Here is a 54,134-nt window from a genome sequence, read left to right as displayed (position 1 = left end):
CGTTGATAGGCTGGGTGTGGAAGTGCAGTAATGCATTAAGCTAACCAGTACTAATTGCCCGTACGGCTTGTCCCTATAACCTTGGTAGGCTATAGACAAGTCAGGAATACAGCTGCAGTTTGTTGATACAGCTACCTATATAAAACTACTTCTTCCAGATTCAGAGTTCTTTTACCAAATGGTAAAAGACTCGTACAAGTCAAAGCCTGATGACCATAGCAAGTCGGTCCCACCCCTTCCCATCCCGAACAGGACCGTGAAACGACTTTGCGCCGATGATAGTGCTGCAACCAGTGTGAAAGTAGGTTATCGTCAGGCTAGTTATAAGAAAAACCCCACCGGTGAACCGGTGGGGTTTTTTGCGTTTACGCGTTCCCCGGTGAGTGCCAATAAAAAAGCGGAACCAGGGCTCCACTTTTCTTTCCGCATTTCGACGCTTGCCACATTGGCCCCGCCGGTCGCGCGGAGCTGGCTTCAGACGCCCCAGAGCACGTCGGTCTGCTGGTCGCGGGCCGAACGCAGCATTTCTAGCAGCGGATAGGCGCGCGTCGAGAAGGTCACGAGCTCGATCGGCTCATGGTCGTTGTCTTCAGTTTCGCCATGGTGCGCATGGACGTCGCGCTCGACCTGTTCCGACACCTGGTGCTTGCGGCTTTCTTCGATTTCGCCTTCGAGGAGGGCGACTGCACGCGGCGCTTCTTCCGCCGTGATGACGCCGCGCTCCATATCCTTGTTCAGCATGTCCAGGATGCGCTTGGCATGCTCCTGGTACATCAGGACCTCAGGATAAGACTTGCACTTGAATGTAATCAACATAGCTATTCCAATCGTCAGTTAATGACTAAACGATAACACGAGTTGGTAGTGCGGTCATCCTGCGCACGCTCTTATAGCTGTGGTCGCCGAAGAAACCAGGCCACGGCAAGTATGCACATGGCGGAGGCGAACGCACCGGCCGTCCCGAGGCGCTGCAGATCCGACGATCCGCCCGTTGCGGTGGCCACCAGGCACCATGCGAACCCGCCCCAGGACAAGCCATTGACCACCTCGAGCAGGGACCTCAGCACGCCGCCCTTGCCGCGCGACGCGTAATCGCTGCGCGCGCTGGGCCGTCCGCACCAGTGGACGATCAGCGCGGCTGCGCAGACTGCGCCACAGACCGTAAAGGATGCCAGCAAGCCTGCGACCGGCGCGCGCACCACGAGCCAGAGCAGGGGAAGGGCGACCAGCAACAGCGAGGGCATTACTGCAGCTGCGAGCTTGGCCAGCCGGATGACGCGCGGCGCCGCCGGCGCAAGGCGCAGCAGGTCGGGCGCGTCTTCGGCCGAGACGACGATCCAGGCCAGCGATGCCGTCAAGGACGCGCACAGCAGCGTCAGGCCCGCGGCCACCGTGGGAAGCTGGATCTCGCTGCGGCGAAAGACGATGAAGAACAGCGGCAGCAGGTAGATCAGCTGCAGCGCGACCTGCGAGATCAGGTGCGGGTCACGCAGGATCAGGCGCCACTCCTTGCGCACGACGGTATCGAACAGGCTGCGCCCGAAGCGGTAGCGCACGCCGCCCGCCGGCGGGGGCGCGGCGCGCCGCGAGGATGCGGCCTGCTGCAGCCCGTGCACGAAGGAGCGGTGGGTGCGCGCGGCCGTGAACAGCGATGCCGCCACGGCCAGCAGCACCAGCCCCAGAAGCGGCAGCGGCTCGCCCAGCAGGGCGCGGCCGGGCAGCCAGAGCGGACTCGATGCGCCAAGCGGGCCGTTCGCCGAAAAGGCGCGGGCGAAAGCGGTGGCGGCCTGGGCCTCCATCCCGTCGGAGAAGTGGGAAAACAGCTGCGACAGGATGAACAGCAGGGCGCCGGCGAGCGCGCCGATCACCTGGGCGACGACGCGCGTGCGGCGCGCCCCGATGATCCTGACCAGTCCCAGCGTCATCAGCATGGCGGCGCAGGCGATGATGGTCGCGCAGCCCAGGATGACCGGATAGACCGCCAGCCAGCGCGCGTAGCCGAGCATTGCCCCAACATGCGCGAACGGCGCCAGCAGGAACAGGTAGAGGCTTGAGGTGCCGACGGCGACGGTCCCCAGGCGTACGGCGAAGATGCTGCGTGACGACAGGGGAGAGGACAGCAGGAGGTCGAGGTCGCCCCGCTCGAACAGCACCAGCACGCTGGAACTCAGTGCGCTGGAGAGCATGAAGGTCATGCAGCCGAACAGCAGCGCGGTGACCGCGACCAGCACGCGCGGATCGGCCATATCGATGCCCGCGCTGCGCGACACGACGAACCAGGCGGCGACATGCAGCACCAGCCAGGCCAGCCCGATGGCGGCAAGCGCGCCGGCGCCCGGACGGCGCGGCGTCTTTTTCGACTTGCCGGACGCCGCGTTGTACCAGAACATCCTGGCCTCGTGCCGGGCCAGCCAGCCGATGCTGCCGGGCGCGCCCATCATGGCTGCGCGGTCAGCTGCAGGAAGACGTCTTCGAGGCTCGCGCCGCTGGTGCGCGCACGCAGTTCGTCGAGCGTTCCTTCCGCGATCAGGCGGCCCTGCCGGATGATGCCGATGCGCTGCGCCAGTCGCTCCGCCACTTCGAGGATGTGGGTGGTCAGGATCACGGTACCGCCCTTGGCGACGTGCGACAGCAGCAGGTCTTTCACCTGGCGCGCCGCGGCCGCATCGAGCCCGGTGAGCGGCTCGTCCAGGATCAGGAGTTCCGGCTCGTGGATCAGCGCCCCGGCCAGCGCCAGCTTTTGCTTCATCCCGCGCGAGAAGCCTTCGGTGAGTTCGTGCGCATGCTGGCTCAGGTCCAGCCAGTCGAGCAAGCCGCGTGCCCGCGTCTCGGCCGCACTAGCATCCACGCCCCACAGCCCGGCGACGAATTCGAGGTATTCGGTCGGCTTGAGCTTCCCGTACAACATGGGATCGTCGGGCAGGTAGGCCAGGCGCTGCTTGGCTTGCCGCGGCATGGATGCCAGGTCGATGCCGAGCACCTCGATGCTGCCGGCATCCGGCGCCACCAGCCCCGCCACCATGCGCAGCGTGGTGGTCTTGCCGGCGCCGTTGGGGCCGAGCAGGGCATACAGCTCGCCGCGCCGCACCGACAGGTCGAGGCCGTCGACGGCCGGGCGGCCGTAGGCCTTGTGCAGCCCGGCGATGTGCAGCGCAGGGGCGAGATCGTCTTTCATGTGCGGTCCCGGGTCACTGCGCTGCGAACGAGCCGAGGAACTGCTCGGTTTGCTCTGGCGGCATGGCGTCCGGCTTGCCGATCACGATGACCTGGTAGACGCGCGTCCCTTTGGCCGTGAAGCGCCCCACCAGGCGTAGCGGTGCGCCGTTTCCCTTGCCGGTGGCGTCCACATCGAGCCCCAGCGCGCCGGGCTTGGGCGCCGCGTCATCAAGCGCCGCGCCGATATTGCGCAGCAGTGCCCCGCGCATCGCCGGCAGCGTCGCCTGGGCCAGCGCCGCGTCGGGCGCCAGGGCGGTGCCGACGGCGAAAGTGGTGCCGTTCACTTCGGCGGCCGTCATGGTCATGTCGACCCGGATCCCACCCAGGTCGATGCTGCGCGTATGGCTCGCAGGCTTGGCCGGGAACATGACGTGATAGCTGCCGTCGGTGCTGGTGTAGTCGCGCCAGTTATAGGTTGGCGAGCAGCCGCCCAGCATGAGGCCGAGCAGGCTTGCTGCCAGCGGCGCGAAGGAAAATGGTTTGATGTGCATGTGGCAGATGGTAGCAGGACGCGCGGCCCCTGCGTGCATCCGGCATGCGCATGCTCAGCTTTCGCGCAGCGCGCGCCGGTACTGGATCGCTTCGGCGATATGCGCGGCCGCCACCCCTTCTGCGCCGGCCAGGTCGGCGATCGTGCGCGCCACCTTGAGCACGCGGTGATAGGCGCGCGCCGACCAGTGGAGCTGCTGCATCGCCGCGCGCAGCAGCCGGTCGCCGGACGCATCGGGACGGCACCAGCGGTCGATCTCGCCCGGGGCCAGGCGCTGGTTGGGCTTGCCCTGGCGCGCCAGTTGCAAGGCATGCGCCTGCGCCACGCGCGCCGCGACCAGCGCGCTGCTCTCGCCGTCGGCCTGCGCGCCGATGCTCTCGGCCGGCATGGCCGCCACCGTGAACTGGATGTCGATGCGGTCGAGCAGGGGCCCGGAAATGCGGCCCTGGTAGCGCTGGGCGATGTCGGGCGTGCAGCGGCATTTGCCGGATGGGTGGCCGAGCCAGCCGCAGGGGCAGGGATTCATGGCGGCGACCAACTGGAAGCGCGCCGGGAAGTCGGCCTGGTGCGCCGCGCGCGAGATCGTGATCTGGCCCGATTCGAGCGGCTCGCGCAGCACCTCCAGCACGCGGCGGTCGAACTCGGGAAGCTCGTCGAGGAAGAGCACCCCGTGGTGGGCCAACGATACCTCGCCGGGGCGCGGCGGGTTGCCGCCGCCAACCAGGGCGACGCTTGATGCCGTGTGGTGCGGGCTGCGGAAAGGACGACGCCGCCAGCGCTGCGGCGAAAACCCGCCGCAGAGCGACTGCACCGCCGCCGACTCGAGTGCCTCATCGTCGCTCATTGGGGGCAGCAGCGCCGGAAAGCGCGAAGCCAACATGCTCTTGCCCGCACCGGGAGGGCCGATCAGGAGCACAGAATGGGTGCCGGCGGCGGCCACCTCGAGCGCACGCTTGACCGACTGCTGTCCCTTGACCTCGGCGAAGTCCGGATAGCCGATGGCCGCCACCGGCGCCTGCCCCTGGTGGCGCGGCAGCCGCAGCTTGCCCGCGCCATGCGCGAAGTGGGCGCAGACCTCGAGCAGGGTACGGGCCGGATAAATGGCCGCATCCGTCACCAGGGCCGCTTCGTCGGCGTTGGCAAGCGGCAGGATGAAGGCGCGCGCGCCGCCGACGCCGTCGCGGTGCATGGCCAGCGTCATCGCCAATGCGCCGCGCACCGGCCGCAACTCGCCCGACAACGACAGCTCTCCCGCGAATTCGTAGCGCGCCAGTTGATCCGCGGGCAGTTGCTGCGAGGCGGCCAGGATGCCCAGTGCGATCGGCAGGTCGAAGCGGCCGGATTCTTTCGGCAGGTCGGCCGGGGCCAGGTTCACCGTGATCCGGCGCGGCGGAATGGTAAAGCCGGAATTCTGCAAGGCCGCGCGCACGCGGTCTTTCGCTTCGCGCACCTCGGCATCGGGCAAGCCGACGATGGTAAACGCGGGCAAGCCGTTCGCCAGGTGGACTTCGACATTGACGACGGGTGCGGCCATGCCTGCCAGCGCACGGCTGCGAAGGACTGCGAGACTCATGGTGTTCCTGGGGGGGAGGACGGGACTTGCAGATACTGCAGGCTGGCGAGGTCCAGACGCTTGCGCTCGACCAAACGTGCGGCCGCCGCTTCGAGCAAGCGACACGGTGTTTTCCAGAAGGCATTGCCTATGCTAGGCTCGCAGCTTTCGCGGGAGAGCATCGTGCAGCGCAAGTCGGAAAGACGGGCCACGGCCTTGTTCCTGGGCCAGTCATGATCAAAGCCTTGTCCTCCTTCGCCCAGCCCGGCCCGGTTCGCGTACCCGGCCTGGACCTGCTGCGCGCTATCGCGATCGTTTGGGTGATGGCCTACCACGTGACCAGTTATGGCGTGGTCTTGCCGGCGCCGGCGGAATTCGGCTGGATGGGCGTGGACCTGTTCTTCGTGCTGAGCGGCTACCTGATCGGCGCCCAGGCCTTCGCGGCTTGCACGGCTCCCGGCGGACCGCGCTGGGGGCAGTTCATGGCGCGCCGCGCCTTGCGCGTGCTGCCGGCCTACCTGGCCGTGCTGGGGCTCTACCTGTGGATCCCGGCCTGGCGCGAAAGCCCGGGCATGCAGCCGGCCTGGCAGTTCCTGAGCTTCACGGCCAACCTGTTCCCCGACTACTTCCATGCGCGCGCCTTCTCGCACGCCTGGTCGCTATGTGTCGAGGAGCATTTCTACCTGGTGCTGCCGCTGGTCGTGACCTTGCTGGCCTGGCGTCCGGCGGCGTGGAAGACGGCAGTGGTGGCGCTCGCGATCCTCGCCGGAGGCATGCTGCTGCGCAGCTGGGCGTGGTACCAGGACGTCGCGCCCTGGCTGGGCGTCGCCAGCGGCCCGGATGCCGGGGTGCTGCGCTACATAGAACACATCTATAACCCGACCTGGGCCCGGCTCGACGGCTTGCTGGTGGGCGCCGTGCTGGCGGCGGTGCGGCTGTTTCGTCCCAAGTGGTGGGCGGCGATGACGGCGCGGTCGTGGGCGTTCCTGCTGGCGGGTGTCGCCGGCGTCGCGGCGACCGGGAGCCTGCTGTTCGACGGCCCGCTTAACGCCGCCATGGCCATCGCCGGCTTACCGCTGCTGTCCCTGAGCCTGGGAGCCATCCTGGTGGGCTGCGCCAGCAGGCAATCCATGCCCGGGCGCGTGAAGGTGCCAGGGGCGCGTACGATCGCGACCCTGGCCTTCAGCCTCTACCTGACCCACAAGAGTGCCTACCATCTGGTCAGGGAGCACCTCACCATGTTCACCGGCGGCGGCAACCTGGTGGCGCTGGCGACCTATGCGGGCGCCACGCTGCTGTGTGCCGGGCTGCTTTACCTGCTGGTTGAGCGCCCCGGCCTGCGGCTACGCGACCGCCTGATGCGGCATGAGCGCAGCGCGCCGGCAATAACGCTTACACCAGCGGGTTCTTCGTGGCCGCCACTGCGACGATATAGGCGAAGCAGGCCAGGGCGCCGGCAAAGGCGGCGGCCCGCACCGGCTGCGTGCGGCCGCGCTTGAGCGCGATGGTGCCCAGCACGATATAGCCCACCAGCGCCACCACCTTGGCCGTCAGCCAGGACTGCTGGCCCGGATACTGGCTGCTCCACACCGCTAAGCCGATGGCGCTGACCAGCAGCAGCGTATCGACGATGTGCGGCACGACCTTGACCCAGCGCCGCTGCAGCTGTGCGGAGCCGGACAGCATCCAGATACCGCGCAGCAGGAACAGCAGGCCCGATAAGAGAGCAAAGGTGACGTGGATGTGCTTCAGGGCGAAATAGGTCATGGCAGGCTTGAAAGTTGAAAACCTGCGCAGTATGCCTCAGCCGCACTCTCCCACATAGTGGCATTCGTCGCAGCGGGTGCAGCCGTCGACCTTGCGCAGCGCTCGCGCGCCGCATTCCGGACATTTGGCGCCGCTGATCGTGGGCAGGGCGCCCGTCACCGTCGGCTGCGGTTCGGCCTCCAGCGCCATGCCATCCGCACGCGCGGCATGGCGGCGCGCCAGTTCCGGCAAGGGCAGCTGGTTGCCCCAGGCGTCCAGGAAGCCGCGCCGGATCAGCACGCGCTGCAGCATGAAGGCGATCGCCGCCACTTCCGAGTCGTGGTAGACCGGCACCTGGACGCCGTCCTCGCGCGTCAGGTAGCCGCAGCGCACCGGGCCTTTTTCCCAGACCACGTCGCGCATGTCGGCCAGGGCCCGCGCGATCGGGCCGCCGGCGCGCGCCACCATCGACAGCAGCCGCATCGAGGCCGTGATCCATTGCTGTCCGCCCGTGCGCTGGTTCGAGGGCATGAAGAATTCGAACGGCCGCTCGACCGTCACCAGCTTGCCTTCGCAAGTGCCGTCGGCGCGGATGAAGCTCACCGTGAGGTAGGCGGTCTTGCGGCCTTCCTGGGTCGAGTATTCGATTTTCGAGGTCACCGATTCCAGCTCGCCCAGCGGCCGGCGCTCGAAGCGCTTGCACAGCGGGTCGTCGTCGGGCGCGACGGCGCGTTCCGGCTCGATCGATGCCGACAGCACGCTGCCCAGCACCGTGTTGGGCCGGTAGGTCGCCAGGCCCTTCAGGCCCGCATGCCAGGCCTGGCTGTACAGGTCGCGGAAATCCTCGAAAGGATAGTCTTCCGGTACGTTGACGGTCTTCGAGATCGCCGTATCGACGAAGGGCTGCACCGCCTGCACCATGCGCAGGTGCTCCAGGGCGCGCATCTCGAGCGCGGTGACGAACTGCGCGGGCAGCGCGGACATGTCGTGGCCCATCTGCCGGTAAAGCCGCCACGCATGGTCTTCGACGGCGTAGCTGCGCATCGAACCGTCCGCCATGCGCTTCTTGCGCTGGTAGGTCCAGGAATAGGGCGGCTCGATGCCGTTCGAGGCATTGTCGGCAAAGGCCAGCGAGATGGTGCCGGTCGGTGCGATCGACAGCAAATGCGAGTTGCGGATGCCGTGTGCGCGGATTGCGTCGCGCAGTTCCTGCGGCAGGCGCTTGATGAACTGCCCGCGCAGGTACTGGTCCGCATCGAACAGCGGGAACGGTCCCTTCTCGCGCGCCAGTTCGATCGAGGCCGCGTAGGCCGCATCGCGCAAGGCTTCTGCGATGCGGGCGGCAAGCAGGCGGCCCTCGTGCGAATCGTAGCGCAGCCCCAGCATCACGAGCGCACTGCCCAGGCCCAGGAAACCGAGGCCCACACGGCGCTTGGCGCCGGATTCACGCGCCTGCTGCGGCAGCGGCCAGACGGTGGCGTCGAGCACCAGGTCGAGCATGCGCACCGCCACCGCGGCCACCTCGCGCATGCGCGCGAAGTCGAAGGCGGCAGCCTCGCTGAAGGGATCGTTCACGAAGTTTGTCAGGTTCAGCGAACCGAGGTCGCAGCAGCCATAGCCGGGCAGCGGCTGCTCGCCGCAGGGATTGGTGGCGCGCAGCTCTTCGGCATACCAGAGGTTGTTTTCCAGGTTGATGCGGTCGACGAACAGCACGCCCGGTTCGGCATGGTCGTAGGTCGAGGCGATGATGCGGTCCCACAGGGCGCGCGCCGAAACCTGGCGGTAGGCCCAGCGGCCGTCATCGAGGCGGCGCGCGCCGGCCAGGTCTTCGTCGCCGGGTTCGGCCCGGTGCACCAGCTCGAAGGAGGCATCGGCTTGCACCGCGCGCATGAAGGCGTCGGTGACGCCGACCGAGATGTTGAAGTTGGTGAGGGCGCCTTGGTCCTTGGCGGCGATGAAGCGTTCGATGTCGGGATGGTCGATGCGCAGCACGCCCATTTGCGCGCCGCGCCGGGCGCCGGCCGATTCGACCGTGCGGCAGGAGGCATCGAACACTTCCATGTACGAGACCGGTCCCGAGGCGCGCGAGCGGGTGCCGTGGACCTTGCTGCCCATCGGGCGGATGGCGGAGAAATCGTAGCCGACGCCGCCGCCGCGGCGCATGGTTTCGGCCGCCTCCGACAGGGCGGTGTAGATGCCCGGCAGGCCGTCCTGGTCGGTGCCCGAGATCGAGTCGCCTACCGGCTGGACGAAACAGTTGATGAGGGTGGCCTGCAGTCCCAGGCCCGCGGCCGAGTTGATGCGCCCGGCGGGCACGAATCCCTGTTCCTGGGCCCACAGGAAGCGCGCCTCGAATTCGGCGCGCTGGGCTTCAGGCTCGAGCGCGGCGAGGGCGCGCGCCACGCGCCGGCGCACGTCGAGGATGCTGGTTTCGTCGCCCTTGGCGTATTTCTCGCGCAGGACGTCGAGTGAGACTTCCTGCGGCGCCGCCGGCTTGTCGTGTGCATTCATGTTGGGCTCCCTGGGGACATGAATGCCGGCGGCTTATTCCTTGCCGAGGATGATGGTCGGCGCCGGAGAGTCCGGCGAGCCGACCGGCGTGGCCTGCGTGTTCAACCGCGCTTCCAGCTCTACCACACGCAGTTCGAGCGCTTCGAGCTTGGCGCGGGTCTTGGCCAGCACCTGGGCCTGGATGTCGAATTCTTCGCGGGTGACCAGGTCGAGCTTGGAGAAGCCCTGGGTCACCATCGCCTTGACGTTGCGCTCGATGTCCTTGGCCGGCGTGCTTTCCAGCGCCTGGTTGATCTTGCCCTGCAAGTCGTTGAAGAAAGTATTCATATCCGTGCATTCCTAAATGAGACGGCGCCGGCGCACCACGACGGTGCGTCCGCTGCCCGCCATGGTGCGTGGCCTTGCGGCAGATTGCTGCCGCGCGTTTTTCCTGGGTTGAACGAAACGCACATGGGGCGCATGGCTGAGAAATCAAGCGCATTTGCCGGCATCTGCCTCCGTTTCGAGCTGGCACGCATCCTGCTAAAGAGTTGTCAGGAGTGGTGCAACAGGATTGTAAACCGCAACGGCCCAGACCGTTGAATCTAAGGGGAATGTCATGAAGTGCAACGCAAGCGCAGCAGCAGTGGCCCTGGCCGTCCTGGCCTTATCCAGCGTCACCGCCGGCGCGCAGGAAGCAACCCCTGAGCATCAAGTCAGCTATAACGCCGCCATTACCAGCGACTACCGTTACCGCGGCCTGTCGCAAACCAGTCTCGACCCGGCGCTGCAAGGCGGCGCCGACTACGTGCACGGCCCGACCGGCTGGTACGCAGGCACCTGGCTGTCCACCATCAAATGGACCAAGGATCTCGGCGGCGACGGCAACATCGAATGGGATATCTACGGCGGCAAGCGTGGCCAGCTGGGCGAATCCGTCACCTATGACGTCGGCGGCCTGTACTACCTGTACCCGTCCAACAGCCTCAACCCCAGCGCCAATACCTTCGAGCTGTACGGGCGCCTCGGCTTCGGTCCGGCCTATGTCAAGTATTCGCGCTCGACCACCAATCTGTTCGGCACCGCCAACAGCAAGGGCAGCGGCTACCTCGACGTCGGCGCCGATATCGACGTCGGCAAGGGCTTCCTGCTGAACCTGCATGCCGGACGCCAGGAAGTGCGCCACAACGGCCAGTACTCGTACACCGACTACAAGATCGGCGTCACCAAGGATCTTGGCGTGGCCACCGTCTCGCTGGCCTGGGTCAAGGCCAGTACCGGCGCCTACCTGAACCCGGAAGGCAAGAACCTCGGCAAGTCCGGCGCCATCCTGACCGTGTCCAAAACCTTCTAAAAGTATAAAGAGGCAACACCATGAAAATGATTACCGCCATCATCAAACCCTTCAAGCTGGACGAGGTCCGCGAAGCGCTGTCGGAGATCAACGTGCAGGGCATGACGGTGACTGAAGTGAAGGGCTTCGGGCGCCAGAAGGGTCACACCGAGCTGTACCGCGGCGCCGAGTACGTGGTCGACTTCCTGCCGAAAATCAAGATCGAAGCGGCCGTGGACGATGCCGTGGTCGACCAGGTCATCGACGCCATCCAGGGCGCGGCCCGCACCGGCAAGATCGGCGACGGCAAGATCTTCGTGGCCGACCTGAACCAGGTCATTCGTATCCGTACCGGCGAGACCGGCAACGACGCACTGTAAGGGGAACCCTCATGAAGCAGACCATAACAAGATTCCTCGCCGGCCTCATGGCCATGAGCCTGGCGCTGCCGGCCCTGGCGGCACCCACCATCAACAAGGGCGACACGGCGTGGATGTTCACCGCCACGCTGCTCGTCATCATGATGTCGATTCCCGGCCTGGCCCTGTTCTACGGCGGCCTGGTGCGCGCCAAGAACATGCTGTCGATCCTGATGCAGGTCTTCATGGTCTTCTCGGTGATCATCGTGCTGTGGTGCCTGTACGGCTATTCGCTGGCCTTCACCCAGGGCAATGCCTTCATCGGCGGCTTCGACCGCGCCTTCCTGAACGGCATCTACGACCCGGTGGCCGGCACCTTCGCCCAGGCCGCGACCTTCAGCAAGGAGACGATGATTCCTGAATTTATCTTCGTCGCCTTCCAGGGCACCTTCGCCGCCATCACCTGCGCCCTGATCGTCGGCGCCTTTGCCGAGCGCGTGCGCTTCTCGGCGGTGCTGCTGTTCATGGTCCTGTGGTTCACCTTCGGCTACCTGCCGGTGGCGCACATGGTCTGGTTCTGGGCCGGCCCGGATGCGATCACCGATGCCGCGTCGCTCGCGACGGTCACCGGCAATGCCGGCTTCCTGTGGCAAAAGGGCGCGCTCGACTTCGCGGGCGGCACCGTGGTCCACATCAATGCGGCGGTGGCCGGACTGGTCGGCGCCTATGTGATCGGCAAGCGTGTCGGCCTGGGCCGCGAATCGATGGCGCCACACTCGCTGACCATGACCATGATCGGCGGCTCGATGCTGTGGGTCGGCTGGTTCGGTTTCAACGCCGGTTCGGCGCTGGAAGCGGGCGACGTCGCCGCGCTGGCCTTCATCAACACCCTGCTGGCGACCGCCGCGGCGGCCGTGTCGTGGATGATCGGCGAGTGGATCTTCAAGCGCAAACCGTCGATGCTGGGCGCCGTCTCGGGCGCGGTGTCGGGCCTGGTGGCGATCACCCCGGGCTGCGGCTTCGTCGGCCCGATGGGCGCCCTGGTCATGGGCCTGCTGGCGGGCGTCATCTGCCTCTGGGGCGTCACCGGCCTGAAGCGCCTGCTGGGCGCCGACGATTCGCTCGACGTGTTCGGCGTGCACGGCGTGGGCGGCATCCTCGGCGCGCTGCTGACCGGCGTATTCGCTTCGCCGGCACTGGGCGGGCAGGGCATCTGGGACTACATCGCCAACAAGGGTTCGGCGGAGTATTCGATCGCGAACCAGGTGTGGGTACAGGCGCAAGCCATCGGCATCACCATCGTGTGGTCGGGCGCGGTGGCTTTCATTGCCTTCAAGCTGGTCGACATCGTGATCGGGCTGCGCGTGCCGGCGGACCAGGAGCGCGAGGGGCTGGACATTACCAGCCATGGGGAGTCGGCGTATCACGCGTGATTCTTGGATGTTTCCTGAAAGGCGCCTGCGGGCGCCTTTTTTACGTTCCGGCAAGCGTGCGCCTTTAAACCGGCTTCTTCGTCCATATATAGCTGTACCGATATAATTCGAAAAAGCCACTACCAGGACATCCCCTTATGGTTCCGCACCTCGCCACCGCCCTCACCGGGCCCCTGCTCGACCTGGAAAAGAAGATCCTCGAAGCCACGCCCGCCATCGAGCGCTGGTTCCGGCTCGAGTGGCAGGAGCATACGCCGCCGTTCTATTGCTCGGTCGACCTGCGCAACGCCGGCTACAAGCTGGCGCCGGTCGATACCAATCTGTTCCCGGGCGGCTTCAACAACCTGTCCACCGAGATGCTGCCGCTGGCCGTGCAGGCCGCCATGGCCGCGATCGACAAATACTGCCCGGACGCGCGCAACCTGCTCATGATCCCGGAAACGCATACGCGCAACCCGCTCTACCTGCAGAACGTGGCGCGCCTGATGCAGATCTTCCGCCAGACCGGCCTGCACGTGCGCCTGGGCTCGCTGTCGCCTGACATCACCCAGCCGACGCCGCTGGCGCTACCGGACGGGAACATGCTGGTGGTCGAGCCGCTGGTGCGATCAAGCAACGGGCGCCGCGTCGGCCTGGCCGATTTCGACCCCTGCACCATCCTGCTGAACAACGACTTATCAAGCGGCATCCCATCCATCCTGGAAAATATCCACGAGCAGTCGCTGCTGCCGCCGGTGCATGCCGGCTGGGCGCTGCGCCGCAAGAGCAACCACCTCAAGGCCTTCGATGAAGTGGCGAAAAAATTCGGCAAGCTGATCGACATCGACCCGTGGCTGGTCAATCCGCTGCACAGCAAGGTCGGCGAAGTGGACCTGCAGGAAGATGTCGGCACCGAGCAGCTGGCCGATGCGGTCTCGGCGCTGCTCTCGAAGATCAAGAAGAAGTACAAGGAATACGGCATGAAGGAGCAAAAGCCCTTCGTGATCGTCAAGCCCGACGCCGGCACCTACGGCATGGGCGTGATGACCGTGAAGGACGCCAGCGAAGTGCGCGACCTGAGCCGTGCCCAGCGCAACAAGATGACGGTCATCAAGGATGGCGTGGCGGTCAACGACATGATCGTGCAGGAAGGCGTGCCGACCTTCGAGTCCGTCAACGATGCGGTGGCCGAGCCGGTGGTCTACATGATCGACCGCTACGTGGTCGGCGGTTTCTACCGCATCCACGCCGAGCGCGGCATCGACCAGAACCTGAATGCGCCTGGCTCGCAATACGTGCCGCTGGCATTTGCCCAGCAGCATGCGGTGCCGGACCTCAAGGCCAAGCCGGGCACGGCGGCGCCGAACCGCTTCTACGTCTACGGCGTGGTGGCGCGCCTGGGCCTGCTGGCCGCGTCGCTCGAGCTCGAGCGGACCGACCCGAACCCGGAAGTCTACTAAGCCATTACGTATCGGTGGAGACGGCGTCCCAGTCGTCTTCACCGTCGGCCTGGATCATCCAGTTGGCCGCATGGTGCCATTCCAGCACCACGCCCGGGTTGATGCCCGGCGGTTGTTCATGCCCGTTGAGCTGCGCATCGCGCACCGCCCAGTGCAGGCGGTAGAGCAAATCTGCCTGGTCCAGGATCTCGGTCTTGCTGCGCAGCCGGATCGCATCACGCAGCAGGGTGGCATCCAGCAGGTCGTGTGGATAGAGCGGCAGGATGCTTTCTGCGCTGGACGGCGCCGCAGGCATGGCAGGCTTGTCCGCCAGGCCCGCGCACCAGGCCAGGAGCATCATCGCTTCCAGCCGCCACGAGAAGCGGATCACGTCTTCCTCGCTTGGGGCGTCATTGAACAGGAAGGCGGCTTCGTCGTTCGACAGCATGGCGCGGCGTTCCTCGCCGGCGAAATACTGCTTGAAAAAGGTGTTCTGGCGCAGCATGGCCGCGCCCACCACGCCCCAGAGCGCGACCAGCCGGCGCCAGACTTCGTCCTCGGTGCGCAGCGTGACGCCGTCGTCATCCTCGATCATCGGCAAGTGCGGGTTGACGGCAATCCCGTGCTCGCGCACCAGCGCTTCGTTTGCTGCCCTGCGTGCTTCTGCTGTCATGTCCTGCCTCCATAAATCGTTTGCAGGACATTAACATCAACCGCGCGCGGAGCGGCGTACACGCCGGCCGTGCCGCCGAATAGATGGGCCGCCCGCGAGAATCCCCGTTTCCGGCTAAAATCAGGGCATTCCCCGCATTGGACCGCCCATGAAAATCGCCTTCCTCGCCGATCCCCTTTCCACGTTCAAGATCTACAAGGACTCGACCTTCGCGATGATGCGCGAAGCCGCCAGGCGCGGCCACACCATCTATGCCTTCGAGCAGCGCGACATGGTGCTGGAGGAGGGCGTGGTCACGGCGCAGGTCAGGCACCTGACGCTTACCGGCGAGTCCGACGCCTGGTACCGCGCCGACATGCCCGAAATCGTCAAGCTCTCGAACTTTGACGCCGTCATCGAGCGCAAGGATCCGCCTTTCGACATGGAATATGTCTACGGCACCTATTTGCTGGAACTGGCCGAGCGCCAGGGCGCGCGCGTGTTCAACCGCCCGGGCGCGATCCGCGACCACAACGAAAAGCTGGCCATCGCCCAGTTCAGCGGCTACACCTCGCCGACCCTCGTCACCTCGAACATGGACCGCCTGCGCGACTTTCACGGCAAGCATGGCGACGTGATCTTCAAGCCGCTGGACGGCATGGGTGGCGCCGGCATCTTCCGCATCAAGGAAGACGGCATGAACCTGGGTTCCGTCATCGAGTCGCTGACCGGCAACGGCATGCACACCATCATGGCCCAGAAATACATTCCGGCAATCAAAGCGGGCGACAAGCGGGTGCTTGTGATCGGCGGCAAGCCGGTGCCTTTCGCGCTGGCGCGCATCCCGCAAGGCAACGAAGTGCGCGGCAACCTGGCCGCCGGCGGCGTAGGCCGCGCCCAGCCGATCACCGAGCGCGACCGCGAGATCGCCGAAGCGCTGGGGCCGGTTCTGGCCGCACGCGGCTTATTGCTGGTAGGATTGGATATCATCGGGGATTTCCTGACCGAAGTGAACGTCACCAGCCCGACCTGCTTCCAGGAGATCACCGACCAGACCGGATTCGACGTGGCCGCGATGTTCATCGACGCGGTCGAACAGCAGCTCACGGAAAAAGCACACTGACATGGTAGGCATCCTCCTGATGACCCACGCACCGCTGGGCCAGGCATTCATCACCGCGGTCGCGCACGTCTTCCGCGGGCCCACCGAGCGCTTCGAGGCGATCGACGTGGCCGCCGACCAGGACATCAACGAAGTCAACGCCCTGGCCAAGGACGCGATCGCGCGCCTGGACGAAGGCGACGGCGTGCTGGTCATCACCGACATCAAGGGCGGCACGCCGTCCAATTGCTGCAATACGCTGGCCAATGCCGGCCACGTGGAAGTCATCGCCGGCATCAGCCTGCCGATGCTGCTGCGTGCGATTACCTACCGCCGCGACACCCTCGACGTTGTGGTGGAAATGGCCCTGGCCGGCGCCCAGAATGGCGCGGTGCGGGTGGACAACCGGATCCGCGTAGGATCGAGCTGACGGGCTGCGCTTCCCGGACACGACAGTTTTTGGCGACAAGACGATAACGAGAACATGATTCAACAAGAACTAGAAATCATCAACAAGCTGGGCCTGCACGCCCGCGCCTCCGCCAAGCTCACCCAACTGGCCGCGAAATTCCAGAGCGATGTCTGGCTTACCCGCAACGGCCGCCGCATCAATGCCAAGTCGATCATGGGCGTCATGATGCTCGCCGCCGGCAAGGGCGCGAAAGTGCTGCTCGAGGCGGACGGCGCGGACGAGGAAGCCTGCATCGCCGCGCTCACGGGCCTCATCAACGACAAGTTCGGCGAAGGCGAGTAATGCCGCGCGAAGCGGCCGCTCCGCGCCACACGGGACCCTCGATGGCATCGTTCACGCTCCACGGCATTCCGGTTTCGCGCGGCATCGCTATCGGCCGCGCGCACCTGCTCACGCCGGCCGCGCTCGACGTCAAGCACTACCTGGTCCCGGTGGAGCAGGTCGAAGCGGAAGTCAGCCGCCTGCAGCACGCCATCGCCGAGGTGCACCGCGGCCTGCAGGCGCTATGGACCGAGCTGCCCAAGGACGCCCCGACCGAGCTGGGCGCCTTCATCGACGTGCATGCGCTGATCCTGTCCGACCCGATGATCTCGGAAGCGCCGCTCGACATCATCCGCACCCGCCACTACAACGCCGAATGGGCGCTGGTGACCCAGATCGACGAGCTCTCGAGCCAGTTCGACGAGATCGAGGACGAGTACCTGCGCGAGCGCAAGCACGACATCCAGCAGGTGGCCGAGCGCGTGCTCAAGGTCCTGATGGGCACCGCCTTGACGGTGCCGCCGGTGTTTTCCGGAGACGACCACGCGCCGCCGCAAATGATCGTGGTGGCCCACGACATCTCGCCGGCCGACATGCTGGCCTTCCGCGACCGCGATGGCGGACCACGCTCCTTCATCGGCTTCGTCACCGACGTCGGCGGCCAGAACTCGCATACTGCCATCGTCGCGCGCTCGCTCGACATCCCGGCGGCGGTCGGCATGAGCCAGGCCTCGCGCCTGATCGAGCAGGACGACTGGGTCATCGTCGACGGCGACGCCGGAGTGGTGATCTGCAATCCGAGCCAGCTGGTGCTGGAGCAGTACCGCGCGCGCCAGGCGGCGCTGACCAAGGCACGCAAGCGCCTGCTCAAACTCAAGAAGACGCCGGCCGTCACCAAAGACGGCACCCCGGTCAAGCTGATGGCCAACATCGAGCTGCCGGAAGACTGCGCCGGCGCGCTCGAAGCCGGCGCCAACGGCGTCGGCCTGTTCCGCTCGGAGTTCCTGTTCATGGGCCGCGCCAATGTGCTGGGCAATGCGCTGCGCATCCCGAGCGAAGACGAGCAGTTCGAGCAGTATCGCAAGGCGGTGCTGGCCATGAAGGGCAGGCCGGTCACGATCCGCACGCTCGATGTGGGCGCCGACAAGCCGCTCGACCCGACCGAGCACACCGCGCTCAACCCGGCGCTGGGCCTGCGCGCGATCCGCTACTGCCTGGCCGAGCCCCAGCTGTTCCTGACCCAGCTGCGCGCGATCCTGCGCGCCTCCGCCTACGGCAAGGTGCGCATCCTGATCCCGATGCTGGCGCATGCCTTCGAGATCGACCAGACCCTCGCGATGATCGAGCAGGCCAAGGCGCAGCTGCGCGACGAGGGCGTCAAGTACGACCCGGCGGTAGAAGTCGGCGCCATGATCGAGATTCCCGCAGCCGCGCTGGCGCTGCCGATGTTCGTCAAGCGCATGGACTTCCTGTCGATCGGGACCAATGACCTGATCCAGTACCTGCTGGCGATCGACCGCGTCGATTACGAAGTCGCGCACCTGTACAATCCGCTGCACCCGGCGGTCCTGATGCTGATTGCCCAGACCATCTCCATCGGCCAGAAGGCCGGCCTGGATGTCGCCGTGTGCGGCGAGATGGCGGGCGACACCAAGCTGACCCGCCTGCTGCTGGGCATGGGCCTGCGCGAATTCTCGATGCACCCTGCGCAGCTGCTGTCGGTGAAGCAGGAAATCCTGAACAGCGACCTGGCGGCGATCACCTCGCGCACGCGCCGCATCCTGCGCTCGTGCGAGCCGGACGAAATCGCGGCCGCGGTGGAGCAGCTGCAGTCGCTCTGAATTCGATACACAAGAACACCACGTAAAGCCCCATGGGATCGATTGGAACAGTCACACCACAGGCGATGCATTTCGCCGAGCCCCTGCGCCTGCAAAGCGGCGCGCACATCGGCGACTACACGCTGATGTACGAAACCTATGGCACCCTCAACGCCGACAAGTCCAATGCGGTGCTGGTCTGCCACGCGCTCAACGCCTCGCACCACGTCGCCGGCACCTATGCCGACCAGCCGAAAAGCGTGGGCTGGTGGGACAACATGGTCGGCCCGGGCAAGCCGCTCGATACCGATCGATTCTTCGTGATCGGCGTGAACAACCTCGGCTCCTGCTTCGGCTCGACCGGCCCGATGCACACCAATCCCGCCACCGGCAAGCCGTATGGCGCGGCCTTCCCGCTGCTGACGGTGGAAGACTGGGTCAGCGCCCAGGCGCGCCTGGCCGACCGCCTCGGCATCGATTGTTTTGCGGCGGTGATGGGCGGCTCGCTGGGCGGCATGCAGGCGCTCTCCTGGAGCATCCTGTTCCCGGACCGCCTGCGCCACTGCATCGTGATCGCCTCCACGCCCAAGCTGTCGGCCCAGAACATCGCCTTCAACGACGTCGCGCGCCAGGCCATCCTGACCGATCCCGACTACCACGGCGGCGACTTCTACGAGCACGGCGTGGTGCCGAAGAACGGCCTGAAGGTGGCGCGCATGGTCGGCCACATCACCTATCTGTCGAACGACGACATGGCCGAGAAATTCGGCCGCCGCCTGCGCAACGTGGCGGAGAGCGACGAGTACGGCTTCGACTTCGGCATCGACTTCGAGATCGAATCCTACCTGCGCTACCAGGGCGACAAGTTCTCGGAATACTTCGACGCCAACACCTACCTGCTCATCACCAAGGCGCTCGATTATTTCGACCCGGCGCGCACGTACGACGGCAACCTGACCCGCGCCCTGGCGGGCACCAAGGCGCAATTCCTGGTCGCCTCGTTCAGCACCGACTGGCGCTTCTCGCCCGAGCGCAGCCGCGAGATCGTGCAGGCCCTGATCTCGAACCGGCGCCGCGTGACCTATGCCGAGATCGACGCGCCGCACGGGCACGACGCCTTCCTGCTGGAAGACCCGCGCTACCTTGGCGTGGTGCGCGCCTATTACGACCGGATTGCGCTCGAGCTCGAGGGGAGGGTGGCGGCATGAATTTCAACGACCTGATCGCGCTGCGCCCCGACCTGGCCTTCATCGCCCACTGGGTGAACGACGGCGCCCACGTGCTCGACGTCGGCTGCGGCGACGGCGCCATGCTGCGCTACCTGGAACTGGGCAAGGGCTGCACCGGCTACGGCATCGAGATCGCCGACGACAAGGTGCTCGAGAGCACCCGGCGCGGCATCAGCGTCATCCAGCACGACATGGAGCAGGGCCTGGACCTGTTCAGCGACAACGCTTTCGACATGGTCCTGTGCCTGTCGTCGCTGCAGATGATGCAACATGTCGAGGCGCGCCTGCGCGACATCGTGCGGGTTGGCACCGAGGCCATCGTTTCATTCCCGAACTTCGCTTACTGGCCACACCGGGCCGCATTGATCCGCGGCCGCATGCCGGTCTCGCGCTCGCTGCCCTACCAGTGGTACGACACGCCCAACGTGCGCTACGCAACCATCTACGACTTCAAGGACCTGGCCGAGAAATGCGGGCTGGAAGTGCTGGAGTACGTGGCCCTGGCTGAGGGCAAGCCGGTGGCGTTCCTCCCGAACCTGCGCGGCAGCCTCGCGGTGTTTCGATTGCGCAAGAAAACAGGCGGCATTTCCTGAGCTCGTCTTGCGGCTTATGTGCGTTAGCGCCTTGTCGCGCTAACGTGCATCCGCGATGATCGCCGCTATCGTGTGCACTTCCCCAATTACTTTCTGCGAGGATAGACTGCTAAGAACAGTCTATTGGTGATGAAATGAAAAAACTAAAGCATGTGGCCCTGTGCCTGTCCCTATTTGCCGCAATCGGCCCTGCCAGCGTCGGCGCCGCCAGTGCGCAGGACGGCAAGACCGTGGTCCAGGATGGCATCCGGGTCGAGCCCCTGTCGCGGGCGAACCGGTTTATTTCGGAGGAACAGCTCAATCAGGCGGCGGCGCAACAATACACGCAGATGATGAGCCAGGCGCAGCAGAAGGGCGTGCTGGTGGCCCCTTCTGATCCGCAGGTACAACGCCTGCGCGCCATCGCCAAGCGCATCATTCCCCAGACGCCGCGCTGGAACCAGAAGGCGACGCAATGGGAATGGCAGGTCAATCTCATCGATACGAAGGACGTCAACGCTTTCTGCATGCCTGGCGGCCGGATCGGCTTCTTCACCGGCATCCTGGCATCGCTCAAGCTGACCGACGATGAGGTTGCGGCGATCATGGGGCACGAGATTGCCCACGCACTGCGCGAGCATAGCCGCGAGAAGATGGCCAAGCAGATGGGGACCGGCCTGGCGGCGCGCGGCGTCGGTGCTTTGGTCTCGGGCATCTTCGGGATCGATCCCGGCATCACGGGCACCGTTGCCAACTACGGCGCCCAGTTGATCGGCCTGAAATTTTCGCGCAACGACGAGCGCGAAGCCGACCTGGTGGGCCTGGACATCGCCGCCCGTGCCGGCTACGACCCGCGCGCCGGCATCGCCCTGTGGCGCAAGATGGCCGCCCTGGACAAGCGCGCTCCGATCGAAGTGCTCTCGACCCACCCCGGTGGGGAGAGCCGCATCCAGGACATGGAAGAGCACATGAACGTGCTGCTGCCGTTGTACGCACGGGCCAAGGGCACCACCGCCGCCAAGCTGCCGCCGTACCGGACCAACGTGGCCTTGCGTTGATGAGACGGCGTTGATGGGCGGTGCGAGGAAAGGGCGGCAGGCCGAAGCCAATGCCTGGGTGCCGCTGCCGATCCGCGACGGCGTCTCGCCCAGCTACCTGTGGCTGACCGAATCGCTCGCCGGCGGCATGCTGCGCTTCCTGGCCACGCGCTTCCCCGACGTGCCCGAAGCCGCCTGGGCCCGGCGCCTGGCGCGCGGCGAGATCGTCGACGCGCAAGGCGCGCCGCTGCAGGCTGCCAGCCCGGTGCGCCAAGGCATGCGCATCTGGTATTACCGCGAACTGGAGCAACCCGAGACGCCGATCCCGTTCAGGGAAGGGGTGCTGTTCCAGGACGAGCACCTGCTGGTGGCCGACAAGCCGCACTTCCTGCCGACCATTCCGGCCGGGCGCTTCCTGCACGAGACACTGCTGGTGCGTCTGAAAAAACAGTTCGACTTGCCGCACCTGACGCCGATCCACCGCCTGGACCGCGAGACCGCGGGCGTGGTGATCCTTTCCCATAATCCGGACACGCGCGGCGCCTACCAGTCGATGTTCCAGAAACGGGTGGTGAACAAGGTGTACGAGGCCCTGGCGGGCCCGATCGAGGGCAGGGACTTCCCCTTTACCTACCGCAGCCGCATGCAGAACGCGGAGCAGTTCTTCGTCAGCACCGAGGTGCCGGGCGAGCCGAATTCGGAGACGCTGGTGGAGCTGATCGAACGGCGCGGAGAGGTGGCGCATTACCGGCTGCATCCGCACACCGGCCGCAAGCACCAGTTGCGCCTGCACCTGGCGGCGCTGGGCGCGCCGATCCTGAACGATGCCTTTTATCCGGTGGCGCTGCCCTGCAAGGGCGACGACTTCAGCGCCCCGCTGCAGCTGCTGGCGCGCACCGTCAGCTTCATCGACCCGCTGAGCGGCCAGCCGCGCCGCTTCGACAGCGCCTTCCGGCTCGACTGGCCCGGCCGGTGAAGGCCGCCTAGAGAATCGTGAACTGCCAGTCCGGCACGCCGATCACGGCGGCATTGCCGGCCAGGTCTTCCACGGCGCCGTTGTTGGCCTGCAGGCGCAGCAAACCGGTGAGCCCGATATGGAAGTTCAGGACCGTGCCCGCCGCGCTGAGGTACCAGCCCGCACCGTGGTCGTCGCTGTCGTAGTCGCGGTTGGTGAGCAGGCCTTGCAGCTCGAAGCGTCCGCTCGGGCTGAAGCGGATCGCTTCGGTAAAGCCCAGGGAGAACAGGTTGCCGAGCAGGCTGCCGCCGGCATTCACCAGGGTCGGCGCGGTGGTGTCGACCACGAGCTTGAACGCGCTCGAATAGGCACTGCCATTGCCCGCCACGTCGAACTGCTTGAGGCTGACGCTGTAGTTGCCGTCGGCCAGCCCCTGTTCGCCGTCGCCGACCGCGTTGATGGTCCAGTTGCCCAGGGCATCGGTCATCGCGGTGCCGGCTGCGCGTTCGTTGATGTACAGGCCGACGATGGTATTGGCCATGGCGCCGCTGCCGGTGAAGGTCGGTGTCGCGTCGCTGGTGATGCCGTCGCTGTTCGAGATGCCGGTGTCGCTGGCGGCCGCCAGCAGCGGCGCCGGCGGCGCGGTCGCGGGACCGGTGCGGTCGACGGTAAAGCTCAGGGGCGCGGAGGCGGCGCTGGCGTTGCCGGCCTTGTCCTCCTGGTGCACGGTGAAGGTGTGCTCGCCTTCCGCCAGCGGCGCGTCGACATAGGCGGTCCAGTTGCCGTTGGCGTCGCTGGCGCCGGTGCCGGCCAGGGCCGCGCCGTTCATGATCTTGATGAGGGCATCGGCTTCCGCACCGGTGCCCGAGATCACGGCGTAGTTCTCGCGCGTGATGCGATCCGAGTTGGATACGCCGGTGTCGCTGGCGAGGAAGACGCCGGTCAGCGCACCCGGTCCGGTGGCGTCGACCGTCAGCGCCAGCGGGCTTGACGCGCCGCTGGTATTGCCGGCGCGGTCGACCTGGCGCACCGTCAGCGTGTGCAGCCCGTCGCCCAGTGCGTGGCCGGCATCGAGCGTGGCTTCCCAGTCGCCGCCGGCATCGGCCTGGCTGGAGGCGACCAGGGTCGCGCCCTCAAAGATCTCGACCAGGGCATGGGCTTCGGCGCTGCCGGACAGGGTCGGCGTGCGGTCGGAGGTGATGTTGTCGAGCAGGCTGCCGGAATTGCTGGCGCTTGCCAGCAGCGGCGCGGCAGGCGCGGCTACTGCGGTGTCGATGTCGATGGCCACCAGGCCGTGGCCGAGCTTGTCGTAAATGCCGCTGAAGACGATGTGGGCCGCGTCCAGCAGGTTGCCGGCCAGGTCCTGGACCTTGCCGGCCAGCCCGGTGGTGTCGTCGATGGTCAGGCCGGTCTCGTCGTCGCCGGCGGCGACGGTGTAGCGGAAGCTCATCTCGTTGCCGTTCACGCCGGCGAACTGCGCCTGTGCGCCGTTGCTCAGGCCTAGCACCGGGACGGCGTCGCCGACCGTGCGCACCGCTTCGTCGAAGCGGATGCGGAAGGTGAGGGTTTCGCCGGCGCGGTAGCTGCCATCGCCATCGACGAAGACCCGCACCGCGCTCGGGGCCCCGACCGTGTGGAAGGCCATGTCGTAGTCCTGCAGCGGATTGCCGGCAATGTCGGTCAGGTTTTCCGGCAGGCGCAGGCTGTAGCCGGTGTCGGCCTGCAGCTTGTGCTCGGCCGGCTTGATGGTCAGCGTGCGGCCGTCGTTGGAAAAGCCGGCGGCGCTGAGGGTGACCCTGGTAATGGTGTTGTTGTCGCCAACCAGATAGAGCACGTCGCCGTCGCCTTCCTGCTCCCGCCAGAAGACGGCCTCGTCGAAGGTGATGACGATGTCGGCGCCGACCGCCAGGTCGGTCTGGCCGTGCGGCGAGGTGACGACTGCCGGTGCGATGGTGTCGAGCACGATTTGCTGGACCACGGTCGCGCTGCTGTGGCCATCGGCCTTGACGATGCGGGCCACGATCGTGTTGGCGCCCTCGTTGAAGGCCGGCGGCTGGCCGGCTTCGTCGTTGGCGTCGTAGCTCCAGCTCCAGCCGTCGCCGGCGTTCTCGAGATGGATCAGGGCCTGGTCGACGGTGCGGCCGTTGATGCTCAGTTCGATGTGCTCGTCGGCGGCCAGGCTGCCGGCCAGGCGCCCCGAGGCATACTGGTTGCGGTCGGCGGTGACGCCGTCGTGCTCGAACGGGCCGGTGCCGCTCACCTCGATGTGCGGGAAGAGCCAGGCGTCGACGATGGTGTCGACCGCATACGGGCTGGAGGCGAGCATGCCGCTGCCGCGCAGGCCACCCGCGCTGGTCAGCTGGCTCATGTCCAGGCGCAGCAGGTTCACCAGCGATTCGACGCTGTCGGCCGCGCCCAGCATCACGGTCCAGGTACGGCCATCCACGCTGGCGCTGATGTCCTTGACGATGGCGTGTTCGGCGTTGAGAGCGCCGGCGGCCAGCGCCGTCACGGATTCTGAAAAGCTGATGGTGACTTTCAGGTCGGCGCCGGCCTTGAGGGTCTTGTCGTCGATCGCAATGCTCGCGCCCAGGGCCGGCACGGGCGCCACTTCCGGCGTGGTGAAGGCGGCCTGGCCCGGCGCGGTGATGCCGGCGAAGGCACGGCCGTCGCCGAGCAGGCTGCCGGCGCCCATGAACACGTTGTAGGCGCCGCCTGGGGTGAGACCGCCGGCGTCGAATTCGACGTGCGCGCCGTTGATGGAGACCTGGCTGAGCGGGATTTCGAGGGTGACGGTAGCGCCCACCACGCGCAGTTCCGGCTGGCCGGTCACGCGGTTGATGACCGTCTGGACCGCGCCGTCGGTGACGAAAATCGATCCGCCGCCCTTGGACATGGCGGTCGAAAACGTCAGGTCGATATGGGTGGTCCCTGCGGTCGTGGTGAACGACTTGTTCAGCAGGGTGGGGGCGGCGGTCGTGTTGAGGGTCATGGTGGCTGCGATCTATTCGTTGTTTTTCCGGCAACAGAACATTCTGGTCAGAAAAGTTACCGTGCGGATAGTATCAATAAAAAGGCAAGCCATTTTAGCCAGAGGGCAAAATAGTGCCTTTTGGCATCACTTTATTGAGGAAACGCTCCCCGGTGAGGGGAGCGTCAGCTCATCTATAAGATAAGCTGATAGATCCCTGGGGTTCTATTAGAGATGGTAATCAATGATCAGGGGCGCGTGGTCGGAGAAGCGCTCGTCCTTGTAGACCGAGACCGCCTTGGCGCAGGCAGCGATGCCCGGGGTGGCGATGTGGTAATCGATGCGCCAGCCGACGTTCTTGGCCCAGGACTGGCCGCGGTTGCTCCACCAGGTGTAGTCGGCCGCCTCGGGCGCGACCACGCGGTGCACGTCGACCAGGCCGACCTCGTCGAAGATGCGCGTCAGCCAGGCGCGCTCTTCCGGCAGGAAGCCCGAATTCTTCTGGTTGCTCTTCCAGTTCTTCAGGTCGATTTCCTTGTGCGCGATGTTCCAGTCGCCGCAGATCACGACTTCGCGGCCTTCGGCCTTGAGCGCTTCCAGATGCGGCAGGAACACTTCCATGAAGCGGAACTTGGCCAGCTGGCGCTCCGGCGACGAGGAGCCGGACGGGCAGTAGACCGAGATCACGGTCAGGTTGCCGAAGTCGCAGCGCGTGTAGCGGCCTTCGGCGTCGAATTCGGTGCAGCCGAAACCGATGCGCTTGTTGTCCGGCGCCGTGCGGCTATACACGCCGGTACCCGAATAGCCCTTTTTCTCGGCATAGTGGAAATGGCCGTGGTAGCCGTGCGGGGACAGCATGTCCTCGGTCATGTCGGCTTCCTGCGCCTTCAGTTCCTGGACGCAGATGAAATCGGCCTCCTGCGCGGCGAGCCAGTTGAAGAAACCTTTTTTGTGCGCCGAACGGATGCCGTTCAGGTTCGCGGAGATGATGCGTGGCATGGATCTTTGATGACTATGAAGGGCAGCCTGCGGGGCATGCACGGTGGATTCGGGAACTGCTGAGCGCGACAGTGTAGCGCGTTTTGCTGCCGCCAGGAATGGCAGGCCAGCACTCCCTGCAAGCAAGCCGGGGCGCGGTTTACAATACGCGCTTTCGGACATTCAGGAGAAGCACGTGAGCGATCTGCGCCAGGAGTTTATTGCATTTTCGGTCGAGGCCGAGGTATTGAGGTTCGGTGAATTCACGACCAAGGCCGGGCGCCTGTCACCGTACTTCTTCAACGCCGGCCTGTTCCACGACGGCGCCACCCTGGGCCGGCTGGCCCAGTTCTACGCCCAGACCCTGCTGGACTCCGGCGTGCAGTTCGACATGCTGTTCGGCCCCGCCTACAAGGGCATCACGCTGGCGTCCGCCACCGCCGTGGCGCTGGCCGGCAAGGGCCGCAACACGGCGTTTGCCTACAACCGCAAGGAAGCCAAGGACCACGGCGAAGGCGGCACCATCGTCGGCGCCAAGCTGGCCGGCAAGGTCGTGATCGTCGACGACGTGATCTCGGCCGGCACCTCGGTGCGCGAATCGGTCGACATGATCCGCGCCGCCGGCGCCGAACCGGCGGCCGTGCTGATCGCACTGGACCGCATGGAGCGCTCCGGCAAGGATGGCGCGCTGTCCGAGCATTCGGCGGTGCAGCAGGTCGCGCAGGAATTCGGCATCCCGGTCATCTCGATCGCCAACCTCGACGATCTGTTCGGCTACCTGTCCGGCGCCGGCGCCGACCCGCGCCTGTCCCAGCACAAGGAAGCCGTCGCCGCCTACCGCAGCCGCTACGGCGTCTAAACGCTACTCCGGGCAATAGCCCAGAGGGGAAATTAGGGTCAGAGTCAAATTATTGAGCAATTTTCCAGAATTGCTTTTAACTCGACTCTGACCCTAATTAATTTGCAACATATTGCTCACCCAACAAATTGGGGTCAGAGTCGAATTGCAGGAAACTTTCCAAAGTTTCCCAACAATTCAACTCTGACCCTATTTGTCTTGACGTTGCCTACAACCGCAAGGAAGCCAAGAACCACGGCGAAGGAGGCACCGTTGTCGGCGCCAAACTGGCCAGCAAGGTCGTGATCATCGACGACGTGATCTCGGCTGGCACATCGGTTCGCGATCCGGTCGACATGATCCGCGCCGCCGGTGCCTAACCGGCGGCCGTGTTTATCGCGCGGGACCGCATGGAGCGTTTCGGCAAGGAAGGCGCGCTGTCCGAACACTCGGCTGCGCAGCAAATGGCTAGCGAGTTCGGCATTCCGGTGATCTCGATCGCCAACCTTTTCGACCTGTTATAAATTGCAGTGAATAAACCTGCCCAAATGTAATTAATGATAGACTATCAGTATGCCGCGAGTGGTGCTTCTCGGTTGGCGAAACGGGAGCTTTTTAGCCTCTCGACATGTAGATGACTGGAGCATCGCAACAAGCGCGCCTCAGCATCCTTTACTCAAATAATTGGGGGGAGAATATGTATTTGATTTCACGGAGTATTTTATTGATCTTGGTGCTGGCGATGGTAACAGGCTGCTCAATTATGCATCCGGTCACTGACGACTATCAGCGGTACCTTGCCAATAACGAAGGCGAGCGCAAATTTGAGACTGTCAAAGTGGCCGATCAATACTACCTACCTGCCACTACCCAAAATCATCGCTATGAGTTTCGCGCGGCTACGACTGGTTATGCCAACGTATGGGTAATGGAGTTCGGTAAAGTGCTGGATTCCACAATGCAGTCCAAAGATGTGATCAGTGCTTTTGGTGGCTTGACTAAGGCCACGGCAGAATCGCAGGGATCCGGAAATACACTGGTTTTCGACTTGCAGAAATATACGTTTGAAGATTTCGGTGCTCACGTCACGCTGACTATAAGCGTCAAAAATGCAAACGGGGAGGTCTTCAAGAAGACTTATACTTCCACGGGGAAGTCGCAAGGAGCGAAAATGTTTTTTGCCGGCGCGTTTGGGATGAAAAATGCCGTCCAACAGTCCACCAAGCTTGCAACGGATGAAATTATTGCCAATTTTATTCGCGACCTGAAAATATCTAAAGGCGTGGTGTCAGCAAGGTAAGGACTATTCAACCTGCGACGTTTTTTTTCAAAATGCATAGCATGGATGTCAGGCGCATAAAATTCCGAGAAAAAATATTCCTTCCGGCAACGATTAGCCTACACGCATAGATGCTGATCTTTTTTTCGACGCGTAGAACGCCCGCCACGGCGCGGACGTAAAAAAACCGGAGCCGCGGCTCCGGTTTTTTATTGGCTGAGCCGCTTAACCGGCCAGCTTTTTCTTCAGCAGCTCGGTAACCTGGGCCGGATTCGCCTTGCCCTTCGACGCCTTCATCGCCTGGCCGATCAGCGCATTGATGGCCGCTTCCTTGCCGGCGCGGTACTGCTCGACCGACTTGGCATTCGCCGCCAGCACCTCGTCGACGATGCCTTCCAGCGCGCCGGTGTCGGAAATCTGCTTCAGGCCCTTCTGGTCGATCACGGTGTCGGCCAGGTTCTCGTCATGCGATCCGGCTTCCCACATCGCCGCGAAGACTTCCTTGCCTGCCTTGTTCGAGATGGTGCCGTCGGCAATGCGCTTGAGCAGCAGCGCCAGCTGGGCGCTCGATACGGGCGAGGCGTCGATGTCCACGCCCGCGCGGTTCAGGGTCGACGACACGTCGCCCATCAGCCAGTTGGCGGCCGCTTTCGCATTCTCCTTGCCGGCTGCAGCCACCACCGCCTCGAAGTAGGTCGCCATCGCCTTGGACGAGGTCAGCACCAGGCTGTCGTATTCCGGCAGGCCGTATTCGCCCGTGAAGCGTGCGCGCAGGGCGCCCGGCAGTTCGGGCATCTCGGCCTGGATGCGGTCGATCCAGTCCTGCTGGATAACCAGCGGCGGCAGGTCCGGATCGGGGAAGTAGCGGTAGTCCTGCGCGTCTTCCTTGGTGCGCATCGAGCGCGTTTCCTTCTTGTCCGGGTCCCACAGGCGCGTGGCCTGGACCACCTTGCCGCCGTCTTCGATCAGCTCGATCTGGCGCCGCACTTCGTAATGGATCGCTTCTTCCATGAAGCGGAAGGAGTTCAGGTTCTTGATCTCGCAGCGGGTGCCGAATTCTTTCTGGCCGACCGGGCGCACCGAGACGTTGACGTCGCAGCGGAAGGAACCTTCCTGCATGTTGCCGTCGCAGACGCCCAGCCACATCACCAGCGAGTGCAGGGCCTTGGCATAGGCCACCGCTTCGTTCGCGCTGCGCATTTCGGGCTCGGACACGATCTCGAGCAGCGGCGTGCCGGCGCGGTTCAGGTCGATGCCGGTCATGCCGGCGTAGTCTTCGTGCAGCGACTTGCCGGCGTCTTCTTCCAGGTGGGCGCGGGTCAGGTTGACGGTTTTGGTTTCGAGCTTGCCGTCTTTTTCGTAGGCGAAGCTGACCGTGCCGCCCTGGACCACCGGGTCTTCGAACTGGCTGATCTGGTAGCCCTTCGGCAGGTCGGGATAAAAATAGTTCTTGCGCGCGAAGACCGACTGCGGCGCGATTTTTGCGCCGACGGCCAGGCCGAAGCGGATCGCGCGTTCGACCGCGCCGCGGTTCAGGACCGGCAGCACGCCCGGCAGCGCCAGGTCGACCGGGCTGGCCTGCGTGTTCGGCTCGGCGCCGAATCGGATCGAGCTGCCGCTGAAGATTTTCGAGTTGGTCGTGAGCTGCACGTGGTTCTCAAGACCGATGACGACTTCCCATTGCATGATGTGTTCTCTCTTTGTTCTGTGGCTGCTCAGACGCCTTCGGGGGCGCGCGTATGCCAGTCCGTCACCTGCTGGTACTGGTGCGCGATGTTCAGCAGCTTGGCCTCGGCAAAATAATTGCCGATGATTTGCAGGCCGACCGGGCGCTTGGCGTTCTTCTCTCCCTGGCCGAAACCGGCCGGGATCGACATGCCCGGCAAGCCGGCCAGGCTGGTCGACAGCGTGAAGATGTCGGCCAGGTAGTTCGCCACCGGGTCGTTGGCTTTCGCGCCCAGGTCCCAGGCCACCGTCGGGGCCACCGGGCCCATGATCACGTCGCACTTGTCGCGGAACGCGGCCTGGAAGTCGTCGGCGATCAGGCGGCGGATCTTCTGCGCCTGCACGTAATAGGCGTCGTAGTAGCCGTGGCACAGCACATAGGTGCCGACCATGATGCGGCGCTGCACCTCGCGGCCGAAACCTTCGGCGCGGGTCTTGCGGTACATGTCCTGCAAATCCTTGTACTCGGCCGCGCGGTGGCCATAGCGCACGCCGTCGAAGCGCGACAGGTTGCTCGAGGCTTCGGCCGGGGCGATGATGTAGTAGGTCGGGATCGACAGGGCCGTTTTCGGCAGCGAGATCTCCACCAGCGAGGCGCCCAGCTTGACGAATTCGTCCAGCGCGGCGCGCACGGCGCTTTCGACGTCGCTGGCCAAACCTTCGCCGAAATACTCGGTCGGCACGCCGATGCGCAGGCCGGTCAGGGGCTTGTTCAGGTCGCGCGTGTAGTCCTCGGCGACGTTGCCCTGTTCGACCGTGAGGCTGGTCGAGTCGCGCTCGTCGAAACCGATCATTTCGTTGAGCAGCAGGGCGCAATCCTCGGCGGTCTGGGCGATCGGGCCGCCCTGGTCGAGCGAGGAGGCAAACGCGATCATGCCGAAGCGCGACACGCGGCCATAGGTCGGCTTGATGCCGGTGACGCCGCAGAACGCGGCCGGCTGGCGGATCGAGCCGCCGGTGTCGGTGGCAGTCGCCGCCGGCGCCAGGCGCGCGGCAATCGCAGCGGCCGAGCCGCCGGACGAACCGCCCGGCACCGCCAGGGTGTCCCACGGGTTCTTCACCGCGCCGAAAGCCGAGTTCTCGTTGGCCGAGCCCATCGCGAATTCGTCGAGGTTGACCTTGCCCAGCGTGACCATGCCGGCTGCGTTGAAGCGCTCGACCACGGTCGCATCGAAGGGGCTGGCATAGTTGGCCAGCATCTTCGAGCCGGCGGTCGTGCGCCAGCCGCGGGTGACGAAGATATCCTTGTGCGCGATCGGCACGCCGGTCAGCGGGCCGGCAGTGCCGTCGGCCAGGCGGGCGTCGGCGCTTGCTGCCTGTGCCAGCGAGCGCTCGTGGTCCACGTGCAGGAAGGCGTTGTACTGGTTGCCGTCGATGCGGGCCAGGTAGTGGCGCGTCAGTTCGGTCGCGGAGACCTGCTTCGAATGCAGGAGCGCGGACAGCTCTTTGATGGTCTTGTTATGCATGTGCGTGTCGGTGAGGGATGCGTGATTCGGTTACTCGATGACCTTCGGCACCAGGTACAAGCCGTCCTGGGCCTTCGGCGCCGGCGCCTGGTAGTCGTCGCGGCGGTTCTCTTCGGTCACCACGTCGTCGCGCAGGCGCAGCGGCAGCGCCAGGATGGCGGCCAGCGGCTGCGACAGCGGCGCGACACCGGTCGTGTCCACCGCCTGCATCTGCTCGGCCAGGGCGAAAATGCCGTTCAATTCCGCCAGCGCGGTCTCCGCATGGGCCTCGTCCATTTCGAGCTGGGCCAGGTTGGCGATGCGTTTTACGTCTGAAAGTGTCAGGGACATGGCTAAGGGGCGCGGCGCGGGCCGCACGCAAAATGTGGTTGAGCAGTTAATAAACTGGAATCGAATGAGGTTCGAATGGCTAAGCGATCGACGGCGGATGTTGGCAAGCAGTCAGCGAACGGCATGCTACGGCCGATAAAACCTTGGTAACACCGCCGATCTTGCTCCGGATTTGGGGTGGAAAACCCCCCGTTTTCAGCGTTTAATCGACAAATTATAAGGTAGAATGGCGGGCTAATGCGCTATGGGGCCGAAAGCTGGTCCTCCGCAGGAAAGACCGCGCTGCCCTCGGCATGTATCCGGGCAGGCACGGCAAGGACAATCCCGATCAATTTTCAGGCGCGCCGCAACGCGCAATCAGGACACACATGTTTGGTTTTTTACGCAGCTACTTCTCGAATGACCTGGCGATCGACCTCGGTACCGCCAACACCCTGATCTACGTGCGCGGACTGGGCATCGTGCTGGACGAACCATCGGTCGTCGCGATCCGCCAGGAGGGCGGCCCGAACGGCAAGAAGACGATCCAGGCAGTCGGCAAGGAAGCCAAGCAGATGCTGGGCAAGGTGCCGGGCAATATAGAGGCCATCCGCCCGATGAAAGACGGCGTCATCGCCGACTTCACCGTCACCGAGCAGATGCTCAAGCAGTTCATCCGCATGGTCCACGATTCGAAATTCTTCCGCCCGTCGCCGCGCATCATCATTTGCGTGCCTTGCGGTTCGACCCAGGTCGAGCGCCGCGCGATCCGCGAATCGGCGCTCGGCGCCGGCGCCTCGCAGGTCTACCTGATCGAAGAACCGATGGCAGCGGCCATCGGCGCCGGCCTGCCGGTCTCGGAAGCCACCGGCTCGATGGTGGTCGACATCGGCGGCGGCACCACCGAAGTGGGCATCATCTCGCTGGGCGGCATGGTCTATAAAGGTTCGGTGCGCGTCGGCGGCGACAAGTTCGACGAAGCCATCGTCAACTACATCCGCCGCAACTACGGCATGCTGATCGGCGAGCAGACCGCCGAAGCGATCAAGAAGGCGATCGGCTCGGCCTTCCCGGGCTCCGAAGTCAAGGAAATGGAAGTCAAGGGCCGCAACCTGTCCGAAGGCATTCCGCGCTCGTTCACGATCTCGAGCAACGAGATCCTGGAAGCCCTGACCGACCCGCTCAACAACATCGTCTCGGCCGTGAAGAACGCGCTGGAACAGGCCCCGCCCGAGCTGGGCGCCGACATCGCCGAAAAAGGCATGATGCTGACCGGCGGCGGCGCGCTGCTGCGCGACCTCGATCGCCTCTTGATGGAAGAAACCGGCCTGCCGGTGCTGGTCGCCGAAGACCCGCTGACCTGCGTGGTGCGCGGTTCGGGCATGGCGCTCGAGCGCATGGACAAGCTCGGTTCGATCTTCTCCTACGAATAAAAAAGCGGCGCAGCCAGTGTCGTTGCGGGCAGGGCGTGCGGACCGATTCCGTACGCGTCTGCCCGCAATGACATGCGCGCCCCGCGCCGACTAGACAGGACGCCAAGCCGGACATGCAATACAGTCCTCCGCCGCTTTTCAAACAGGGCGCCCCCGCGCGGGTGAAGGCGATCGTTTTCGCGCTCATTTCCGTGCTGCTGCTGGTGGTCGACGCCCGCTACCATACCCTCGGCGCGGTGCGCCAGGTGGCCGCCACCGTTCTCTATCCCCTGCAAATGGCTGCCCTGATGCCGCGCGAAGCGCTGGGCAACATGGGCGGCTATTTTTCGTCGCTCTCCACGCTCCAGAAAGAAGTGCGCGAGCTGAAAACCCAGCAGCTCGCGCAGGCGCGCGTGCTGCAGCAGGCCCAGTACCAGATGGCCGAGAACACCCACCTGCGGCGCCTGATGGATGCGCGCGCCCACCTGCCGCTGCAGGCCCAGATGGCCGAGATCCTGTACGACGCACGCGATCCGTCGACCCGCCGCGTCGTGCTCGACCGCGGTTCGCGCAACGGCGTGTCGCAGGGACTGCCGGTGATCGACCATGCCGGCGTGGTCGGCCAGGTCACGCGCGTGTTCCCGTTCACGTCCGAAGTCACGCTCCTGACCGACAAGGACCAGGCCATTCCGGTGCAGGTGCTGCGCAGCGGTTTGCGCAGCATCGCCTATGGCCGCGGCCACTCCGGCCTGCTCGACCTGCGCTTCGTGGTGGCCAATGCCGACATCCAGGTCGGCGACGTGCTGGTCACCTCGGGCCTGGACGGCATGTACCCGGCCGGCCTGGCCGTGGCCAAGGTGGTGCAGGTCGAGAACGTCGCGGCCGGCGCCTTCGGGCGCGTGGTCTGCCAGCCGCTGGCCGGCATCGACCGCCAGCGCCAGCTCCTGATCATCATGTCGCAATCGAATCTGCCGCCGCGCCCGCAGGCTGAAACCCGGGCTGCCGCCACCACGGCCCGGCGCAAGCTGCCGGACATGGCGCCGGTGCCGCCGCCGCCGCTGGCGCCATCGCCGCTGCCGCCGCAGGGCGTGCCGCAAGCGCCGGGCGCCGCGGCCGCAGGGCAGGGCGGCCCCGCCAACGCCGTGGCCGGCGTCGGCGCGCAAGGCGCCGCACCGCAAGCTGCCGCACCGGTCGTCGTTGCGCCCGCCGCGACGGCAACCGCTGCGCCGCGCGCCACTCCCGGGATCGCCCCGGCCACCACGCCGGCGCCCGCCACGGCGCGTCCAGCCACCACGGAGGGCCGATAATGCCCGGTAACCGCCCGCATTACATCCTGCTGCCCGTCAGCCCGCTGTTCATCACCTTCAGCCTGGTGTGCGCCTTCATGCTCAACCTGCTGCCGCTGGGCCGCTGGGTCGGCGCGCCGGACTTCGTGGCCATGGTGCTGGTCTTCTGGGGCATCCACCAGCCGCGCCGGGTCGGGATCGGCGTCGCCTTCATGATGGGCCTCCTGATGGACGTGCACGACGCCAGCCTGCTGGGCGAGAACGCGCTGGCCTATACATTGCTGTCCTACCTGGCGATCATGATCCACCGCCGCGTGCTGTGGTTCCCCATGCTGACCCAGGCCATGCACGTGTTCCCGCTGCTGCTGCTGGCGCAGGCGGTCCAGGCGTTTGTCCATTTCACCGCCTCCGGCCGCTTCCCGGGCCTGCTGCATTTCGTCGAAAGCGTGGTCGCGGTCGCCCTCTGGCCCGTGCTCACCTGGCTGCTGCTGGCGCCCCAGCGCCGCGCCGTCGACCTCGACCACACCCGCCCGATCTGAGCGCACCCGAAACGAGCCTGTTGCAGTGACCGAATTCAAGGACAACGACCGCGAGATCCACCAGTTCCGCACGCGCATGACGGCGCTGGTGGCGCTGGTCTTCATCTGCTTCGGCCTGCTGGTGGCGCGCTTCGTGTATCTGCAGGTGCTGCGCCACGACCAGTTCGCGCTGCAGGCGGAAGACAACCGCATCGCGCTGGTGCCGATCGTGCCGAACCGCGGCCTGATCGTCGACCGCAACGGCGTGGTCCTGGCCCGCAACTACTCGGCCTACACGCTCGAGATCACGCCGTCCAAGCTGCAGGCCAACCTGGAGTCGACCATCGACGAGCTGGCCAAGCTGGTCCTGATCGAGCAGCGCGACCGGCGCCGCTTCAAGCGCCTGCTGGAAGAATCGCGCAGCTTTGCCAGCGTGCCGATCCGCACCCGCCTGACCGACGACGAAGTGGCGCGCTTCACCGCGCAGCGCTTCCGCTTCCCCGGCGTGGAAGTGCAGGCGCGCCTGTTCCGCCAGTACCCGCTGGGCGAGGTTGCCTCGCACGTGGTCGGCTACATCGGCCGCATCAACACGAAAGAGGCGGCCAAGCTGGAGGAGGACGAGCTGGCGGCCAACTACAACGGCACCGAGCATATCGGCAAGGAAGGCGTCGAGAAAAAATACGAGTCCTACCTGCATGGCACCACCGGCTACGAGCAGGTCGAGCGCTCGGCCGGCGGGCGCGCGATCCGCACGCTGTCGCGCACGGCGCCGGTCCCCGGCAGCAACCTGATCCTGTCGCTCGACATCGAGCTGCAGAAGGTCATCGAGGAAGCCTATGGCGAGCAGCGTGGCGCGCTGGTGGCGATCGAGCCGGCCACCGGCGACGTGCTGGCCTATGTCTCGCGTCCCGGCTTCGACCCCAACCTGTTCGTGGACGGCATCGACAGCCAGAACTGGAACGAACTCAATACTTCCCTCGACAAGCCCTTGATGAACCGTCCGCTATCGGGCACCTATCCGCCGGGCTCCACCTTCAAGCCCTTCATGTCGCTGGCCGCGCTCGAACTGGGGCACCGCAGGCCGAGCGACGCGATCCGCGACCCTGGTTTCTTCATGCTGGGCGGGCACCGCTTCAACGACGACAAGCCGGGCGGCCACGGCACCGTCGACATGTACAAGTCGGTCGTCGAATCCTGCGACACCTATTACTACCAGCTCGGCAACGAGATGGGCATCGACAAGATCTCCGGCTTCATGGGCCAGTTCGGATTCGGCCATCCGACCGGAATCGACCTGGAATACGAAAAGACCGGCGTGCTGCCGTCCAAGGAGTGGAAGGCCAAGCGCTTCGCCAAGAACCGTGCTGCCCAGAAGTGGGTGGGCGGCGACACGATCTCGGTGTCGATCGGGCAGGGCTTCAACAACTACACCATGATCCAGCTGGCGCATGCGGTGGCCAACCTGGCCAACAACGGCGTGGTGATGAAGCCGCACCTGGTGAAGATGATCGAGGATGGGGCCACCAAGCAGCGTACCCTGACGGTGCCGAAGGAAACCCGCCGCATCGCGCTCAAGCCGGAGAACATCGATTTCATCAAGCGCACGATGGTGGGCGTGACCCAGGAATCCTACGGCACCGGGCACCGCGCCTTTGCCAATGCCGGCTATATCTCCGGCGGCAAGACCGGCACCGCCCAGGTGATCGGCCTGAAGGGCCAGAAATACAATGCCAGCGCCATCGACGCGCGCCACCGCGACAACGCGCTCTACGTCGCCTTTGCGCCGGCCGACAATCCGCGCATCGTGCTGGCGCTGGTGGTGGAGAATGCCGGTTTCGGGGCCGCGTCGGCCGCGCCGATCGCGCGCAAGGCGCTCGACTACTACTTGCTGGGCAAGCGCCCGGCGCCGCCCAAGCCGAAAGACCTGCCGCCCGGCGCCAAGGCCGTGCCGGCAGCCGCGCCGGTCGTCCAGGCGACCGCGCCTGCGGCCGGCGTCCCAGTCACCAGAAAGGAATAAGCCCATGGCGCGCATTCCAGAACGCCGCTCGCTGCGGCGCCGCCTGCGTCCGTATTTCACGGTCTTCGACTGGCCGCTCGGGCTGGTGCTGTTCGTCCTGATGATGACCAGCGTGATCATCATGAGCTCGGCCGGCGCCGAATTCCCAGACCGCCTCGAACACCAGATCCGCAACTTCCTGCTGGCCTTCGTGGTGATGTGGGTCGCGGCCAACGTGCCGCCGCAGATGCTGATGCGGCTCGCCGTGCCGATCTATACGGTCGGCGTGGCGCTGCTGATCGCGGTGGCGATGTTCGGCATCATCAAGAAGGGCGCACGGCGCTGGCTCTACGTCGGCGTCGATATCCAGCCCTCCGAAATCCTGAAGATCGCGACGCCGCTGATGCTGGCCTGGTATTTCCAGCAGCGCGCCAATGCCAACAACTGGAAGTCTTTCCTGATCGCCGCGGTGCTGGTCCTGGTGCCGTTTATCCTGATCGCCAAGCAGCCCGACCTCGGTACCGGGCTGATGGTTGCCTCTTCCGGCTTCTATGTCATCTTCCTGGCCGGCCTTCCATGGAAGGCGCTGCTGGGCATGGGCATCGCCGGCGCCGCAGCGCTGCCGATCGGCTGGTCGATGATGCATGATTACCAGCGCGAGCGCGTGATGACGCTGATCGACCCGACCTCCGATCCGCTGGGCAAGGGCTTCCACATCATCCAGTCCGAGATCGCCATCGGGTCCGGCGGCATGATGGGCAAGGGTTATGGCAAGGGTACGCAGAGCTACCTGGAATTCGTCCCCGAGCAGACCACCGACTTCCTGTTCGCCGTGTATTCGGAAGAGTTCGGGCTGATCGGCAATTGCTTCCTGCTGATCGTGTACCTGATGCTGATCGGGCGGGGCATGATGATCGCGGCCAATGCGCCCAACACCTTTTGCCGCCTGCTGGCCGGCGCCATCACGATGATTTTCTTTACCTATGCCTTCGTCAACATGGGCATGGTGAGCGGAATCCTGCCGGTCGTCGGAGTTCCGCTGCCTTTCATGAGCTATGGCGGAACCGCCTTCATTACCCTTGGCCTCGGTGCTGGTATATTGATGAGTATTCAAAGGCATCGTAAACTGGTGCAGACATAATTGAACAAGGACTGCGTATGGCCGTTCCAAGAAAACAACTTGCTGCGGTCACCGTAGTCACTGCATTGTCAACCCTGCTCACCGGCTGCAGCACCACCGGCGAGCACAAGAGCCTGATCCCGCTGCCCTGGGGCCACAGCCCCACGGCGCAGCATCCCGAGGCCCCCAGGCTGCCGCCGGCCAAGTCCGGCCGCGGCGGCTACTACAAGGACGACGGCCCCGGCGCCAACCCGCCGCCCGGCCTGCTCGACCTGCCTGACGCCATCATCCGCGCCGAACCGTATGCGAAATGGGCCAACCGCCCGTATTCGGTGCTCGGCCGGAGCTACACCCCGATCACCCACGAAGATCCGTTCACCCAGCGCGGCGTGGCCAGCTGGTACGGCGTCAAGTTCCACGGCCAGAAGACTTCGTCGGGCGAGCCCTACGACATGTACAAGATGACCGCGGCCCACCCGACGCTGCCGATTCCTTCCTATGTGCGCGTGACCAGCGTCGACAGCGGCAAATCGGTCATCGTGCGCATCAACGACCGCGGTCCCTTTCACGCCAGCCGCATCATCGACGTCTCCTACACGGCCGCCCTCAAGCTCGGCCTGCTGGGCCGCGGCAGTCACCAGGTCGAGATCGAGCGCCTGTTCCCGAACGACCATCCGACCCGCATCGCCACCGTACGCCGCGCGATGACCTCGCAGGCCCAGTCGGCGCCGCCGGAAATCACGGCGCTGATGCTCGAAGATACCGTGCGCTCCGACAGCGCGGCCGTGGCGCAGGTGGTGCCCAAGCTGGTGCCCGCCGGGAGCTTCTACGTGCAGCTCGGCGCCTATGGCCGCGCCGGCATGGCCGACGCGATGCGCGAGCGCCTTGGCCAGGCCGGCCTGGCGCTCGGCGCGCTCGAGGTGGTGAAGGTGGGGGCGGTCAACCGTTTATACGGTGGGCCGTTCGCCACGAAGGACGAGGCGCAGGCGGCGGCGCGCGCGGTGCCCGGATCATTCGGCCTGAAGCCTATCGTGGTCAAGCGCTGAGGGGTGCTTTGTTTGGCGTTGCACGGTCGAATCCACGGCCAGAAGCGGACGCTCGTAACTAGAGGCAGAGATTGAAGCTTGATGAAGATATGCGCGTCGACGGGCAGTCCATTGGGATAGTCAAAGACATGGAAACATCCACCTGTATTGACTATTTTTTTGAGGCTGATTTGTGGTGCAAGGACCCGCATCAAAGGTGCTAAAAGAGTTTCGTTCCACTGGTTCCTGGCCCGACCGGACTCAGTTCGCTTCGGGATAACAAAACGCTTCGCCTCGAAATTCCTGATAACCGCTCGACCGTCTGCTTCGGGTTGAAAACGGACGCTACATTGGCTGCGCAATCGGTCAGAAGCAGCCCTCCGCCGGAGCGCCTGCAGAGCCGCACCTGGAGCCTTAAAGGCTCGAATCGGCCGAAACTTCTTTGCCACGGCAGCGCTTGGCTATACTGTCGGCAAGCTTATACAACAAAGCCGGCCCGTCCAACAAAGGAGACAAGCTTGACACTGCCACGCCCAACCCGCCTCGCCGCGCTGTTCGCGCTGACCGCCATCGCCGCCGCCAGCAACGCGCTGGCAGCACCGAAGGCCAAACCGACCGTCGCTGAGGCCGAGAAATTTTTATCGGCCACCGAAACCCGCTTCGCCAACGAATACGACGACATCGTTCGCGCTCAATGGATCGGTGCAAACTTTATTACCGACGACACCGAAGCGATTGCGGCCCACTTCGGGGAAAAGGCCTTGAACTCGCAGGGCGAAGCGGCCCTGGCCGCGCGGCGCTACAACGGCCTCAAACTCAAGGATGACGCGGCGCGCAAGCTCAAGCTGCTGCAGCTGACGCTGATGCTGTCGGATCCGAAGGAGCGCGCCGCCTATGCCGGCAAGCAGGCCAGCTTGTCCGGCGCCTACGGCAAGGCCAAGTACTGCCCGAACGGGGCGCAGGATGCCTGCCTGGCGCTGGGCGAGCTGGAAAAGATCCTGGCCACCAGCCGCGATCCGGTCAAGCTCAAGGACGCCTGGAGCGGCTGGCACCAGCAGGCCCCTGGCTACAAGCAGACCTATGTCGACTATGTGGCGCTGTCCAACAAGGGCGCGCGCGAAATGGGGTTCGCCGACACCGGCGCCCTGTGGCGCTCGCAGTACGACATGAAGCCCGAGCAGTTCGCCGCCGAGATGGAGCGCATGTGGCAGCAGGTCAGGCCACTGTACGAATCGTTGCACACCTATACCCGCCTGAAGCTGCGCCAGAACTACGGCGCGGCCGTCGTGCCGGCCAGCGGCCCGATTCCGGCCCATCTGTTCGGCAATATGTGGAGCCAGGACTGGCAACACATCTATCCGCTGCTCAAACCGGCAACCGGCGCCAGCAGCTTCGACTTGAGCCGCGTGCTGGTCGAGCGCAAGACCTCGGCCAAGGAAATGACGCAGTACGCCGAGCGTTTCTACACCTCGCTCGGCATGCCGAAGCTGCCCGCGACCTTCTGGACGCGCTCCCTGCTGACCAAGCCGGCCGACCGCGACGTGGTGTGCCATGCATCGGCCTGGAGCCTGGACCGCCTGGACGACGTGCGCATCAAGATGTGCATCAGGCCGACTGCCGAAGACTTCAAGGTCATCCACCACGAGCTGGGCCACACCTATTACCAGCTGGCCTACAAGAAGCAGCCGATCCTGTTCCAGAACGGCGCCAACGATGGCTTCCACGAAGCCATCGGCGACACGGTCGCGCTGTCGATGACGCCGAGCTACTACCAGCAACTCGGCTTCATGGACAAGACGCCTGAGCCGAATGCCGACATCGGCGAGCTGCTGCAGGTGGCCCTGGCCAAGGTGGCCTTCCTGCCGTTCGCCTACTCGGTGGATAAATGGCGCTGGGATGTATATGCGGGCAAGGTCAAGCCGGACGACTACGACAAGACCTGGTGGCAGCTGCGCGAGCAGTACATGGGCGTGAGCCGCCCGGCGCCGATGGTTCCGGGCGGTTTCGATGCCGGCGCCAAGTACCACGTGGCGGCCGACGTACCGTACGCGCGCTACTTCCTGGCCCACCTGCTGCAGTTCCAGCTGCACCGTTCGCTGTGCGCGGAGGCCGGCTACAAGGGACCACTGCATCAATGCTCGATCTATGGCAGCCAGAAGGCAGGCGCCAAGTTGCAAACCCTGCTGGAAATGGGCGCGAGCAAGCCTTGGCAGGAGGCGCTGAAGGCGGCCACGGGCGAAGACAAGATCGACGGCTCCGCGTTGCTGGACTATTTTGCGCCATTGAAAACCTGGCTGGACGAGCAGAACCGACAGCTGGCCGCAGTCGAGGTCAAGAGGTAACACGACCAGAGGGTTGGCCGTTGCGGGTGGCTGGGCGGATACATGTGCCCGGCCACTCCTGTTTCATGTGCCGTGAATCGGTAGCTTCGCGGTATGTGCGTTGGGTAATCAGAAACTTGGGTGCTAACCCTTGCTGAACAGCTCAGTTAGTAGAAATTCCCCTATTGGGACGGAAGCCGACATTCGACATGTCACACCCCGCAAGCGTGCAGCCGCGACGTGCTTAGTCGCAGGCCCGCAGCTGCACTCCATTGAAATCATCGGCAATCCCCGCCACCCGGCTACGTTCATCCGGCGTCAGGTTGCGGAACTGCCAGGCCGCGCGCGTGCCTTGCGGCCCACGCGGCAGCACCCGCACCCCGCGCACGCCCTGGCGCCCGAGGTCTGCGACCAGCTTCTGCGCCGCCGCATCGCTCTTGAACACGCCCAGCGAGATCGCCCACTTCAAAGGCGACTCGCCCTGCATCACGAAGAAATTCGCCACGCCGCGTTCCTTCAGCTCGGCTACGCGCTTGTCGGCGCCTTCCTTGCCGCCGCTCGGCGGCAGGTAGACCAGGTGGCTGCTCACTTCCTGGTAGGGCACGCTGGTACGCGACTGGCGCTCGCCAAAGCCAAAGCGATTGATGCGCGACTCGAAGCGGCGCGCGTCCGCGGTCGAGAAGGCGCCGGCCTGCAGGCAGGCGATGGTGGCTGCCGCCGGGACCACCGGCGCGGCAGGTTCGGCCGGCGCAGGCGCGGCTGCCGCCGTGCTGTCGGCAACGGCGCGCGCCTCGGCTGCGGTCAGCATCACGATGCGATCGGCGGCGAGCTGGTTCTTCAGGCGCTGCGGCTCGCGCTCGCTGCCCTCGACCTTGCCCAGCATGCCGTGGCCATACGCGAACAGCGCGGCGTTTGCCGCCAGCAGTACCCAGAATACGAATTTCAACAAGGTCGGACTCCCATTTCAATCGGCGGCTGCGGCATGCAGGCCGACCAGCACGATATTATCGACCAGCCGGTAGCCGACCTTGAGGGCCGGCGCGATATAGGGTGCGGCGCCGCCGGAGACGATGCAGGCGGTGGCGCCGTGAACGGCGCAGGCGCGCTCGATCGCGCCGGCCTGCGCCGACAGGATGCCCGACACGATCGCGTCGTCGGTATTGTCGCCAAACAGCGGGGGCGGCGCGGCGCCCGGCTGTACCTGCGGCAGCTGGGCGGTATTGCGGGCCAGCGAAGCGGCCATCAGCGCCAAACCGGGCAAGATCATGCCACCCACAAACAGGCCATCGGCGCGCACCGCGTCGACCGTGGTCGCGGTGCCGCAGGTGGCGACGATGATGTCCTGGGCGGGCGCCAGCGCGCGCGCGCCGATCGCGGCGGCGAAGCGGTCGCAGCCCAGCTGACCGGGATGGCGGTAGCCGTTGCGCAGGCCGGCGCGCTCGCCGGTGGACGCGAACCACTCGACCGTGATGGCCGCCGGCAGGGCCTGCGCGATCCGCTCGCGCACCTCGATGCCCGCGACATTCGACACGATCGCGCGGCAAATGCCGGCGCGGCGCCAGGCGCTGGCGATGTCGGCCAGGTCCGCATGCGGCGCGGCGTGGCTGGTTTCCCATTCGCCGATTGCCGCGCCAGGGGCGGCAATCGCCCACTTGATGCGCGTATTGCCGGCGTCGACCAGCAGCAGCTTCATGGCTTCACCCGCAGCGAGACGTCGCCGGCCAGGACGGCGACGCGGCCGTCAAGCGTATCGAGCAGCAGGCGGCCGGTTTCATCCACGCCGGCGGCCAGGCCCTCGTGCAGGACCGCGCCGTGGTCGACGATCGTCACCGTCTCGCCCTGCCAGGCATGGCGCAGGTTCCAGCGTGCGCAGAAGGCCCCGAAGCCCTGGCGCGCGAACAGCTGCAGCGCCTCGGCCAGGCCGTCGAGCAGGGCGGCCATTAGCACGTCGCGGTCCATGCGCGCCAGCCAGGGCGCGCCGGCGGCGCTGCGCCCGATGCGCGCTTCCATTTCGTCGGGCATCACCAGGTTCAGGCCGATGCCGATGACGGCCCAGGTCCCGCCACCCGCCGCGCCCTGCGTTTCGACCAGGATGCCGGCCAGCTTGTCGCCATCCTTGAGCACGTCGTTGGGCCACTTGAGCTGCACCTGCACGCCCAGTTGCGCCAGCACCTCGGCCAGCGCCACGCCGACCGCGAGCGGCAGGCCGCTGAGCGCCTGCGGGCCGCCGCCGAATTTCCAGGCCAGCGAAAAGGTCAGCGAGCCTTCGCTCGAGGACAGCCAGCTGCGCCCGGCGCGCCCGCGGCCGGCGGTCTGGTGTTCGGCCACCAGCAGCAGGGGGGCGGTCAGCCCGGCCGCGCGCGCCAGCAGATCGGCGTTGGTCGAACCCGTCTCAGGCACCACCTCGACGGCGACGCCGGCATGCGCCAGCGCGGCGATGTTGGCGGGCTTCATGCCTGTTCCTGCCTTTGCTTGGTCGGCGCGCGCGAAAACGCCAGGTCGAACAAGGCGTTCGGCAGCAGGCGCAGCAGCTTGGCCACCATGCCCATCTGCCAGGGCAGGACGCGGTAGCTGTGGCCGCGCGCGATGACCTCGACTGCCTGCGCGGCGAAGCGTTCGGCCGGCATCAGGAAGGGCATGGGGAAGCGGTTGTGGCGGGTCATGGGCGTGTCGATATAGCCGGGGGCGATGGTCACCACCTTGATGTTGGTGGCGCGCAGCTCCAGGCGCAGCGATTCGCAATAGCTGTGCACGGCCGCCTTCGAGGCGCAGTAGGCGCCGGCGCCGCGCATGCCGCGGATGCCCGCCACGCTGCCGATGCCCACCAGCCGGCAGGGGCCGGTTTGCGCCCTCATCGGCGCGATGAAAGGTGCGAAGGTGGCGACGGTGGCGTTCACGTTGGTGGCGAACACGGCGTCGAACACCGCCAGGTCGGCGGGGCGTTCGGTGAGGGTGCCATGCGAGATGCCGGCGCTGGCGATCACGATGTCGGCGCCGCCGTTCGCGGCGATGAAGTCGGCGGCAGCCGCCTCCAGGCCCGCGCGGTCGGTGGCGTCGACCGCGTAGATGCGGTGGCGTTCGGGGTGGGGCAGGGAGGCCGCGAGTTCGGCCAGCGGTTCGCGGCGGCGGGCCAGCAGGCCGAGGGTGGCGCCGCGCGCCGCATAGTCGCGCGCCAGCGCCGCGCCGATGCCGCTCGAGGCGCCGGTGATGAATACCCGGTCCGAGCGGCCCGGCGCCAGGGTCATTTCTTGTCCGCTTTCGCGCGCGCGACCAGGCTGTCCATCACCTGCAGGGTGCCCTGCAGTGCGTCGCCTTCGCCGCGGGTGGCTTCCTGCAGCATGCCGGGCGAAGTCAGGAAGCGGCCATCGACCGCGATCATCGGCCAGTGGGTGATGCGGTAGGCGTCGATCATCGACTGCGCGCGGCGCAGCTTGGCCTGCACGCCGAAGGAGCGGTAGGCATCGATGAAGCGCGCGCGGTCGATGCCGGCGCGGCTGGCCCAGTCGAACACCTGTTCGTCCTGGGCGAGCGGCAGGTGCTCGACGTGCATCGCGGCGAAGGCCTTGGCGTGGTATTGCTCGAGCAGGCCGAGCGACTCGAGCGTGAAGAACAGGCGCTGCTGCGCCGCCACCTGCGCGCCGCGCGGCACGTGCACGCGGCGGAACACGATATTGTCGCCCTGCTTCTTCACCCATTCCGCCAGCTGGGGTTCGAAGGCGTAACAGTGCGGGCAGTAATAGGCGAAGAATTCGGTGACTTCGATCTTGCGGCCGCTGTCGGTCGGCTGGACGCTCGGCATCACCTGGTATTCCACGCCGTCGCGCGGCGCGGCGGGGGAGGCACTAACGGCGCCGGCCAGCAGGAGCAGGGCGGCGGTGCAGAGCAGGCGGCGTAGCGGTTGCATGCGGTTCCTTAGCGCTGGTTGCGGACGATGGCGACGTCGATGCCGCTGTCGAGCAGCTTGGCGCGCGCCTTGTTCATGGATTCGACCCCGTTGTACGGGCCGACGCGCACGCGGTGCAGCACGCCGCCGTCGGTCGTGCGGTCGGTGATCGCGGCCTCGAAGCCGAGCAGGGCCAGCTTGGCGCGGGTGTTCTCGGCATCGGACATCTCGCGGAAAGCGCCCGCCTGCAGGAAGTAGATGTAGCCGTCGCTGCCCGCGGCCGGGGCGGCAGCTGCTGCCGGGGCAGGCGCAGGAGCGGCGGCGGGTGCGGCGGCAGGCGCCGCGGCAGGTGCCGGTGCAGCTGCCGGCGCCTGCATGCCGGCGATTGCCTGGCCGAGCGGATCGGCTTCGGCAGCCGCCGGGGCGCGAGCGGGCGCCGCGCTTGCCTTGTTGGCGCGTTCGGCAATCTCGCGGTTCGCTTCGCGCGCGGCGTCGCGGTTGCCGTACAGCGGCTTGTTCGGGTCGCTGGCCTGGCTCGGCTCGAGGTCGGCCGGGCGGCCCATCTTGTTGGAGCGGTCGGTGAAGGGCGACTGGCCCTTGGTGATCACGAGCGCGACCGCCACCGCGATCCCCAGGCCGATGATCAGGCCGATGATGACGCCGGTCAGGGTGCTGCCGCGCTGGCGCAGCGCTGAGAAGGATCGAATGGCGGTCATGGGCTTACTCTTGTGGTTCGGTAGGGGCGCGTTCCATCTTGCTCGGGGCCGACACGCCGATCAGGGCCAGGCCGTTGCGCAGCACCTGGCGGGTCGCCGCGGCCAGGGCCAGGCGCGCCAGCTTGAGCGGCTCGTCGTCGTCGAGCAGCCATTTGTGGGCGAAGTAATAGCTGTGCAGCTCGCCGGCCAGTTCGCGCAGGTAGAACGCGACCTGGTGCGGGCCGAGTTCGAGCTTGGCGCGCGCCAGCATTTCCGGATAGGCGGCCAGCTTCGCGAGCAGGCTCGCTTCGTGGGTGGTGGTCAGGGGCGACAGGTCGACCTGGGCCAGTTGTGCTTCGTCGCCGCCCCAGTTGGCGAGGGCCGAGCAGATGCGCGCATGGGCGTACTGCACGTAGTACACCGGGTTTTCCTCGCCGGTCGCCAGCGCGACGTCGACGTCGAACACGAATTCGGTGTCGGCCTTGCGCGAGATGAGGAAGAAGCGCACCGCGTCGCGGCCGCGGGTCACGTCGCCGTTGCCCGACCATTCGATCAGGTCGCGCACCGTGACGTAGGAGCCGGCGCGCTTGGAGATCTTGACCTCTTCGCCGTTCTTCATGACGGTGACCATCTTGTGCAGCACGTAGTCGGGATAGCCCTGCGGGATGCCGATGTCGACGGCCTGCAGGCCGGCGCGCACGCGCGCGATCGTGCCGTGGTGGTCACTGCCCTGGACGTTGATCGCCTGGTCGAAGCCGCGGCGGAATTTCTGCATGTGGTAGGCGACGTCGGGCACGAAATAGGTATAGCTGCCGTCGGACTTGCGCATCACGCGGTCCTTGTCGTCGCCGTAGTCGGTGGTGCGCAGCCACAGCGCGCCATCGAGCTCGTAGGTCACGCCGGCGTCGACCAGGGCCTGCACCGCCTGTTCCACCTTGCCGTCCGCATACAGCGAAGACTCGAGGTAGTAGTTGTCGAACTTGACGCCGAAGGCCTGCAGGTCCATGTCCTGCTCGTGGCGCAGGTAGGCCACGGCAAAGCGGCGGATCGATTCGAGGTCGTTCGCATCGCCGCTGGCGGTGGCCGGCTCGCCATCGCTGGCCGAGACGGTCTTTTTGGCCAGGAAGTCGTCGGCGATGTCCTGGATGTAGTCGCCGTTATAGGCCGACTCCGGCCAGAGTGCATCGCCCGGCTTGATGCCGCGCGCGCGCGCCTGCACCGAATTGGCCAGGGTGGCGATCTGCACGCCGGCGTCGTTGTAATAGAACTCGCGGGTCACGTCATGGCCCTGCGACTCGAACAGCGAAGACAGGGCGTCGCCCAGTGCGGCCTGGCGGCCGTGGCCGACGTGCAGCGGGCCGGTCGGGTTGGCCGACACGAATTCGATGATCGCGTGGTGGCCCTTGCCGGAATCGCCCTGGCCAAAAGCCGCGCCCTGCTCGAGCACGGTCTTGACGACCGATTGCTTGGCGCTGGCGGCCACGCGCAGGTTGATGAAGCCGGGACCGGCCACGTCGGCCGACTCGACCAGGCCCTGGGCGCCCGGCTCGGCGAGCACGGCGGCGACCAGGCGGGTCGCCAGTTCGCGCGGGTTGGTCTTGAGCTGCTTGGCCAGCTGCATCGCGATATTGCAGGCGATGTCGCCGTGGCTCGGGTCGCGCGGGCGCTCCAGCACGACGTTAGGGATGAGATCGGTGCCGGCGACGATCGGCGCGAGGGCGGCCTGGAACAGGGCAACGATTTGTTGTTTTTGTTGAGCGAGCATGGGAAGTCGGTCTAAATAATGAGGCGAACCTGCGGACAGGCAAACAGCGGTAATTATACTGGTTTGAGGTTCTGCGCAACATGTTCATCCCGGCAAGAGCTGCGAGCATGGTTTAAGTTGCACCAAAGCCGATGCCGTTACAATGGGGGCCTTTTTCGACCGTATTGATCCTGCCATGACCGACAAGCGCCCGACGCTCTCCCTGAAACCCAAAGCCAAACCGGCGCGCTCCACGGCGCCGAAGGGCCCCAAGGCCGGCGGGCAGGCGCCCAACCCGGGGCAGGACCGGCCGCCGCGTCCGGAGCCCTACCGTCCGGCAGCCGAACGCCACGACAAGAAGCCGGCTCCGCGCCTGCGCGAAAGCCACGAAGTCCTGGTCGCGCCCCAGCAGGACTTCCGTCCCGACCTGAAGGCCGATTCGCTGGCGCTGGCCCTGCTCGGCGCGGCCAATGCGGTGGCGCGGGTGCGCGCCGGCACCGCGCTGCCGCAGGCGCTGTCGATCGTGTTCTCGGTGTACGACGTGACGCCGCAGGCGCGCGGCGCGATCCAGGACATCGCCTACCGTACCATGCGCCAGCTCGGGCGCAGCGAGGTGCTGCTCGGCCTGATGACGACCAAGGCGCCGGAACCGGCCATGCTCGACGGCCTCCTGTCGGCCGCACTGGCCCTGCTCGACCCGCCGCCGGACACCCCGCCGCCCTACGAAGCCTTCACGGTGGTCGACCAGGCCGTGCATGCGGCCGCCCACCATCCGGACTTCGCCCATGCCAAGGCGATGGTCAACGCCGTGCTGCGCCGCTTCCTGCGCGAGCGCGACGCGCTCACGGCGGAGGCGCTGAAGCAGCCGCTGGCGCGCTGGAACTACCCGCAGTGGTGGATCGACAGTACCCGCGCCGCCTACCCGGACCGCTGGGAGTCGATCCTGGAAGCCGGCAACGTCCATCCGCCCCTGACGCTGCGCGTGAATGCGCGCCGCCTGGATGCCGATGCCTACCTCGCCACGTTGGCGGAGGCCGGCATTGAAGCCACGCGCCTGGGCCCCACCGCGGTGCGCCTGGCGCAGCCGGTCAACGTCAGCCAGATCCCGGGCTTCCACGACGGCCTGGTGTCGGTGCAGGACGCCGGCGCCCAGCTGGCCGCGCCGCTGCTCGACCTGAAGGATGGCATGCGCGTGCTCGATGCCTGCGCGGCGCCGGGCGGCAAGAGCGGCCACATCCTCGAATATGCCAAGGTGGAGCTGACCTCGGTCGATGCCGATCCCCAGCGCCTGGCGCGGGTGCGCGACAACCTCGGACGCCTCGGCCTGGAAGCAAAGCTGATCGCGGCCGAGGCGCAAAGCGCGGCCTGGTGGGACGGCGTGCCGTTCGATCGCATCCTGGCCGACGTGCCCTGCACGGCCTCGGGCATCGTGCGGCGCCACCCGGACATCCGCTGGCTGCGCCGCAAGTCGGACACACTCCAACTTGCAACACTTTCAAGCAAAATACTCGACAACCTTTGGCAGATGCTGCTGCCCAATGGTAAATTGTTGTTTGTGACATGTTCGCTCTGGCCCCAGGAATCGGAGGCGCAGGCAGCCGCGTTTGCGGCGCGCCACGACGCCATCCGCCTCGACGCGCCGGGCCAGCTGCTGCCAGCCAGCGGTGCCGGGCAGGATCATGACGGCTTGTTCTACGCCCTGTTCCAGAAACGCGCGGCGTAATCGTCATCCCGACATTAATGCTTCAATTTAAGGCTCCGGCTCACCCGTGACGTTACGATTTTTCTGCCTCCTCGCCTGCCAGCTCTTGCTGGCATTGGTGTGTACGCAGGCACGGGCCGCCGACGCCGTCGACATCACCCAGGCGGAAATCCAGTTCTCCGAGGACGGCTACCGGCTGAAGACGCGCTTTGCCTTCGACCTGAACCACGAGCTCCAGGAAGCGCTCCAGAACGGCATCAAGCTGCACTTCACGACCGAGATCGAGATGACGCGCCCGCGCTGGTGGTGGCGCGACGAGAAGGCGGTGCTGGCCAAGCGCACCGTCGGCATTTCCTACGACGTGCTCACGCGCCAGTACAACGTGCTGATCGCCGGCAGCCTGCCGCAGAGTTTCACGACCCTGGAAGATGCCCTGTCCCAGATCCGCAGTCCCGCGCGCTGGCTGATCGCGCCGAAAGGGGCGCTCAAGCAGGGCGAGGTGTATGACGTCTCGGTGCGCATGTACATGGACCGCGACTACCTGTCCAAGCCCCTGCAGGTCAACGCCATCAACGACTCGAGCTGGCGCCTGGCGTCCAGCCGCAGGACCTTTGCCTACCGTGCAGGCTAGGACGCATGGCGGGATTTCGCATCAGGGCTAAATCCATCAACCAGGCGCTGCGCTACGCATTGGTCGTGGGCGGCTTCGTCGTCTCGATCCTGCTGTTCCTGCTCGCGGGCGCCTCCGACAACTCGGGCTTCTTCGACCGCTACTACACCTGGCTGCTGGGCGTGAACGCCGGCATGGCCGGGCTGATGCTGGTGCTCGTGGCCGTTGCGCTGGGGCGCCTGTATTCGCGCTACAAGGCCGGCAAGTTCGGCTCGCGGCTGGTGGCGCGCCTCGTGCTTCTATTCGCCGGCATCGGCATTTTGCCCGGGCTGGTCATCTTCATGGTGTCGGTGCAGTTCGTGTCGCACTCGATCGATTCCTGGTTCGACGTCAAGATCGAGGCCGCGATCGAATCGGGCCTGAACCTGGGCCGCGCAGCGCTCGACGAAGCGGTGGCCGAACTGGGTGCGACCGGCCAGACCGCCGCCGCCACCCTGGCCGGGCAGGACGCGGTGACGGTGCAGGGCGTGCTGAGCGGGCTGGTGAACGATGTCAGCGGCATGCAAAGCGCGATGCTGCTGGCCGCCGACGGCACCGTGCTGGCCTCGAGCGCGCAGGACCGCAACGCCGACATCGAACTGGACCGCCCGTCGCCCGACGTGCTCAAGTCCGCCGCGCTGCCGGGCGGCTATGCGCGCCCGGAAGGCAGCAGCGACGCCTCCGCGGCCGGGCCCAACGCGCTCGATGCGGCCACCGGCCTGCGCCTGCGCGTGGTGCTGGCGGTGCCCGAGGCATCCGGCATGGAGCCGCGCTACCTGCAGCTGCTGCAGGCGGTGCCGGTGAACCTGGCCTCGAATGCGGTGGTGCTGCGCAGCGCCTCCGAGGAATACCGCTCGCGCGCCCAGGCGCGCTCGGGCCTGCGCAAGATGTATATCGTGACCCTGACATTGACCCTGCTGCTGGCGATCTTCGGGGCGATCGGCAGCGCCTTCCTCATCGCCGGCAACCTGGCGCAGCCGCTGCTGGTGCTGGCCGAAGGCACGCAGGCGGTGGCCGAGGGCGACCTGTCGCCGCGCCCGATCATCGAGACCAACGACGAACTGGGCACCCTGACGCGCTCGTTCAATGCCATGACCGGCCAGCTGTTCGAGGCGCGCAGCGCCGTCGAGCGCAACCGCACCGCGCTGCAGAACGCCAAGGCCCACCTGGAATCGGTGCTGGCCAACATGTCGGCCGGCGTGATGGTGCTCGACGCGGAAGGACGCGTGGTGAACTCGAACGACGCGGCCTACCGCATCCTGCAGGTCGAGCCGGGTGCCCTGGCCGGTCCGCTGGAGCTGATCGCCGGCCTGGAGACCTTCTCGAACTGCATCGCGCGTGCGATCTCGGCGCAGAGCGCGCAAAGCGCGGCCGCCAGCACCACCGTGGGCAACGACAGGCGCCGGCGCGCGCACTGGCAGCAGCAGATCGAAATCCCCCGCCGCGGCAGCGGCGACGAGCATGATCACGACATCACCCTGCTGGCGCGCGGCTCGCGGCTCCCGGTCGGCAACGGCTCCGGCTTCATCGTGGTGTTCGACGATATCTCGGACGTGATCTCGGCCCAGCGCTCGGTGGCCTGGGGCGAGGTGGCGCGCCGCCTGGCGCACGAAATCAAGAACCCGCTGACCCCGATCCAGCTCTCGGCCGAGCGCCTGCAGATGAAGCTCGAGGGCTGCCTGCCCGAGCGCGAAGCCGAGCTGCTGAAAAAGAGCACGGCCACCATCGTCAACCAGGTCGACGCCATGAAGCGCATGGTGGACGACTTCCGCGACTACGCGCGCACGCCGCCGGCGATGCTCGAGCCGCTCGACCTGAACGCCCTGATCGGCGAGATCCTGCAGCTGTACCTGTCCGAGGACGGCTCCGACATCATCCACGCGGCGCTCGCGCCAGACCTGCCGCGCGTGATGGGCGACGCGACCCAGCTGCGCCAGGTGATCCACAACCTCGTGCAGAATGCCCAGGATGCGCTGGCCGACCGCGTCGGCGGCGCGGCAAAGCCGCGGGTGGACGTCACCACCGAAGCCATTCACTACGAAGGCGCGGACGGCGCCACCGGCACCGCGGTGCGCCTGGCGATCCTGGACAATGGCCCCGGCTTCGCATCGCGCATCCTGGCGCGCGCCTTCGAGCCCTACGTCACCTCGAAAGCGCGCGGCACCGGGCTGGGGCTACCGATGGTCAAGAAGATCATCGACGAACACGGCGGCCGGATCGACATCGGGAACCAATCGGATGGATCTGGCGCGTCGGTATTCATTTTGCTGTTAAAGTTAGCCCCCGAGGCGAACTTGTCCGAAATATAATAGGGGCATAGAATCCCACTGGCGGCAGGCAGCAGATGCCACGAACTAAGCGAGTAGGCACTGACCGGGTAAGATCAGGAAGGCATACAGATGGCGAATATACTCGTAGTTGATGATGAAATGGGCATCCGGGAATTACTCTCGGAGATCCTGGGCGACGAAGGCCACGCCATCACCCTGGCCGAAAACGCGCAGCAGGCACGCGAGGCGCGGGCCGCCGGCGCGCCCGACTTGGTGCTGCTCGATATCTGGATGCCGGACACCGACGGCGTCACCCTGCTCAAGGAATGGCAGCGCGACGGTCTCCTGACCATGCCGGTCATCATGATGTCCGGCCATGCCACCATCGATACCGCCGTCGAGGCCACCCGCATCGGCGCGCTCAATTTCCTCGAGAAGCCGATCGCGCTGCAAAAGCTGCTCAAGGCCGTGCAGCAGGGCCTGAACCGCGCACAGGAAGTGGCGCGCGCGCCGCTGGCGCCGCCGCGCCCGGCCGTCGCCACCGCGATGCCGATGATGGAGAACGGCGCCGGCAATGGCGCCGTGCCCAGCCCCGCCGCGCCGTTGTTCGCGCCGCCGGCCCCGCCGATGGGCAATGGCTCGCGCATGGTGCATGCGATGTCGCATGGCGAGAGCGCCGGCTACACGCTGTCCTTCGACCTGCCGCTGCGTGAGGCGCGCGACGCCTTCGAGCGCATGTATTTCGAGCACCACCTCGGACGCGAGGGCGGCAGCATGACCCGCGTCGCCGAAAAGACCGGCCTCGAACGTACCCACCTGTACCGCAAGCTCAAGCAACTCGGCGTCGAGCCGGGCAAGCTCGCCAAGAAAGGCGTCTGATTGGCAGAGCGGGTCGCGACCACCCTGGTCACGGGCGGGTCCGCCGCCGCACGCGAGAGCGCGATCGCCGCGCTGCTCGCCGCATCGTCCTCTACCGGCCATAGCGCCATCATTCTCGAAGGGCTGCCGGCCGGCAGCTCGCCCATTCCTGCAGACTCTTCCGTAAGACTTGTCCGACTCGCGGGCGGGTGTCCGTGCTGCGGCGGGAACCTGGTTTTGCGTGTAACATTGAATCGACTGTTACGCCAAGGGCCGCAACGCCTGTTGATCGGTTTGGCCAGCAGTGAACACCTTGATCAGTTGCGATCGTGGTTGCAAGACCCACCATACGATCAGCTGTTGGCCCTGGAACCGGTTGTCACACTTGAAAACGGTCCGGAAAGCCCCACCTCTTAACCGAAGTGAACAGCCAGTCGCCCGCCGCCGAGCGGCTGGTACGCACAAACACTCTGATCGAGCGAAGGAGTCATCATGAACATGATCTACAACAGCGAACAGTACAGCGTCGTCGAGTTCGGCGTGGATCGCGAACTCGAAGCGCTGCGCTTCGGCGGCTACGAAATCGTCGACAAGGCCGGGCGCCGCGAAGCCTTCATTGGCGGCAAGCTGGCGCAATCGTTCCGCCGCGACGTCAACAACCTCATCGCAAGCGAGCCGACCATGGAAGAAATCGACGACTTCCTGGGGTCCTACGACACGCTCATGAGCCAGCCGGTCGTCCTGCATTGAACCCTGATCCGCCATCGCCGCTGGACGCGGCGATGGTGCGCCCCGCGCCCCTGGCGTGGTAAGCTGCACGCCATGTGCCAGCTCCTCGGAATGAACTGCAACGTCCCCACGGACATCGTCTTCTCCTTCACCGGCTTCGCCCACCGCGGCGGCCGCACCGACACCCACCACGACGGCTGGGGCATCGCTTTCTTCGAAGGCG

At 65.9% G+C, this 54,134-nt stretch carries 49 protein-coding genes, 2 rRNA genes and 1 pseudogene (1 of these 52 cut by a window edge); 31 read left to right on the top strand and 21 right to left on the bottom strand.

Annotated elements, in window-relative coordinates:
• Positions 1-75: ribosomal RNA gene (locus tag AC56LR_RS10920) — 23S ribosomal RNA — on the top strand; the annotation flags it as partial.
• 130 nt (positions 76-205) lie between these two features.
• Positions 206-318, top strand: a 5S ribosomal RNA gene (gene rrf / locus AC56LR_RS10915).
• A 156-nt stretch (positions 319-474) separates the two neighbouring features.
• On the opposite strand, the gene AC56LR_RS10910 is transcribed toward rrf, so the two are convergent.
• From AC56LR_RS10910 to AC56LR_RS10890, 5 genes are all read right to left on the bottom strand, one after another.
• Positions 475-816: a DUF1840 domain-containing protein gene (locus AC56LR_RS10910; protein ID WP_497130237.1), complete on the bottom strand. Its 342-nt coding sequence runs from the start codon at positions 814-816 to the stop codon at positions 475-477.
• A 71-nt stretch (positions 817-887) separates the two neighbouring features.
• Positions 888-2,441, bottom strand: coding sequence for a putative ABC transporter permease subunit (locus AC56LR_RS10905; RefSeq protein ID WP_497130235.1), 1,554 nt, complete (start codon positions 2,439-2,441; stop codon positions 888-890).
• Positions 2,438-3,175 (bottom strand): ABC transporter ATP-binding protein, encoded by a 738-nt coding sequence (locus AC56LR_RS10900; protein WP_497130233.1) that lies wholly within the window; start codon positions 3,173-3,175, stop codon positions 2,438-2,440. The genes AC56LR_RS10905 and AC56LR_RS10900 overlap by 4 nt, the downstream gene beginning before the upstream one ends.
• Positions 3,176-3,188: 13 nt before the next feature.
• Complete coding sequence (locus AC56LR_RS10895) at positions 3,189-3,707, bottom strand: hypothetical protein (RefSeq protein ID WP_497130232.1); 519 nt, start codon at positions 3,705-3,707, stop codon at positions 3,189-3,191.
• Between the two features lie 54 nt (positions 3,708-3,761).
• Positions 3,762-5,279 (bottom strand): YifB family Mg chelatase-like AAA ATPase, encoded by a 1,518-nt coding sequence (locus AC56LR_RS10890; RefSeq protein WP_497130231.1) that lies wholly within the window; start codon positions 5,277-5,279, stop codon positions 3,762-3,764.
• A 212-nt stretch (positions 5,280-5,491) separates the two neighbouring features.
• Between AC56LR_RS10890 and AC56LR_RS10885 the strand changes: the two genes are divergently transcribed.
• Positions 5,492-6,757: an acyltransferase family protein gene (locus AC56LR_RS10885; protein ID WP_497130229.1), complete on the top strand. Its 1,266-nt coding sequence runs from the start codon at positions 5,492-5,494 to the stop codon at positions 6,755-6,757.
• Here the strand turns inward: AC56LR_RS10885 and AC56LR_RS10880 are convergent.
• The 3 genes from AC56LR_RS10880 to AC56LR_RS10870 are packed head-to-tail and all read right to left on the bottom strand — an operon-like array spanning position 6,651 to position 9,842.
• A complete protein-coding gene (locus tag AC56LR_RS10880) occupies positions 6,651-7,025 on the bottom strand; it encodes a SirB2 family protein (RefSeq protein ID WP_497130227.1) in 375 nt (124 codons plus the stop codon). The genes AC56LR_RS10885 and AC56LR_RS10880 overlap by 107 nt on opposite strands.
• 36 nt (positions 7,026-7,061) lie before the next feature.
• The gene (locus AC56LR_RS10875) at positions 7,062-9,515 is read right to left on the bottom strand and encodes an adenosylcobalamin-dependent ribonucleoside-diphosphate reductase (RefSeq protein ID WP_497130225.1); all 2,454 of its coding nucleotides are present in this window, start codon (positions 9,513-9,515) and stop codon (positions 7,062-7,064) included.
• 33 nt (positions 9,516-9,548) lie between these two features.
• Positions 9,549-9,842, bottom strand: a complete 294-nt coding sequence (locus AC56LR_RS10870) for an accessory factor UbiK family protein (RefSeq protein ID WP_497130223.1) — start codon at positions 9,840-9,842, stop codon at positions 9,549-9,551.
• Positions 9,843-10,113: 271 nt separating this feature from the next.
• On the opposite strand from AC56LR_RS10870, the gene AC56LR_RS10865 reads away from it, so the two are divergent.
• The 4 genes from AC56LR_RS10865 to gshA all read left to right on the top strand — a co-directional run bounded on the left by AC56LR_RS10865 (position 10,114) and on the right by gshA (position 14,058).
• On the top strand, positions 10,114-10,848 hold the full coding sequence (locus AC56LR_RS10865) for a TorF family putative porin (RefSeq protein WP_497130221.1): 735 nt from the start codon (positions 10,114-10,116) through the stop codon (positions 10,846-10,848).
• Between the two features lie 20 nt (positions 10,849-10,868).
• Positions 10,869-11,207: a P-II family nitrogen regulator gene (glnK, locus tag AC56LR_RS10860; RefSeq protein ID WP_005667790.1), complete on the top strand. Its 339-nt coding sequence runs from the start codon at positions 10,869-10,871 to the stop codon at positions 11,205-11,207.
• A gap of 11 nt (positions 11,208-11,218) precedes the next feature.
• The gene (amt, locus tag AC56LR_RS10855) at positions 11,219-12,619 is read left to right on the top strand and encodes an ammonium transporter (protein ID WP_497130218.1); all 1,401 of its coding nucleotides are present in this window, start codon (positions 11,219-11,221) and stop codon (positions 12,617-12,619) included.
• A gap of 137 nt (positions 12,620-12,756) precedes the next feature.
• A complete protein-coding gene (gshA, locus tag AC56LR_RS10850; RefSeq protein ID WP_497130216.1) occupies positions 12,757-14,058 on the top strand; it encodes a glutamate--cysteine ligase in 1,302 nt (433 codons plus the stop codon).
• A gap of 4 nt (positions 14,059-14,062) precedes the next feature.
• On the opposite strand, the gene AC56LR_RS10845 is transcribed toward gshA, so the two are convergent.
• Positions 14,063-14,710, bottom strand: a complete 648-nt coding sequence (locus tag AC56LR_RS10845) for a DUF4272 domain-containing protein (RefSeq protein ID WP_497130214.1) — start codon at positions 14,708-14,710, stop codon at positions 14,063-14,065.
• 148 nt (positions 14,711-14,858) lie between these two features.
• On the opposite strand from AC56LR_RS10845, the gene gshB reads away from it, so the two are divergent.
• From gshB to AC56LR_RS10805, 8 genes are all read left to right on the top strand, one after another.
• Positions 14,859-15,812 (top strand): glutathione synthase, encoded by a 954-nt coding sequence (gshB, locus tag AC56LR_RS10840; RefSeq protein ID WP_497130212.1) that lies wholly within the window; start codon positions 14,859-14,861, stop codon positions 15,810-15,812.
• Between the two features lies 1 nt (position 15,813).
• Complete coding sequence (locus AC56LR_RS10835) at positions 15,814-16,221, top strand: PTS sugar transporter subunit IIA (protein WP_497130210.1); 408 nt, start codon at positions 15,814-15,816, stop codon at positions 16,219-16,221.
• 54 nt (positions 16,222-16,275) lie between these two features.
• Positions 16,276-16,545: an HPr family phosphocarrier protein gene (locus AC56LR_RS10830; protein ID WP_489875529.1), complete on the top strand. Its 270-nt coding sequence runs from the start codon at positions 16,276-16,278 to the stop codon at positions 16,543-16,545.
• 41 nt (positions 16,546-16,586) lie between these two features.
• Positions 16,587-18,365, top strand: coding sequence for a phosphoenolpyruvate--protein phosphotransferase (gene ptsP, locus AC56LR_RS10825; protein WP_497130241.1), 1,779 nt, complete (start codon positions 16,587-16,589; stop codon positions 18,363-18,365).
• A gap of 32 nt (positions 18,366-18,397) precedes the next feature.
• Positions 18,398-19,552, top strand: coding sequence for a homoserine O-succinyltransferase MetX (gene metX, locus AC56LR_RS10820; RefSeq protein ID WP_497130208.1), 1,155 nt, complete (start codon positions 18,398-18,400; stop codon positions 19,550-19,552).
• Positions 19,549-20,166: a methionine biosynthesis protein MetW gene (gene metW, locus AC56LR_RS10815; protein WP_497130206.1), complete on the top strand. Its 618-nt coding sequence runs from the start codon at positions 19,549-19,551 to the stop codon at positions 20,164-20,166. The genes metX and metW overlap by 4 nt, the downstream gene beginning before the upstream one ends.
• 134 nt (positions 20,167-20,300) lie before the next feature.
• Positions 20,301-21,203: a M48 family metallopeptidase gene (locus AC56LR_RS10810; protein ID WP_497130204.1), complete on the top strand. Its 903-nt coding sequence runs from the start codon at positions 20,301-20,303 to the stop codon at positions 21,201-21,203.
• 13 nt (positions 21,204-21,216) lie between these two features.
• Positions 21,217-22,158 carry a pseudouridine synthase gene (locus AC56LR_RS10805; protein ID WP_497130202.1) on the top strand — a complete coding sequence of 314 codons (942 nt, stop codon included), beginning with the start codon at positions 21,217-21,219 and terminating at the stop codon, positions 22,156-22,158.
• A 7-nt stretch (positions 22,159-22,165) separates the two neighbouring features.
• Here AC56LR_RS10805 and AC56LR_RS10800 read toward each other — a convergent pair whose 3' ends face one another.
• Complete coding sequence (locus AC56LR_RS10800) at positions 22,166-25,129, bottom strand: Ig-like domain-containing protein (protein ID WP_497130200.1); 2,964 nt, start codon at positions 25,127-25,129, stop codon at positions 22,166-22,168.
• Between the two features lie 207 nt (positions 25,130-25,336).
• Positions 25,337-26,107, bottom strand: a complete 771-nt coding sequence (locus AC56LR_RS10795) for an exodeoxyribonuclease III (protein WP_497130199.1) — start codon at positions 26,105-26,107, stop codon at positions 25,337-25,339.
• Positions 26,108-26,282: 175 nt separating this feature from the next.
• Between AC56LR_RS10795 and pyrE the strand changes: the two genes are divergently transcribed.
• From pyrE to AC56LR_RS10780, 3 genes and pseudogenes are all read left to right on the top strand, one after another.
• Positions 26,283-26,945: an orotate phosphoribosyltransferase gene (gene pyrE / locus AC56LR_RS10790; RefSeq protein WP_497130197.1), complete on the top strand. Its 663-nt coding sequence runs from the start codon at positions 26,283-26,285 to the stop codon at positions 26,943-26,945.
• A 206-nt stretch (positions 26,946-27,151) separates the two neighbouring features.
• Positions 27,152-27,442: pseudogene (locus tag AC56LR_RS10785) on the top strand (type I phosphoribosyltransferase); the annotation flags it as partial.
• Positions 27,443-27,558: 116 nt separating this feature from the next.
• On the top strand, positions 27,559-28,224 hold the full coding sequence (locus tag AC56LR_RS10780) for a hypothetical protein (protein WP_497130195.1): 666 nt from the start codon (positions 27,559-27,561) through the stop codon (positions 28,222-28,224).
• A gap of 204 nt (positions 28,225-28,428) precedes the next feature.
• On the opposite strand, the gene gatB is transcribed toward AC56LR_RS10780, so the two are convergent.
• From gatB to gatC, 3 genes are read right to left on the bottom strand one after another with little or no spacing between them, the layout of a single operon-like run.
• Complete coding sequence (gatB, locus tag AC56LR_RS10775) at positions 28,429-29,889, bottom strand: Asp-tRNA(Asn)/Glu-tRNA(Gln) amidotransferase subunit GatB (protein ID WP_497130193.1); 1,461 nt, start codon at positions 29,887-29,889, stop codon at positions 28,429-28,431.
• Positions 29,890-29,918: 29 nt separating this feature from the next.
• The gene (gene gatA, locus AC56LR_RS10770) at positions 29,919-31,394 is read right to left on the bottom strand and encodes an Asp-tRNA(Asn)/Glu-tRNA(Gln) amidotransferase subunit GatA (RefSeq protein ID WP_497130192.1); all 1,476 of its coding nucleotides are present in this window, start codon (positions 31,392-31,394) and stop codon (positions 29,919-29,921) included.
• A gap of 30 nt (positions 31,395-31,424) precedes the next feature.
• Positions 31,425-31,724, bottom strand: a complete 300-nt coding sequence (gatC, locus tag AC56LR_RS10765; protein ID WP_497130190.1) for an Asp-tRNA(Asn)/Glu-tRNA(Gln) amidotransferase subunit GatC — start codon at positions 31,722-31,724, stop codon at positions 31,425-31,427.
• A gap of 368 nt (positions 31,725-32,092) precedes the next feature.
• On the opposite strand from gatC, the gene AC56LR_RS10760 reads away from it, so the two are divergent.
• The 7 genes from AC56LR_RS10760 (at position 32,093) to AC56LR_RS10730 (ending at position 41,402) form a co-directional block, all read left to right on the top strand.
• Positions 32,093-33,136 (top strand): rod shape-determining protein, encoded by a 1,044-nt coding sequence (locus AC56LR_RS10760; protein ID WP_020656353.1) that lies wholly within the window; start codon positions 32,093-32,095, stop codon positions 33,134-33,136.
• A gap of 161 nt (positions 33,137-33,297) precedes the next feature.
• The gene (gene mreC / locus AC56LR_RS10755; protein ID WP_497130189.1) at positions 33,298-34,422 is read left to right on the top strand and encodes a rod shape-determining protein MreC; all 1,125 of its coding nucleotides are present in this window, start codon (positions 33,298-33,300) and stop codon (positions 34,420-34,422) included.
• Positions 34,422-34,940, top strand: coding sequence for a rod shape-determining protein MreD (mreD, locus tag AC56LR_RS10750; protein ID WP_497130187.1), 519 nt, complete (start codon positions 34,422-34,424; stop codon positions 34,938-34,940). Before mreC ends, mreD begins: the two co-directional genes overlap by 1 nt.
• 25 nt (positions 34,941-34,965) lie before the next feature.
• The gene (gene mrdA, locus AC56LR_RS10745) at positions 34,966-36,936 is read left to right on the top strand and encodes a penicillin-binding protein 2 (protein WP_497130185.1); all 1,971 of its coding nucleotides are present in this window, start codon (positions 34,966-34,968) and stop codon (positions 36,934-36,936) included.
• Positions 36,937-36,940: 4 nt separating this feature from the next.
• The gene (gene rodA, locus AC56LR_RS10740; protein ID WP_497130183.1) at positions 36,941-38,056 is read left to right on the top strand and encodes a rod shape-determining protein RodA; all 1,116 of its coding nucleotides are present in this window, start codon (positions 36,941-36,943) and stop codon (positions 38,054-38,056) included.
• A 65-nt stretch (positions 38,057-38,121) separates the two neighbouring features.
• The gene (locus tag AC56LR_RS10735; protein WP_497130181.1) at positions 38,122-39,081 is read left to right on the top strand and encodes a septal ring lytic transglycosylase RlpA family protein; all 960 of its coding nucleotides are present in this window, start codon (positions 38,122-38,124) and stop codon (positions 39,079-39,081) included.
• 497 nt (positions 39,082-39,578) lie between these two features.
• Entirely contained in the window at positions 39,579-41,402 is a 1,824-nt protein-coding gene (locus AC56LR_RS10730; RefSeq protein WP_497130179.1) for a M2 family metallopeptidase, read from the top strand.
• A gap of 223 nt (positions 41,403-41,625) precedes the next feature.
• Here the strand turns inward: AC56LR_RS10730 and AC56LR_RS10725 are convergent, their stop codons facing one another.
• From AC56LR_RS10725 to argS, 7 genes are read right to left on the bottom strand one after another with little or no spacing between them, the layout of a single operon-like run.
• Positions 41,626-42,330 (bottom strand): SPOR domain-containing protein, encoded by a 705-nt coding sequence (locus AC56LR_RS10725; RefSeq protein WP_497130178.1) that lies wholly within the window; start codon positions 42,328-42,330, stop codon positions 41,626-41,628.
• A 15-nt stretch (positions 42,331-42,345) separates the two neighbouring features.
• Complete coding sequence (locus AC56LR_RS10720) at positions 42,346-43,074, bottom strand: type III pantothenate kinase (RefSeq protein ID WP_497130176.1); 729 nt, start codon at positions 43,072-43,074, stop codon at positions 42,346-42,348.
• Positions 43,071-43,835, bottom strand: coding sequence for a biotin--[acetyl-CoA-carboxylase] ligase (locus AC56LR_RS10715; RefSeq protein WP_497130174.1), 765 nt, complete (start codon positions 43,833-43,835; stop codon positions 43,071-43,073). Before AC56LR_RS10715 ends, AC56LR_RS10720 begins: the two co-directional genes overlap by 4 nt.
• Entirely contained in the window at positions 43,832-44,626 is a 795-nt protein-coding gene (locus AC56LR_RS10710; protein ID WP_497130172.1) for an SDR family oxidoreductase, read from the bottom strand. Before AC56LR_RS10710 ends, AC56LR_RS10715 begins: the two co-directional genes overlap by 4 nt.
• Entirely contained in the window at positions 44,623-45,285 is a 663-nt protein-coding gene (locus AC56LR_RS10705; protein WP_497130170.1) for a thiol:disulfide interchange protein DsbA/DsbL, read from the bottom strand. Before AC56LR_RS10705 ends, AC56LR_RS10710 begins: the two co-directional genes overlap by 4 nt.
• A gap of 8 nt (positions 45,286-45,293) precedes the next feature.
• Complete coding sequence (locus tag AC56LR_RS10700; RefSeq protein ID WP_497130168.1) at positions 45,294-45,980, bottom strand: SPOR domain-containing protein; 687 nt, start codon at positions 45,978-45,980, stop codon at positions 45,294-45,296.
• 4 nt (positions 45,981-45,984) lie between these two features.
• Positions 45,985-47,724 carry an arginine--tRNA ligase gene (gene argS / locus AC56LR_RS10695; RefSeq protein WP_497130166.1) on the bottom strand — a complete coding sequence of 580 codons (1,740 nt, stop codon included), beginning with the start codon at positions 47,722-47,724 and terminating at the stop codon, positions 45,985-45,987.
• 175 nt (positions 47,725-47,899) lie between these two features.
• Here argS and rsmB point away from each other — a divergent pair, with 175 nt between their 5' ends.
• The 6 genes from rsmB to AC56LR_RS10665 form a co-directional block, all read left to right on the top strand.
• Positions 47,900-49,426 (top strand): 16S rRNA (cytosine(967)-C(5))-methyltransferase RsmB, encoded by a 1,527-nt coding sequence (gene rsmB, locus AC56LR_RS10690; protein WP_497130164.1) that lies wholly within the window; start codon positions 47,900-47,902, stop codon positions 49,424-49,426.
• A gap of 46 nt (positions 49,427-49,472) precedes the next feature.
• A complete protein-coding gene (locus tag AC56LR_RS10685) occupies positions 49,473-50,036 on the top strand; it encodes a DUF4390 domain-containing protein (protein ID WP_497130162.1) in 564 nt (187 codons plus the stop codon).
• Positions 50,037-50,041: 5 nt separating this feature from the next.
• Positions 50,042-52,363, top strand: a complete 2,322-nt coding sequence (locus AC56LR_RS10680; RefSeq protein WP_497130160.1) for a sensor histidine kinase — start codon at positions 50,042-50,044, stop codon at positions 52,361-52,363.
• A 90-nt stretch (positions 52,364-52,453) separates the two neighbouring features.
• A complete protein-coding gene (locus AC56LR_RS10675) occupies positions 52,454-53,203 on the top strand; it encodes a response regulator (protein ID WP_497130159.1) in 750 nt (249 codons plus the stop codon).
• A 471-nt stretch (positions 53,204-53,674) separates the two neighbouring features.
• Positions 53,675-53,932, top strand: a complete 258-nt coding sequence (locus AC56LR_RS10670) for a BTH_I0359 family protein (RefSeq protein ID WP_159696519.1) — start codon at positions 53,675-53,677, stop codon at positions 53,930-53,932.
• Between the two features lie 72 nt (positions 53,933-54,004).
• Positions 54,005-54,134, top strand: the start of a protein-coding gene (locus AC56LR_RS10665; protein ID WP_497130157.1) for a class II glutamine amidotransferase. 635 nt of this gene lie beyond the right edge of the window; the window shows 130 of its 765 coding nt (coding positions 1-130); the start codon lies at positions 54,005-54,007; its stop codon lies off the right edge, out of view.

The sequence above is a fragment of the Telluria sp. ZT3P39 genome (assembly GCF_059685935.1).
Note: the sequence above shows the minus strand (reverse complement) of the source record. Positions and strands in the feature narration are given on the sequence as shown.

Excerpts from the sequence above, each read along its gene's own strand:
- AC56LR_RS10910 (WP_497130237.1), bottom strand. The coding sequence starts at position 816 with ATGTTGATTACATTCAAGTGCAAGTCTTATCCTGAGGTCCTGATGTAC.
- AC56LR_RS10905 (WP_497130235.1), bottom strand. The coding sequence starts at position 2,441 with ATGATGGGCGCGCCCGGCAGCATCGGCTGGCTGGCCCGGCACGAGGCC.
- AC56LR_RS10900 (WP_497130233.1), bottom strand. The coding sequence starts at position 3,175 with ATGAAAGACGATCTCGCCCCTGCGCTGCACATCGCCGGGCTGCACAAG.
- AC56LR_RS10895 (WP_497130232.1), bottom strand. The coding sequence starts at position 3,707 with ATGCACATCAAACCATTTTCCTTCGCGCCGCTGGCAGCAAGCCTGCTC.
- AC56LR_RS10890 (WP_497130231.1), bottom strand. The coding sequence starts at position 5,279 with ATGAGTCTCGCAGTCCTTCGCAGCCGTGCGCTGGCAGGCATGGCCGCA.
- AC56LR_RS10885 (WP_497130229.1), top strand. The coding sequence starts at position 5,492 with ATGATCAAAGCCTTGTCCTCCTTCGCCCAGCCCGGCCCGGTTCGCGTA.
- AC56LR_RS10880 (WP_497130227.1), bottom strand. The coding sequence starts at position 7,025 with ATGACCTATTTCGCCCTGAAGCACATCCACGTCACCTTTGCTCTCTTA.
- AC56LR_RS10875 (WP_497130225.1), bottom strand. The coding sequence starts at position 9,515 with ATGAATGCACACGACAAGCCGGCGGCGCCGCAGGAAGTCTCACTCGAC.
- AC56LR_RS10870 (WP_497130223.1), bottom strand. The coding sequence starts at position 9,842 with ATGAATACTTTCTTCAACGACTTGCAGGGCAAGATCAACCAGGCGCTG.
- AC56LR_RS10865 (WP_497130221.1), top strand. The coding sequence starts at position 10,114 with ATGAAGTGCAACGCAAGCGCAGCAGCAGTGGCCCTGGCCGTCCTGGCC.
- glnK (WP_005667790.1), top strand. The coding sequence starts at position 10,869 with ATGAAAATGATTACCGCCATCATCAAACCCTTCAAGCTGGACGAGGTC.
- amt (WP_497130218.1), top strand. The coding sequence starts at position 11,219 with ATGAAGCAGACCATAACAAGATTCCTCGCCGGCCTCATGGCCATGAGC.
- gshA (WP_497130216.1), top strand. The coding sequence starts at position 12,757 with ATGGTTCCGCACCTCGCCACCGCCCTCACCGGGCCCCTGCTCGACCTG.
- AC56LR_RS10845 (WP_497130214.1), bottom strand. The coding sequence starts at position 14,710 with ATGACAGCAGAAGCACGCAGGGCAGCAAACGAAGCGCTGGTGCGCGAG.
- gshB (WP_497130212.1), top strand. The coding sequence starts at position 14,859 with ATGAAAATCGCCTTCCTCGCCGATCCCCTTTCCACGTTCAAGATCTAC.
- AC56LR_RS10835 (WP_497130210.1), top strand. The coding sequence starts at position 15,814 with ATGGTAGGCATCCTCCTGATGACCCACGCACCGCTGGGCCAGGCATTC.
- AC56LR_RS10830 (WP_489875529.1), top strand. The coding sequence starts at position 16,276 with ATGATTCAACAAGAACTAGAAATCATCAACAAGCTGGGCCTGCACGCC.
- ptsP (WP_497130241.1), top strand. The coding sequence starts at position 16,587 with ATGGCATCGTTCACGCTCCACGGCATTCCGGTTTCGCGCGGCATCGCT.
- metX (WP_497130208.1), top strand. The coding sequence starts at position 18,398 with ATGGGATCGATTGGAACAGTCACACCACAGGCGATGCATTTCGCCGAG.
- metW (WP_497130206.1), top strand. The coding sequence starts at position 19,549 with ATGAATTTCAACGACCTGATCGCGCTGCGCCCCGACCTGGCCTTCATC.
- AC56LR_RS10810 (WP_497130204.1), top strand. The coding sequence starts at position 20,301 with ATGAAAAAACTAAAGCATGTGGCCCTGTGCCTGTCCCTATTTGCCGCA.
- AC56LR_RS10805 (WP_497130202.1), top strand. The coding sequence starts at position 21,217 with ATGGGCGGTGCGAGGAAAGGGCGGCAGGCCGAAGCCAATGCCTGGGTG.
- AC56LR_RS10800 (WP_497130200.1), bottom strand. The coding sequence starts at position 25,129 with ATGACCCTCAACACGACCGCCGCCCCCACCCTGCTGAACAAGTCGTTC.
- AC56LR_RS10795 (WP_497130199.1), bottom strand. The coding sequence starts at position 26,107 with ATGCCACGCATCATCTCCGCGAACCTGAACGGCATCCGTTCGGCGCAC.
- AC56LR_RS10780 (WP_497130195.1), top strand. The coding sequence starts at position 27,559 with ATGACTGGAGCATCGCAACAAGCGCGCCTCAGCATCCTTTACTCAAAT.
- gatB (WP_497130193.1), bottom strand. The coding sequence starts at position 29,889 with ATGCAATGGGAAGTCGTCATCGGTCTTGAGAACCACGTGCAGCTCACG.
- gatA (WP_497130192.1), bottom strand. The coding sequence starts at position 31,394 with ATGCATAACAAGACCATCAAAGAGCTGTCCGCGCTCCTGCATTCGAAG.
- gatC (WP_497130190.1), bottom strand. The coding sequence starts at position 31,724 with ATGTCCCTGACACTTTCAGACGTAAAACGCATCGCCAACCTGGCCCAG.
- AC56LR_RS10760 (WP_020656353.1), top strand. The coding sequence starts at position 32,093 with ATGTTTGGTTTTTTACGCAGCTACTTCTCGAATGACCTGGCGATCGAC.
- mreD (WP_497130187.1), top strand. The coding sequence starts at position 34,422 with ATGCCCGGTAACCGCCCGCATTACATCCTGCTGCCCGTCAGCCCGCTG.
- rodA (WP_497130183.1), top strand. The coding sequence starts at position 36,941 with ATGGCGCGCATTCCAGAACGCCGCTCGCTGCGGCGCCGCCTGCGTCCG.
- AC56LR_RS10720 (WP_497130176.1), bottom strand. The coding sequence starts at position 43,074 with ATGAAGCTGCTGCTGGTCGACGCCGGCAATACGCGCATCAAGTGGGCG.
- AC56LR_RS10715 (WP_497130174.1), bottom strand. The coding sequence starts at position 43,835 with ATGAAGCCCGCCAACATCGCCGCGCTGGCGCATGCCGGCGTCGCCGTC.
- AC56LR_RS10710 (WP_497130172.1), bottom strand. The coding sequence starts at position 44,626 with ATGACCCTGGCGCCGGGCCGCTCGGACCGGGTATTCATCACCGGCGCC.
- AC56LR_RS10705 (WP_497130170.1), bottom strand. The coding sequence starts at position 45,285 with ATGCAACCGCTACGCCGCCTGCTCTGCACCGCCGCCCTGCTCCTGCTG.
- AC56LR_RS10700 (WP_497130168.1), bottom strand. The coding sequence starts at position 45,980 with ATGACCGCCATTCGATCCTTCTCAGCGCTGCGCCAGCGCGGCAGCACC.
- argS (WP_497130166.1), bottom strand. The coding sequence starts at position 47,724 with ATGCTCGCTCAACAAAAACAACAAATCGTTGCCCTGTTCCAGGCCGCC.
- rsmB (WP_497130164.1), top strand. The coding sequence starts at position 47,900 with ATGACCGACAAGCGCCCGACGCTCTCCCTGAAACCCAAAGCCAAACCG.
- AC56LR_RS10680 (WP_497130160.1), top strand. The coding sequence starts at position 50,042 with ATGGCGGGATTTCGCATCAGGGCTAAATCCATCAACCAGGCGCTGCGC.
- AC56LR_RS10675 (WP_497130159.1), top strand. The coding sequence starts at position 52,454 with ATGGCGAATATACTCGTAGTTGATGATGAAATGGGCATCCGGGAATTA.
- AC56LR_RS10670 (WP_159696519.1), top strand. The coding sequence starts at position 53,675 with ATGAACATGATCTACAACAGCGAACAGTACAGCGTCGTCGAGTTCGGC.